This is a genomic window from Peteryoungia aggregata LMG 23059 (genome assembly GCF_030814435.1).
Lineage (GTDB): Bacteria > Pseudomonadota > Alphaproteobacteria > Rhizobiales > Rhizobiaceae > Allorhizobium > Allorhizobium aggregatum.
Genome location: NZ_JAUSUW010000004.1, coordinates 1 through 56,479, shown reverse-complemented (window position 1 = coordinate 56,479; position 56,479 = coordinate 1). Strand labels below are relative to the sequence as shown.

At 63.2% G+C, this 56,479-nt stretch carries 53 protein-coding genes and 1 tRNA gene (1 of these 54 cut by a window edge); 25 read left to right on the top strand and 29 right to left on the bottom strand.

Annotation, left to right across the window (positions count from 1 at the left end; all coding sequences use genetic code 11):
• On the top strand, positions 1 to 340 hold the 3' portion of the coding sequence (locus tag J2045_RS07725) for a response regulator (protein WP_307371300.1). The gene continues 20 nt to the left of window position 1, outside the view; only the last 340 of its 360 coding nucleotides appear in the window; its start codon lies off the left edge, out of view; it ends in the stop codon at positions 338 to 340.
• Positions 341 to 416: 76 nt separating this feature from the next.
• Here J2045_RS07725 and J2045_RS07720 read toward each other — a convergent pair whose 3' ends face one another.
• From J2045_RS07720 to argH, 4 genes are all read right to left on the bottom strand, one after another.
• Positions 417 to 3,083, bottom strand: a complete 2,667-nt coding sequence (locus J2045_RS07720; protein ID WP_307371298.1) for a TIGR02302 family protein — start codon at positions 3,081 to 3,083, stop codon at positions 417 to 419.
• Between the two features lie 134 nt (positions 3,084 to 3,217).
• Positions 3,218 to 4,486, bottom strand: a complete 1,269-nt coding sequence (gene lysA, locus J2045_RS07715; protein WP_307371296.1) for a diaminopimelate decarboxylase — start codon at positions 4,484 to 4,486, stop codon at positions 3,218 to 3,220.
• A 13-nt stretch (positions 4,487 to 4,499) separates the two neighbouring features.
• Positions 4,500 to 4,688, bottom strand: a complete 189-nt coding sequence (gene lptM, locus J2045_RS07710) for an LPS translocon maturation chaperone LptM (RefSeq protein WP_229575016.1) — start codon at positions 4,686 to 4,688, stop codon at positions 4,500 to 4,502.
• Positions 4,689 to 4,797: 109 nt separating this feature from the next.
• Positions 4,798 to 6,201, bottom strand: coding sequence for an argininosuccinate lyase (gene argH, locus J2045_RS07705; protein ID WP_307371293.1), 1,404 nt, complete (start codon positions 6,199 to 6,201; stop codon positions 4,798 to 4,800).
• A gap of 24 nt (positions 6,202 to 6,225) precedes the next feature.
• Here argH and tlpA point away from each other — a divergent pair, with 24 nt between their 5' ends.
• Positions 6,226 to 6,891 (top strand): thiol:disulfide interchange protein TlpA, encoded by a 666-nt coding sequence (gene tlpA, locus J2045_RS07700; protein WP_307371291.1) that lies wholly within the window; start codon positions 6,226 to 6,228, stop codon positions 6,889 to 6,891.
• Between the two features lie 24 nt (positions 6,892 to 6,915).
• On the opposite strand, the gene J2045_RS07695 is transcribed toward tlpA, so the two are convergent.
• The 11 genes from J2045_RS07695 to J2045_RS07645 all read right to left on the bottom strand — a co-directional run bounded on the left by J2045_RS07695 (position 6,916) and on the right by J2045_RS07645 (position 16,593).
• Positions 6,916 to 7,938 (bottom strand): sulfate/molybdate ABC transporter ATP-binding protein, encoded by a 1,023-nt coding sequence (locus J2045_RS07695; protein WP_307371289.1) that lies wholly within the window; start codon positions 7,936 to 7,938, stop codon positions 6,916 to 6,918.
• On the bottom strand, positions 7,935 to 8,831 hold the full coding sequence (gene cysW / locus J2045_RS07690; RefSeq protein WP_307371286.1) for a sulfate ABC transporter permease subunit CysW: 897 nt from the start codon (positions 8,829 to 8,831) through the stop codon (positions 7,935 to 7,937). Before cysW ends, J2045_RS07695 begins: the two co-directional genes overlap by 4 nt.
• A gap of 3 nt (positions 8,832 to 8,834) precedes the next feature.
• A complete protein-coding gene (gene cysT / locus J2045_RS07685) occupies positions 8,835 to 9,656 on the bottom strand; it encodes a sulfate ABC transporter permease subunit CysT (RefSeq protein ID WP_307371283.1) in 822 nt (273 codons plus the stop codon).
• A 68-nt stretch (positions 9,657 to 9,724) separates the two neighbouring features.
• A complete protein-coding gene (cysP, locus tag J2045_RS07680) occupies positions 9,725 to 10,708 on the bottom strand; it encodes a thiosulfate ABC transporter substrate-binding protein CysP (RefSeq protein ID WP_307371281.1) in 984 nt (327 codons plus the stop codon).
• 143 nt (positions 10,709 to 10,851) lie between these two features.
• On the bottom strand, positions 10,852 to 11,733 hold the full coding sequence (locus J2045_RS07675; protein WP_166600314.1) for a 3-hydroxybutyryl-CoA dehydrogenase: 882 nt from the start codon (positions 11,731 to 11,733) through the stop codon (positions 10,852 to 10,854).
• A 141-nt stretch (positions 11,734 to 11,874) separates the two neighbouring features.
• Entirely contained in the window at positions 11,875 to 12,804 is a 930-nt protein-coding gene (locus J2045_RS07670; RefSeq protein ID WP_307371278.1) for an electron transfer flavoprotein subunit alpha/FixB family protein, read from the bottom strand.
• A 25-nt stretch (positions 12,805 to 12,829) separates the two neighbouring features.
• On the bottom strand, positions 12,830 to 13,579 hold the full coding sequence (locus J2045_RS07665; protein WP_307371276.1) for an electron transfer flavoprotein subunit beta/FixA family protein: 750 nt from the start codon (positions 13,577 to 13,579) through the stop codon (positions 12,830 to 12,832).
• Positions 13,580 to 13,753: 174 nt separating this feature from the next.
• Positions 13,754 to 14,611, bottom strand: a complete 858-nt coding sequence (locus tag J2045_RS07660; protein WP_307371273.1) for a rhomboid family intramembrane serine protease — start codon at positions 14,609 to 14,611, stop codon at positions 13,754 to 13,756.
• 347 nt (positions 14,612 to 14,958) lie between these two features.
• The gene (locus J2045_RS07655; RefSeq protein ID WP_147886865.1) at positions 14,959 to 15,537 is read right to left on the bottom strand and encodes a cob(I)yrinic acid a,c-diamide adenosyltransferase; all 579 of its coding nucleotides are present in this window, start codon (positions 15,535 to 15,537) and stop codon (positions 14,959 to 14,961) included.
• 3 nt (positions 15,538 to 15,540) lie between these two features.
• Positions 15,541 to 15,738 carry a twin transmembrane helix small protein gene (locus J2045_RS07650; protein WP_076396652.1) on the bottom strand — a complete coding sequence of 66 codons (198 nt, stop codon included), beginning with the start codon at positions 15,736 to 15,738 and terminating at the stop codon, positions 15,541 to 15,543.
• A gap of 30 nt (positions 15,739 to 15,768) precedes the next feature.
• A complete protein-coding gene (locus J2045_RS07645) occupies positions 15,769 to 16,593 on the bottom strand; it encodes an SDR family oxidoreductase (RefSeq protein ID WP_307371266.1) in 825 nt (274 codons plus the stop codon).
• A gap of 93 nt (positions 16,594 to 16,686) precedes the next feature.
• Here J2045_RS07645 and J2045_RS07640 point away from each other — a divergent pair, with 93 nt between their 5' ends.
• Positions 16,687 to 17,580 (top strand): YihY/virulence factor BrkB family protein, encoded by an 894-nt coding sequence (locus tag J2045_RS07640; RefSeq protein WP_307371264.1) that lies wholly within the window; start codon positions 16,687 to 16,689, stop codon positions 17,578 to 17,580.
• On the opposite strand, the gene gluQRS is transcribed toward J2045_RS07640, so the two are convergent.
• Positions 17,551 to 18,447, bottom strand: a complete 897-nt coding sequence (gene gluQRS / locus J2045_RS07635; protein WP_307371262.1) for a tRNA glutamyl-Q(34) synthetase GluQRS — start codon at positions 18,445 to 18,447, stop codon at positions 17,551 to 17,553. The two genes, J2045_RS07640 and gluQRS, sit on opposite strands and share 30 nt — an antisense overlap.
• 44 nt (positions 18,448 to 18,491) lie before the next feature.
• On the opposite strand from gluQRS, the gene J2045_RS07630 reads away from it, so the two are divergent.
• Positions 18,492 to 19,136, top strand: coding sequence for a DNA-3-methyladenine glycosylase family protein (locus J2045_RS07630; protein WP_307371259.1), 645 nt, complete (start codon positions 18,492 to 18,494; stop codon positions 19,134 to 19,136).
• A gap of 107 nt (positions 19,137 to 19,243) precedes the next feature.
• Positions 19,244 to 19,801 (top strand): HNH endonuclease, encoded by a 558-nt coding sequence (locus J2045_RS07625; protein WP_166600305.1) that lies wholly within the window; start codon positions 19,244 to 19,246, stop codon positions 19,799 to 19,801.
• 66 nt (positions 19,802 to 19,867) lie between these two features.
• Here the strand turns inward: J2045_RS07625 and J2045_RS07620 are convergent, their stop codons facing one another.
• Both J2045_RS07620 and J2045_RS07615 read right to left on the bottom strand, forming a co-directional pair.
• The gene (locus tag J2045_RS07620; protein WP_307371257.1) at positions 19,868 to 20,380 is read right to left on the bottom strand and encodes a disulfide bond formation protein B; all 513 of its coding nucleotides are present in this window, start codon (positions 20,378 to 20,380) and stop codon (positions 19,868 to 19,870) included.
• A gap of 149 nt (positions 20,381 to 20,529) precedes the next feature.
• A tRNA-Leu gene (locus J2045_RS07615) sits at positions 20,530 to 20,614 on the bottom strand.
• A 260-nt stretch (positions 20,615 to 20,874) separates the two neighbouring features.
• Here J2045_RS07615 and J2045_RS07610 point away from each other — a divergent pair.
• Both J2045_RS07610 and J2045_RS07605 read left to right on the top strand, forming a co-directional pair.
• On the top strand, positions 20,875 to 21,372 hold the full coding sequence (locus tag J2045_RS07610) for a hypothetical protein (RefSeq protein ID WP_307371255.1): 498 nt from the start codon (positions 20,875 to 20,877) through the stop codon (positions 21,370 to 21,372).
• A gap of 194 nt (positions 21,373 to 21,566) precedes the next feature.
• Entirely contained in the window at positions 21,567 to 23,201 is a 1,635-nt protein-coding gene (locus J2045_RS07605) for an AMP-binding protein (RefSeq protein ID WP_307371252.1), read from the top strand.
• Between the two features lie 38 nt (positions 23,202 to 23,239).
• Here J2045_RS07605 and J2045_RS07600 read toward each other — a convergent pair whose 3' ends face one another.
• The 4 genes from J2045_RS07600 to secA form a co-directional block, all read right to left on the bottom strand.
• Positions 23,240 to 24,511 carry a GNAT family N-acetyltransferase gene (locus J2045_RS07600; protein ID WP_307371250.1) on the bottom strand — a complete coding sequence of 424 codons (1,272 nt, stop codon included), beginning with the start codon at positions 24,509 to 24,511 and terminating at the stop codon, positions 23,240 to 23,242.
• On the bottom strand, positions 24,508 to 25,902 hold the full coding sequence (locus J2045_RS07595) for a lipopolysaccharide biosynthesis protein (RefSeq protein ID WP_307371248.1): 1,395 nt from the start codon (positions 25,900 to 25,902) through the stop codon (positions 24,508 to 24,510). The genes J2045_RS07600 and J2045_RS07595 overlap by 4 nt, the downstream gene beginning before the upstream one ends.
• Before the next feature lie 61 nt (positions 25,903 to 25,963).
• The gene (locus tag J2045_RS07590; protein ID WP_307371245.1) at positions 25,964 to 27,166 is read right to left on the bottom strand and encodes an acyltransferase family protein; all 1,203 of its coding nucleotides are present in this window, start codon (positions 27,164 to 27,166) and stop codon (positions 25,964 to 25,966) included.
• Between the two features lie 109 nt (positions 27,167 to 27,275).
• Entirely contained in the window at positions 27,276 to 29,972 is a 2,697-nt protein-coding gene (gene secA / locus J2045_RS07585; RefSeq protein ID WP_307371243.1) for a preprotein translocase subunit SecA, read from the bottom strand.
• A 245-nt stretch (positions 29,973 to 30,217) separates the two neighbouring features.
• Here secA and J2045_RS07580 point away from each other — a divergent pair, with 245 nt between their 5' ends.
• The 6 genes from J2045_RS07580 to J2045_RS07555 all read left to right on the top strand — a co-directional run bounded on the left by J2045_RS07580 (position 30,218) and on the right by J2045_RS07555 (position 34,224).
• Entirely contained in the window at positions 30,218 to 31,069 is an 852-nt protein-coding gene (locus J2045_RS07580; protein ID WP_307371241.1) for a peptidylprolyl isomerase, read from the top strand.
• A gap of 68 nt (positions 31,070 to 31,137) precedes the next feature.
• Entirely contained in the window at positions 31,138 to 32,379 is a 1,242-nt protein-coding gene (argJ, locus tag J2045_RS07575) for a bifunctional glutamate N-acetyltransferase/amino-acid acetyltransferase ArgJ (RefSeq protein WP_307371239.1), read from the top strand.
• A 7-nt stretch (positions 32,380 to 32,386) separates the two neighbouring features.
• Positions 32,387 to 33,163: a GNAT family N-acetyltransferase gene (locus J2045_RS07570; RefSeq protein WP_307371237.1), complete on the top strand. Its 777-nt coding sequence runs from the start codon at positions 32,387 to 32,389 to the stop codon at positions 33,161 to 33,163.
• A complete protein-coding gene (mutT, locus tag J2045_RS07565) occupies positions 33,160 to 33,573 on the top strand; it encodes an 8-oxo-dGTP diphosphatase MutT (protein ID WP_307371234.1) in 414 nt (137 codons plus the stop codon). Before J2045_RS07570 ends, mutT begins: the two co-directional genes overlap by 4 nt.
• A 98-nt stretch (positions 33,574 to 33,671) precedes the next feature.
• The gene (locus J2045_RS07560) at positions 33,672 to 33,992 is read left to right on the top strand and encodes a hypothetical protein (RefSeq protein ID WP_166600293.1); all 321 of its coding nucleotides are present in this window, start codon (positions 33,672 to 33,674) and stop codon (positions 33,990 to 33,992) included.
• Positions 33,993 to 34,050: 58 nt separating this feature from the next.
• On the top strand, positions 34,051 to 34,224 hold the full coding sequence (locus J2045_RS07555; RefSeq protein ID WP_307371231.1) for a Flp family type IVb pilin: 174 nt from the start codon (positions 34,051 to 34,053) through the stop codon (positions 34,222 to 34,224).
• Between the two features lie 18 nt (positions 34,225 to 34,242).
• Here J2045_RS07555 and J2045_RS07550 read toward each other — a convergent pair whose 3' ends face one another.
• Positions 34,243 to 35,121, bottom strand: coding sequence for a methyltransferase domain-containing protein (locus J2045_RS07550; RefSeq protein WP_307371229.1), 879 nt, complete (start codon positions 35,119 to 35,121; stop codon positions 34,243 to 34,245).
• A gap of 135 nt (positions 35,122 to 35,256) precedes the next feature.
• On the opposite strand from J2045_RS07550, the gene J2045_RS07545 reads away from it, so the two are divergent.
• Genes J2045_RS07545 through J2045_RS07525 form a run of 5 tightly spaced genes read left to right on the top strand, consistent with a single transcriptional unit; the run spans position 35,257 to position 38,152 of the window.
• On the top strand, positions 35,257 to 35,979 hold the full coding sequence (locus tag J2045_RS07545) for a ComF family protein (protein ID WP_307371969.1): 723 nt from the start codon (positions 35,257 to 35,259) through the stop codon (positions 35,977 to 35,979).
• Positions 35,980 to 36,023: 44 nt separating this feature from the next.
• Positions 36,024 to 36,278 carry a glutaredoxin 3 gene (grxC, locus tag J2045_RS07540; RefSeq protein ID WP_307371226.1) on the top strand — a complete coding sequence of 85 codons (255 nt, stop codon included), beginning with the start codon at positions 36,024 to 36,026 and terminating at the stop codon, positions 36,276 to 36,278.
• A gap of 10 nt (positions 36,279 to 36,288) precedes the next feature.
• Entirely contained in the window at positions 36,289 to 37,146 is an 858-nt protein-coding gene (locus J2045_RS07535; protein WP_307371223.1) for a carbon-nitrogen hydrolase family protein, read from the top strand.
• On the top strand, positions 37,143 to 37,571 hold the full coding sequence (locus tag J2045_RS07530) for a DUF1178 family protein (RefSeq protein ID WP_307371220.1): 429 nt from the start codon (positions 37,143 to 37,145) through the stop codon (positions 37,569 to 37,571). Before J2045_RS07535 ends, J2045_RS07530 begins: the two co-directional genes overlap by 4 nt.
• Positions 37,568 to 38,152 carry a DUF3291 domain-containing protein gene (locus tag J2045_RS07525; RefSeq protein ID WP_307371218.1) on the top strand — a complete coding sequence of 195 codons (585 nt, stop codon included), beginning with the start codon at positions 37,568 to 37,570 and terminating at the stop codon, positions 38,150 to 38,152. Before J2045_RS07530 ends, J2045_RS07525 begins: the two co-directional genes overlap by 4 nt.
• A 22-nt stretch (positions 38,153 to 38,174) precedes the next feature.
• Here J2045_RS07525 and J2045_RS07520 read toward each other — a convergent pair whose 3' ends face one another.
• Complete coding sequence (locus J2045_RS07520) at positions 38,175 to 38,726, bottom strand: DUF924 family protein (RefSeq protein WP_307371215.1); 552 nt, start codon at positions 38,724 to 38,726, stop codon at positions 38,175 to 38,177.
• Positions 38,723 to 39,478 carry a bifunctional 2-polyprenyl-6-hydroxyphenol methylase/3-demethylubiquinol 3-O-methyltransferase UbiG gene (gene ubiG / locus J2045_RS07515; protein ID WP_307371212.1) on the bottom strand — a complete coding sequence of 252 codons (756 nt, stop codon included), beginning with the start codon at positions 39,476 to 39,478 and terminating at the stop codon, positions 38,723 to 38,725. The genes J2045_RS07520 and ubiG overlap by 4 nt, the downstream gene beginning before the upstream one ends.
• Before the next feature lie 179 nt (positions 39,479 to 39,657).
• Here ubiG and J2045_RS07510 point away from each other — a divergent pair, with 179 nt between their 5' ends.
• Positions 39,658 to 40,167: an SH3 domain-containing protein gene (locus J2045_RS07510; protein ID WP_370873037.1), complete on the top strand. Its 510-nt coding sequence runs from the start codon at positions 39,658 to 39,660 to the stop codon at positions 40,165 to 40,167.
• Between the two features lie 44 nt (positions 40,168 to 40,211).
• On the opposite strand, the gene J2045_RS07505 is transcribed toward J2045_RS07510, so the two are convergent.
• Both J2045_RS07505 and mprF read right to left on the bottom strand, forming a co-directional pair.
• Positions 40,212 to 41,588 (bottom strand): virulence factor family protein, encoded by a 1,377-nt coding sequence (locus J2045_RS07505; RefSeq protein WP_307371209.1) that lies wholly within the window; start codon positions 41,586 to 41,588, stop codon positions 40,212 to 40,214.
• A complete protein-coding gene (mprF, locus tag J2045_RS07500) occupies positions 41,585 to 44,185 on the bottom strand; it encodes a bifunctional lysylphosphatidylglycerol flippase/synthetase MprF (RefSeq protein ID WP_307371207.1) in 2,601 nt (866 codons plus the stop codon). Before mprF ends, J2045_RS07505 begins: the two co-directional genes overlap by 4 nt.
• A gap of 283 nt (positions 44,186 to 44,468) precedes the next feature.
• Here mprF and J2045_RS07495 point away from each other — a divergent pair, with 283 nt between their 5' ends.
• The 6 genes from J2045_RS07495 (at position 44,469) to clpB (ending at position 54,003) form a co-directional block, all read left to right on the top strand.
• Entirely contained in the window at positions 44,469 to 45,743 is a 1,275-nt protein-coding gene (locus J2045_RS07495) for an aspartate kinase (RefSeq protein WP_148167934.1), read from the top strand.
• An 86-nt stretch (positions 45,744 to 45,829) separates the two neighbouring features.
• Positions 45,830 to 48,097 (top strand): phosphoenolpyruvate--protein phosphotransferase, encoded by a 2,268-nt coding sequence (gene ptsP / locus J2045_RS07490; protein ID WP_307371201.1) that lies wholly within the window; start codon positions 45,830 to 45,832, stop codon positions 48,095 to 48,097.
• 39 nt (positions 48,098 to 48,136) lie between these two features.
• Complete coding sequence (gene prfA, locus J2045_RS07485) at positions 48,137 to 49,216, top strand: peptide chain release factor 1 (protein WP_307371199.1); 1,080 nt, start codon at positions 48,137 to 48,139, stop codon at positions 49,214 to 49,216.
• A gap of 5 nt (positions 49,217 to 49,221) precedes the next feature.
• Complete coding sequence (prmC, locus tag J2045_RS07480) at positions 49,222 to 50,088, top strand: peptide chain release factor N(5)-glutamine methyltransferase (RefSeq protein ID WP_307371196.1); 867 nt, start codon at positions 49,222 to 49,224, stop codon at positions 50,086 to 50,088.
• Positions 50,089 to 50,419: 331 nt separating this feature from the next.
• A complete protein-coding gene (locus tag J2045_RS07475) occupies positions 50,420 to 51,190 on the top strand; it encodes a DUF4167 domain-containing protein (RefSeq protein WP_307371193.1) in 771 nt (256 codons plus the stop codon).
• Positions 51,191 to 51,399: 209 nt separating this feature from the next.
• Positions 51,400 to 54,003 (top strand): ATP-dependent chaperone ClpB, encoded by a 2,604-nt coding sequence (gene clpB, locus J2045_RS07470; protein WP_307371191.1) that lies wholly within the window; start codon positions 51,400 to 51,402, stop codon positions 54,001 to 54,003.
• 78 nt (positions 54,004 to 54,081) lie between these two features.
• On the opposite strand, the gene J2045_RS07465 is transcribed toward clpB, so the two are convergent.
• On the bottom strand, positions 54,082 to 56,025 hold the full coding sequence (locus J2045_RS07465) for a M23 family metallopeptidase (protein WP_307371189.1): 1,944 nt from the start codon (positions 56,023 to 56,025) through the stop codon (positions 54,082 to 54,084).
• 116 nt (positions 56,026 to 56,141) lie between these two features.
• Positions 56,142 to 56,479 (bottom strand): hypothetical protein (locus tag J2045_RS07460; RefSeq protein WP_307371186.1); only part of this gene is annotated, 338 nt, incomplete at its 5' end.

The window sequence follows — 56,479 nt, the reverse complement described above, 5'->3', positions numbered from 1 at the left end:
CGAAGACGAAGACTCCCTGCGCTCCTTCGTGGCGCGCGCGCTGCGCCTCGACGGTCATGAGACCCATGAGGCCGCCGATGGTGCCGAAGGTCTCGAAAAGCTCTCGGAAGGTGCCTTCGACCTGTTGCTCTCCGATATCCGCATGCCTGTCATGGACGGCATCGAACTTGCGCACCGCGCCCATTCCGAATTTCCGGCCATGAAGATCCTGCTGATGACCGGTTATGCCGAGCAGCGCGAACGCGCCGACGACCTCTCGTTAAAGATTGTCGATGTCGTTTCCAAGCCCTTCGCCTTGCCCGATATTCGCAAGGCCGTCGCCTCGGCGCTTGCCGGCTGAGACTGTCGAACAGATCGCCGACCACACGAGCGCCCGCTGATGCGGGCGTCGTCGTTTTTTCGGAACTGTCAGGGTCTTACTGGATGTCCAGCAGCCGCTCCAGATAACGGCGCTCTATCTCGGGGCTTGCGTTTTCGCCGAGCTTCTCGCGGATCGCTTCGAGGATCTCGCGAGCACGCTGAACGTCGATCTCGTCGGGCACCTTGACCTGTTCGCCGAAATCCGGGCCGCTTGTAGCGCGAGGACGGCCCAGAGGATCGCGGTCGTCCTGGTTGCCCTGTCCCTGGCCCATCTGTGGACCCTGGCCGCCCTGTCCCTGCTGCGCCTGCATCATTTGGTTCATCATGTCACGGGCACCCTGACGCAGCGCTTCCATGGCGCGTCCCTGGCCTTCCACGGCCGGACCGCCCTGACCCTGACCCAGGGCTTCACCGGCGCCTTCCATCTCGCGCTGGGCTTCGCCGAAGCCTTCGCCGGGCTGCATGCCGAGACCTTTCAGCCCCTCCTGCAGTTCGCCGAGTTGCTGGCCGAGCTGCTCCTGCTGCTCACGCAGCTGCCTGAGCGCCTCGCGCAGTTGTTCGGCGGTCATGCCGTCGAGGTTCTGCTGACCCTGCTGGCCTTGCTGCTGCTGACCCTGTTGCTGCTGACCCTGTTGCTGCTGGCCCTCGGCACCTTCCTCGCCCTGCTGCGGGTCTCCGCGCTGCATGCGGTCGCGCAGCGCCTGGTCGAGGCGGAAGGTCTCGTCCATCAGCCGCTGCTGCTGCTGCATGATCTCGCCAAGCTTGTCGATCTGGCGGCGGGCCTCGCTGTTCTCTTGCTGCTGGCCCTGCTGCGGCCGGCCGGCCTGCAGGTTGTTCATCATGCGCTGCAGTTCGGACAGAAGCTGCTGGGCCTGATCGCGATTGCCGGAGCGGGCAAGGTTTTCGAGCTGGTCCAGCATGTTGTCGAGATCCTGCTGGCGCAGCATGTTCTCGGCATTCTGCTGCGGTTGGCCCTGCTGGTTTGGCATTCGTTCGGCCAGCGCCTGGAGGAATTCCTGCATCGCGGAGCGCAGCTCGGCCATCAGCCGCTGGATTTCCTCGTCGCTGGCACCGTTTTCCAGCGCCTCGGACAGCGCCTGCTGGGCGTCGCGCAGACGGCGTTCGGCCAGCGACAGATCGCCGTCCTCCATGCCGAGCGCAATCTCCCAGAGATAGTCTGCAGTGTCCTTCAGTTGCTCCTCGCCGCGCGCCATGGTCATCCGGGCGCGGGCGCTTTCGATGGCGATGAAGTTGCCGAGATCCGGGATCGTCTCGTCGGGACGGATGACCAGGGCCTCGTTGAGTTCGATCGCCTGCGGTATCTGCTTTGTATCGAGGGCAAAAACCTTGCGCTGTTCGGCAACGGCTGCCGCAAGCGGCTCGTTGAAGTTGCGGCCGGGCAGCAGCATTTCGATCGGCTCGCTGCGCCCGGTCTGGCCGGCGCCGTCGGTCGCCACCAGCGTGATCTTCACCATCTGGCCGGCCAGCGGATGTTCGGTGATGTTGCGGCTCGCCACGCCCTTGGTGTCGCGGGCATTGTGGCGGGGCAGGTCGAGCTTGTAGTCCGGAAGCGGGTAGAGCGGGGTCGCGCCCGGCTGTTCTTCCAATGGCACGATTTCGGCATGGGCCTTCTGCAGGCCGTAATCATCCTTGGCGAGGAAGGCGATTTCCAGTGCGCCGTTGATCGCGCGGCGCGGCACACCGTCAAAGGCGATCTCCGGTGCCTTGTCCGGCGTCACGCCGATCGTCCAGGTGCGATCGGCGACGCGCAGATCGCCGGCTTCATCGAGTTCCAGTTCGTGGGTGCGCGCCACCATCTGGGCATTGGCCGGTACAGGTGCAGCCGCAGGTGCCGGTGCAGGCTTTGTCTCGGCAGTCTCGGAACCGGAAGCCTGTTTGCGGGCCGGATCTTGCTTCTCGGCGACATCGAGGACGGTGCCGTCCGACTGCTGGACGAAGAGAACCTTCTCGTCGGAAACGCCGCCGCTGATGCGCACCGTGACCTTGGATTTCTGCGGTACGGTTACGCCGGCCGCATCCTGCGTGCCGAGGCCGGACAGGAAGACCGGCGGCTGGCCGGTATAGCCCGGGGGCGTGATCCAGGCGTCGATGCGGATCGTCGGCGCCTCGCTTTCCGGCACATGCTGGCGGAAGGCATCGGCAATCTGGCCTGCCCCGTTGGAGCCGGAATAGGCGAGCGCCGTGACGAAAAGCAGCGCCGGCACGGCGCGCAGGGCGTAACGGTCGTAGCGGGCGATGTCGGGCTGTGGCAGGCCGGCGTCGAGCGCTGCGATGCGCTCTGCCATGCGCCGCTGGTGCTCCTGCCAGAGTGCCCGGGCAAAGGGCGTCTCGGCCGCAATCTGGTCATCCTGAACGGCCACCGGCTGGTGGGCGAGGCCGTTGCGCTCCTCGAGCAGCCGGTCGGCTTCGGCAATGCTCGGCAGACGCACTTTGAGGAAGGGCAGGAAGGAGGCGACAAAGGCGAAGACGAGGAGGAAGACGATCGCGAGGCGAACGAGGTCCGGCACTTCGCGATAGATGCCGAACCAGGCAAGCGAGACGAAGAGTGCGGCAATGCCGGCGACCGGCAGGAAGAGCGGCAGCAGACGCTCGGCAAACAGCACGGAACGGGCGAGCACACGTTTCAGGCCAACGCGACGCGCCAGCGCCGGATCGTCCTTGAAGGCGCCTTTCCTGTGGCCGGCCGGGCGGGAAGAGCTCATCCGTCTGGTCTCCGAGAGCGCCGCGCGTCAGTCACGGCTGATTGTTCTCGAAGATAGCAGTCTTTGTGGCGAAGACGAGGGCGGCAGAGAAAAGGCGGGAGTTTTTCCCGCCTCATCGCCGAATTGTGAATGGATCAGGCCAGCCAGTCGGGCACGCTGTCGAGCGCGATCAGGTCCTCATAGGTCGGCCGCGGGCGAATCACATGGAACTCGTTGCCGTTCACCAGCACCTCCGGCACCAGCCGGCGGGTGTTGTAGGTTCCGGCCTGCACCGCGCCATAGGCGCCGGCAGAACCGACGGCGATCAGGTCGCCGGGCTTCGGCATCGCCATCTCGCGGTCGAGCGCCAGATAGTCGCCCGTCTCGCAGACGGGACCCACGACATCGGCCTTGATGCGCGGGGCATTCGCCGCCGAAATCACCACCGGCTTGATCTCGTGATAGGCCTCATACAGCGTCGGGCGAATGAGGTCGTTCATCGCGCCGTCGACGATGACGAAAGTCTTGTCACCGCCATCCTTCACATAGATGACCTCGGTCACCAGAATGCCGGCATTGCCGACGATCAGGCGGCCGGGTTCGGTGACGATGCGGCAGTTCAGCCCGGACAGCTGGTCCTTGACGATCTTCGCATAGGCGTCCGGCTCGGGCGGCGGGTTGTTGTCTTCCTTGTAGGGGATGCCAAGGCCGCCGCCGACATCGACGTGATCGATCGTATGACCGTCGCCGCGCAACGTCTCGACCAGCTCGCGCAGCAGGCGGAAAGCGTCCTCGAAGGGCTGCAGATCGGTGATCTGGCTGCCGATATGCATGTCGATGCCGGTGACCTCGATGCCTTCCAGGGTCGCAGCGCGCGCGTAAACGGCGCGGGCGCGCTCGAAGGAGATGCCGAACTTGTTCTCCTTCTTGCCGGTCGAGATCTTCGCATGGGTCTTGGCGTCCACGTCCGGATTGACGCGGAAGGAGACATGCGCCTTTTTGCCGGCCTTGATGGCGCGCTGGTTCAGGACTTCCAGTTCCGGCTCGCTCTCGACATTGAAGCAGTAGATGCCGGCCTCGAGGGCCAGATCCATCTCGCTCGGCGTCTTGCCGACGCCCGAAAACATGATGCGGTTTGCCGGGATGCCGGCGGCCAGCGCACGGCGCAGTTCGCCCTCGGAGACAACGTCCACGCCGGCGCCGAGGCGTCCCAGCGTCTTCAGGACAGCCTGGTTGGAATTGGCCTTCATCGCATAGCAGACGAGGGCATCGACGCCATCGAAGGCCTTGGAAAAGACCTTGTAATGGCGCTCCAGCGTCGCGGTCGAATAGCAGTAGAAGGGCGTGCCGACGGCACGTGCGATTTCGGGAATGGCCACGCCTTCGGCGTAAAGAACGCCGTCGCGATACTCGAAGTGGTTCACGGGTTAAGCCCTGTCAAAGAAGCGGATCGAGGAGGAAGGGGGTGTCGGGGGTCTTTTCCGCCTCGACGCCGCGCTTGTTCTGCTGGTCGACCGGCGTGCTCGGCGGGTCGAGATCGCCCTTGCGGCCGCAGGCGGACAGAGCCAGCGAAGCGGCCAGCACCAGAGAGAGCGTGAGCGTCGTGCGTTTCAGCGAATTCACCATGACTCGGTCCATAGAAATGTTGTTGTTCTAGGCTCTACCGAAAAAAGGGGCGCTTGTGCACCCCTGATCTCGTGATGGACGACACGCGTTGCCGTGATCGGTTGCCCTGTCAGTTGCGCGCCCGCCACCAGGCGATCTGCTTCCTGACTTCGGACGGCGCCGTGCCGCCAAAGCTCTTGCGGCTGGCGACCGAGGCTTCCACGGTCAAAACGTTGAAGACGTCAGCCGTGATCGCCGCATTGATGCTCTGCAGCTCTTCCAGCGAAAGCTCTGCGAGATCGCAGCCCTTCTTCTCGGCCATAGCAACGGCATTGCCCGTGACATGGTGGGCGTCGCGGAAGGGAAGGCCGGCTTCGCGGACCAGCCAGTCGGCGAGGTCCGTCGCTGTCGAGTAACCGGAGCCTGCGGCTGCCTTCATCTTGTCGGTGCGGATGGTCATGTCGGTCACCATGCCGGTCATGGCGGCGATTGCCAGTTCCAGGCTTTCGGCGGCGTCGAAGACCTGTTCCTTGTCTTCCTGCATGTCCTTGGAATAGGCGAGCGGCAGGCCCTTCATGACGGTCAGCAGCGCAATCAGCGAGCCGTTGATGCGGCCGGTCTTGGCGCGCACCAGTTCGGCGGCGTCCGGGTTCTTCTTCTGCGGCATGATCGACGAGCCGGTCGAAAACGCGTCCGACAGCCGGATGAAGCCGAATTGCGGCGTCGACCAGATGACGATCTCTTCCGCCAGTCGCGAAAGGTGAACGGCGGCAATCGAGGCTATCGAGAGGAATTCCAGCGCGAAGTCGCGGTCGGATACCGTGTCGATCGAGTTGCGTGTGGGTTCCCGGAAGCCGAGGGCCTGCGCCGTCATGTGGCGGTCGATCGGATAGCCGGTGCCGGCGAGTGCCGCAGCACCAATCGGGCTTTCGTCCAGGTGTTCGATCGCATGGCGCACGCGCTGACGGTCGCGACCGAACATCTCGACATAGGCCATGCAGTGATGCCCGAAGGTCACCGGCTGGGCGGTCTGGAGATGGGTAAAGCCGGGCATGACGGTGTCGGCATGTTCTTCTGCACGGTCGAGGAAGGCGGCAATCAGGCCACTAAGCGCCTGTTCCGTCTTCTGCAGCTCTTCCTTCACCCAGAGGCGGAAATCGAGCGCCACCTGGTCGTTGCGCGAGCGGGCCGTGTGCAGGCGGCCGGCGGCGGAGCCGATCAGGTCGGCAAGGCGTGCCTCGACGTTCATATGGATGTCTTCGAGCTTGCGCGAGAAGACGAACTGACCGCTTTCGATCTCTGACAGGATCGTGTCCAGGCCGTGAAGGATCTTGTCTTTATCTTCGGCCGAGATGATGCCTTGGTGCGCCAGCATGGTCGCATGCGCCTTTGAGCCGCGGATATCCTGGGCGTAAAGCTTCTTGTCGAAACCGATGGAGGCATTTATCTCCTCCATGATGGCCGAAGGGCCGGAGGCGAAGCGACCGCCCCACATCTGGTTGGAGGATTTGGTGTCTTTTGTGCCCTCGGCCATGGAATGCCCGTCCTGGAGAATGACATGACAGAAAAAAGACGTAGCGGTCTCTTCCCCACCAAGCTGGTTGCGATCGCGGCGGTGGCCGGCATCGTCGCCGGCGCGGCTGCGGTATACGTGAGAGAGACCACGTCTGGCAATGCCGTGGAGACTGCGGATGCCGCGCAATGCGAGGGTTCTGTCGCCAAGGCAGAGGCGCTGACGCCTTATCTGAAGGGCGATGTCGCGGCGATGATCCCGGTCAGCGAACCCAAGCTGATCCAGGGTCTCACCTTCCAGGACAAGGCGGGCGCGCCCATGACCATGGCCAACTTCGCGAATAAGACGGTCCTGATCAATCTCTGGGCCACATGGTGCGTGCCCTGCCGGGAGGAGATGCCGGCTCTCAACAATCTGCAGGAAGCCGCCGGCGGTGAGGCCTTCCAGGTGCTCGCCATCAACATCGACACCGGCGATGTCGAGAAGCCGCAAACCTTCCTCGAAGAGACGGGTGTGGATGCACTCGGTCTCTTTCGCGACGCCTCGATGGGTGTCTTCAACCAGCTGAAGCGCGAGGGTCTCGCCTTCGGCCTGCCGGTCACGCTGCTCGTCGACGGCAAGGGTTGCCTGCTCGGCAGCATGAACGGCCCCGCCGTCTGGGACGGCACTGACGCCAAGGCGCTGGTGACGGCTGCGGCGACGGGTGGCTGAGTTCTCCCGCCCGCCCTTGATGCCTCAATCCTGGAAAATGCGCGGACGAAGGATCTCGATGAAGCCTGTCTGACCCTTGGAGCCAGAGAATTCCGGTGCGACATCGAATTCGATCGTGGCGCCATCGGTCGCCTTCGCCAGAACCCGCTTCGAACCCGGGCGGTCCAGCACCCGCAGGATGGTCGCAGCCACACCCTTTGATGCGTCGTCGCTCCACAGGACATCGGTCGGGCGAAACAGCAGCTCCGCCGGCCCGTCCTTCAGGCCTTCAGCCGAATAGACCATGTTGTCGACCTTTGCCTTGCCGTCCGAAACACTGGCCTTCAGTGCGTTGGTATCGCCGAGGAAGCGCATGACGAAGGCATTCGCCGGCTGGCGGCAGACTTCTTCCGGCGTGCCCTGCTGAACGATCTTGCCCTTGTCGAGGATGACGACGCGGTCGGCAAGGTCGAGCGCCTCTTCCTGGTCATGGGTGACGAAGAGCGTGGTGATGCCGAGCTCGTCATGAATCGCGCGCAACCAGCGGCGCAGGTCGCGGCGGACATTGGCGTCAAGTGCACCGAAGGGTTCGTCGAGCAAGAGCACGCGCGGGTCGACCGCGAGTGCGCGGGCGAGCGCCACGCGCTGGCGCTGGCCGCCGGAAATCTGGCCCGGGAAACGCTCCCCAAGGCCCGACAGCTGAACCAGCGACAGCAGCTCCTCGACCCGGCGGTCGATGTCGGCGGTTGAACGCTTGACCTTCGACACCTTCATGCCGAAGGCGATGTTTTCGGCCACGGTCATATGCGGGAAAAGCGCATAATGCTGGAAGACGAAGCCGACACCGCGATCGCGGACCGGAATGTCCGTTGCATCTTCATCACCGAAGTGGATATGGCCATCATCGGCGAATTCGAGGCCCGCGACCATGCGCAGGATGGTCGTCTTGCCGGAGCCGGAGGGGCCGAGCAGCGCCACCAGTTCGCCGCTTTTGATGTCGAGCGAGACGCCATGCACGGCGCGGAAGGTTTCGAAGGTCTTGACGACGGTGTCGAGGCGAATGTTCACGAAAGAACCTCCGGGGAATTCTGGGGTGCAGCCAGGGTTTGTGGCCGGTTGCGGCGACCGGCGCCCTGGCGTTCCAGGAGTACCTTGGCGACCAGCGTGACCAAAGCGAGCGTTGCGAGAATGGATGCGGCGGCAAAGGCGCCGACGGCGTTGTAATCGTGGTAGAGCAGTTCGATATGCAGCGGCAGGGTGTTGGTCTGGCCTCTGATATTGCCTGACACCACGGAGACGGCGCCGAACTCACCCATGACGCGGGCATTGCAGAGAACGACGCCATAGAGCAGCGCCCACTTGATGTTGGGCAGGGTGATCGAGACGAAGGTGCGCCAGCCGCTGGCGCCGAGCGAGGTCGCGGCCTCCTCAAGGTCACGCCCTTGCGCCTGCATCAGTGGGATCAGCTCGCGGGCCACGAAGGGGGCGGTGACGAACATCGAGGCGAGCACGATGCCCGGCAGGGCAAACATGATCTTCAGCTCGACGCTATCGAGTGCCGGGCCGAACAGACCTTGAAGGCCGTAGACGAAAAGATAGGAGACGCCTGCGACGATCGGCGAGACGGAGAAGGGGATCTCGATCAGGATCGTCAGGATGCGCTTGCCGCGAAAATCATGCTTGGTGATCGCCCAGGCGGCGGCTACCCCGAAGATCGTGTTGATCGGAACCGCGATCAGGGCCGTTAGGACCGTCAGTCCGATCGCATGCCGCGTGTCGGGATCAGCGATCGTCTCCAGGAAATAGGGCAGGCCTCGCGAGAAGGCCTCGATGCCGATGACGGCGAGCGGCGCGATGATGAACAGCGCGACCATGACCATCACGATCGTGATCAGCGCATATCTGAACAGCGGGGCGTCACCGACGCGGGGCGGACGCCGTCCCTTCGTGATCTGGCTCATCTTTTAGCCTTTCACCGTGTAGCGCAGGGCGCGGGCCTGCAGATAATTGGTCACGGCCAGCATGACGAAGGCGGCGATCAGCATGACCGAGGCAATCGCTGCCGAGGCCGGATAGTCGTATTCCTCAAGCCGGATGAAGGCGAGAAGTGCCGTAATCTCGGTCGAGAAGGGCTGGTTGCCGGCAATGAAGATGATCGCCCCGAATTCGCCGAGGCTGCGGGCGAAGGCGAGCGAGGTGCCGGCAAGCAGGGCCGGCGTCAGAAGCGGCAGGATCACGCGCCGGAAGATGCTCCAGTCGGTCGAGCCCAGCGTCTGGCCGGCCTCTTCAAGCGCCGGATCAAGCTCTTCCAGCACCGGCTGCACCGTCCGCACGATGAAGGGCAGGCTGGTGAAGGCCATGGCGACCATGATGCCGAGCGGTGTATAGGCGACCTTGATGCCGATTTCGCCGAGCGCTGCGCCGAACCAGCCGTTGGAGGCAAACAGCGTGGTGAGCGAGATGCCGGCGACTGCTGTCGGCAGGGCGAAGGGCAGGTCGACGAGGGCGTCGACGATGCGGCGGCCCGGGAAACGATAGCGCACCAGCACCCAGGCGAGTGCCAGGCCAAAGACGAGGTTGAACAGGGTCGCGACCAGCGCCGAGCCGATCGTCACGCCATAGCTTGCCACGGCGCGTTCGGAGGAGACGATGCGCCAGTAGTCTGCGGGCCCGAGGCTCGCTGCCTTGAAGATCAGGGCCATCAGCGGCAAGAGGATGATGATCGCCGCATAGACCAGGGTAATCCCAAGGGACAGCCTCAGTCCAGGCAAGACACGCCGTTTCACGTCGTTGATCCTTTCACGCGAAAACCGGCGGGCGATCCCGCCGGTCTCTGTCTGTCCGAAAGACCGCCTTAGCGGCTGCCATAGATCCCATCAAGGATGCCACCTTCGGCAAAGTGCTCCTTCGATACCTTGTCCCAGCCACCGAAGGCGTCTTCGACCGTCACAAGGCGGATTTCGGGGAACTGGTCCTTGTATTCGGCGGCGACCTTTTCGTCATGGACGCGGTGGCCGAAGTCGGCGGCGATCTTCTGTCCTTCCGGCGAATAGAGGAAGCCGAGATAGTTCTTCGCCAGTTCCTGGCTGCCCTTCTCGTCAGCGACCTTGTCGACGATGGCAACCGGGAATTCGGCGAGCAGGCTGACCGAAGGTACGACCTGCTGGAACTTGTCCTCGCCATACTGCTTGGCAATCGACTTGGTCTCGGCCTCGAAGGTGATGATGACGTCGCCCAGTTCGCGCTCGACAAAGGTGGTGGTCGCGGCGCGGCCGCCGGTGTCGAAGACCGGCACGTTGTCGAAGATCTTGTCGACGAATTCCGTCACCTTGGCCTCGTCGCCGGCGAACTTCTCCTTCGCATAGGCCGTTGCCGCCAGATAGGTGTAGCGGGCATTGCCCGAGGTCTTCGGGTTGGGGAAGATTACCTGCACATCCTCACGGGCCAGATCGTCCCAGTCCTTGATGCCCTTCGGATTGCCGGCGCGCACCAGGAAGGACGGGAAGGAGTAGAAGGGCGAGGCGTTGTTAGGGAATTCCGACTGCCAGCCTTCGTTGATGAAGCCGTTCTTCGCCAGGAACTCCACATCGGTGACCTGGTTGAAGGTGACGACGTCGGCTTCCAGTCCTTCCACAATGGCGCGGGCCTGCTTGGAGGTGCCGCCATGCGACTGGTCGATGGTCACGCCCGGGTTGGCCTTGATGAAGGCTTCGTTCTGGGCGGCGAAGATCTCGCGGGCGATGTCGTAGGACGCGTTGAGCAGCTTGTCGGCTGCCACGGCAGACACCGGGAGGGAGAGAGCGGCAAGGGCTGCGCTGACGAGGAGGAGGCGTTTCATGGACTGGGGGCTCCGGAGTGCGGGAAAGGTATCGAGCCCGCAAACTAGAGGGTCGGCACTTCCCTTCCGAGGAATGGCCGACCAATCATCACCCCGAGGGGCAAAAATCTTTTCGCAGGATGGAGCCGGACCGGAATGGCCGATCAGCGCGTCGGAACCGGCACTTCGCCACGGTAATCGTAGAAGCCACGGCCGGACTTGCGGCCCAACCAACCGGCCTCGACATATTTCACCAGCAGCGGGCAGGGGCGATACTTCGAGTCCGACAGGCCCTCATGCAGGACCTGCATGATCGAGAGGCAGGTGTCGAGCCCGATGAAGTCGGCAAGCTGCAGCGGCCCCATCGGGTGGTTGGCACCAAGCTTCATCGCAGTGTCGATCGCTTCCACCGAGCCCACACCTTCATAAAGCGTGTAGATCGCCTCGTTGATCATCGGCAGCAGAATGCGGTTGACGATGAAGGCGGGGAAGTCTTCCGCGACCGTGATCGTCTTGTCGAGCGAGGAGACGAAGGTCTTGGCCGTGGCGAAGGTCGTCTCGTCGGTCGCGATGCCGCGCACCAGTTCGACCAGTTTCATCACCGGCACCGGGTTCATGAAATGGATGCCCATGAAGCGCTCCGGCCGGTCGGTGGCCGAGGCGAGGCGTGTAATCGAGAGCGAGGACGTGTTGGTCGCAATCAGCGCTTCGGGTTTGAGCACCGGGCAGAGGGCGGCGAAGATCTTGCGCTTGACGCTTTCGTCTTCGGTTGCCGCCTCGATGACGAGATCGGCCGGGGCGAGGTCGTTGACGTCGGACGAGCCGGAAATAAGCGCCAGCGCTGCCTTGCGGTCCTCGTCAGACATCTTGCCATTGGTGACCTGGCGGGCGAGGTTGCCGTTGATGGTGGCAAGGCCCGCCTCGATCCTCTCCTTGGAGAGATCGTAGATCGTGACCTTATAGCCGGCGGCGGCGGAGACCTGGGCAATGCCACAGCCCATCTGGCCGGCACCCACGACACCCACATTGCTGATCTTGTCCGTCATCGTCTCGCTCCTCACCCGTTCTCGTCTTCACTCAAGAAGATGGCACCGACAAAAATGCCGGACCCGCTCGTCGCGGACCCGGCTGATTGATAGACCGCAAAGGTTTCTTTGACCAGTCCTTTCGCAGCTGCGAGATGGTGCTTAGAGCGCCTTCTCGAGCTCCGGCAGGGCTTCGAAGATGTCGGCGACGAGGCCGTAATCGGCGACCTGGAAGATCGGGGCTTCCTCGTCCTTGTTGATGGCGACGATGACCTTGGAGTCCTTCATGCCGGCGAGGTGCTGGATCGCGCCCGAGATGCCGCAGGCGATGTAGAGCTGCGGGGCAACCACCTTGCCGGTCTGGCCAACCTGCCAGTCGTTCGGGGCGTAGCCGGCATCGACGGCCGCACGGGACGCGCCGACGGCGGCACCCAGCTTGTCGGCAACTGGCAGGATCACTTCCTGGAATTTCTCCGAGGAGCCAAGCGCACGACCACCGGAGACGATGATCTTGGCGGATGCCAGCTCCGGCCGGTCCGACGACGACAGCGCGTCAGAGACGTAGGAGGAAACGCCCGGGTTCGCGACAGCGGCGATAGTTTCGACGGCAGCCGAGCCACCGTCACCGGCAGCGGCGAAGGAGGCGGTGCGGACCGTGATGACCTTCTTGGCATCGGTCGATTGCACGGTCTGGATGGCATTACCGGCATAGATCGGACGCTTGAAGGTGTCGGCAGATACCACTTCAGTGATTTCCGAGACCTGCATGACATCGAGCAGGGCTGCGACGCGCGGCATCACGTTCTTGCCGACCGAGGTCGCAGCCGCGATGATCGTGTCGTAAGAGCCGGCAAGCGAGACGATAAGGGCCGCCAGCGGTTCCGCCAGGTTGTTGCCGAGCGAAGCGTCGTCAGCGAGCAGCACCTTGGAGACGCCCGAGAGCTTTGCAGCCGCATCGGCGGCAGCCTTGGCGCCGGAGCCGGCGACCAGCACTGCCACGTCGCCACCGATTTTCGTGGCGGCCGTCAGGGCCTTCGCGGTCTGTTCGGAGACGGTCGCGTTGTCGTGTTCTGCGAGAAGAAGAATAGCCATTTTACGTTTCTCCTGTCCGTTCCGCTTACAATACGCCGGCTTCGTTTTTCAGCTTGTCGACAAGCTCTGCCACCGACTTCACCTTGATGCCCGCCTTGCGGCCACCCGGCTCTTCGGTCTTCAGCACCTTCAGGCGCGGGGCAACGTCGACGCCGAAGTCGGCAGGCGACTTCTTGTCGAGCGGCTTCTTCTTCGCCTTCATGATGTTCGGCAGCGAAGCGTAGCGCGGCTCGTTGAGGCGCAGATCGGTCGTGACGATAGCCGGCAGCTTGACGTCGATGGTCTGCAGACCGCCGTCGACTTCGCGGGTCACGGTCGCCTTGTCGGCGGAAAGCTCGAGCTTGGAGGCGAACGTCGCCTGGCCCCAGCCGAGGAGCGCTGCCAGCATCTGGCCGGTCTGGTTCGAATCGTCGTCGATCGCCTGCTTGCCGACGATGACGAGGCCTGGAGCCTCGGCTTCCACCACGCCCTTGAGGAGCTTGGCAACGGCGAGCGGCTCGACGGCTTCGTCGGTCTCGATTAGGATGCCGCGGTCAGCGCCCATGGCGAGTGCGGTGCGGATGGTTTCCTCGGCCTTGGCAGGGCCGATCGAAACAACGACCACTTCCTCAGCCTTGCCGGCTTCCTTCAGCCGCAGGGCTTCCTCGACGGAGATCTCGTCGAAGGGGTTCATGGACATCTTGACGTTGGCGAGTTCTACGCCAGAACCATCAGGCTTGACGCGGATCTTGACGTTGTAATCCACAACCCGCTTGACTGGGACGAGTATCTTCATGGGTTCCTCTCTTCAAATCTTCCGCCGGAAAATGCGCTCAGATGCGCTCCGCCGTTTGTCGATTGGCGACATCGATACGCATTTTTTCCCCAAATACAACGATCGATGCCATTTGGCCGACAGCAATAATTTACGTTGACGTTCACGTCAATATGTTTGGCCCGCGACCTGTTGTCATCGTCCCCAATGGGTGACCTTTCGGACCGGCTGGCTTGCCGGGGTTTCCGGGCGGAGTGTGCCGCCTGACGCCTCACCATCCGGTGCGTTTCCTGCGGGCCTCTGCCCCCAGGGGCCGACCGGCGCCACGTCGACGGATGCCGCCTCATGCTCGACGGCGCGGGGCGTTACGATCGCGCGGTCGAAGAGGGGCACACCCGGACGTCGCAAAAAGAGCACCAGAAGCGCGCCTGCCAGGATCCCGCCGACATGGGCGCCCCAGGAGACATTGCTGTCGCCGTCGATGACCAGCATGACGAATTGCTGGCCGACCCAGAAGAGGAGCGGGATGAAGGCCGGAAGCGGCAGGGGAAAGCGCATGAACACCAGCACCCAGACGCGCACCTTGGGATGCAGCATCAGATAGGCCGCGACGACGCCCGACACCGCGCCCGACGCCCCGATCAGCGGCGCTTCGCTCGCCGGCATAACCAGCCCATGCACGAGCGCGCCGGCTGCCGCGCAGGCGAGGTAAAAGAACAGGAACTTGAAGTGCCCCATGGCGTCCTCGACATTGTCGCCGAAGACCCAGAGGAAGAGCATGTTGGAGCCCAGATGCAGCCAGCTGCCATGCAGGAAGGAATAGGTGATGTAGGTCGCAGTTTCCGGCACCAGCACCAGCCGCGGATCGAGCTCGGCAATGTTGAAGGCAACAGCCGGAATGAATCCCATGCCATAGACCCCGATCTCGTAAAGCGCATCGGGTGCCAGTGTGGCCAGCGCATGGGTCACGACATTGGCGAGAATCAGCCCCAGCGTCACATATTGCTTGCGAATATGCTTGAGCGCGTTTCGGTCATGCAGGGGAATGAACATCGCGCCTCGTCGGGGTTGGGGTAGGCCAATGCTAGCGCAGGTTGGGATGCGGGGACAGGGGGGCGGGCACCACGTAGGTGGCTCCTACCTTCCCATGTGGGTGATATAAGGCGCCGCAGCCCGCCTCCCCCCAAGCGGGGGAGGACGGAAAATCGAAGGCTTAGGCGAGCGTAAGCCGCCTAAACTTCGGATTTTCCCGGAGAGGGGCACAGTTCCGTGGGCACCAACCTCACCGAGCCCCCCTCTTGCGATTTCTGATGTTTAGCCGTGGCTTGCGCCACGACTAATTCATCGAAATCGCTTTCTCCCCCGCAATGGGGGAGATGCGTCCCTCGCTATCGGAATCCTTACCTGTTCTTCCCCGGCACCCAGAGAATATCCGCCCTGCCGCCATCATTCGCATGACGTGCTGCCACAAACAGAAAGTCCGACAACCGGTTCACATATTTCAGCGCCGGCTCGCCGACTTCCTCGCCATCGAAACGCGACAGTTCGACCATGATGCGCTCAGCCCGACGCGAGGTGGTGCGGGCAAGGTGCAGATAGGCGGCAGCCGGCGTGCCGCCGGGCAGGATGAAGGATTTGAGGGGGTCGAGATCGGCATTTAGCTGGTCGATCTCCTTCTCGATCCGGTCGACCTGGGCCTCGATGACGCGCAGCGGCTCATAGGACAAGACTTCGCCGGTTTCGGGGGCCGCGAGATCCGCGCCCAGGTCGAAGAGGTCGTTCTGGATGCGCATCAACATGGCGTCGAGCTCCGGCATCTCGGCCGTATGCAGCCGGGCGATGCCGATCGCCGAATTGGTTTCGTCGATCGTGCCATAGGCGTCGACGCGCAGGTCGTGCTTCAGACGGCGCGGGCCGGTCACCAGGGCTGTGGTGCCGTCATCGCCGGTGCGGGTGTAGATCTTGTTGAGCTTGACCATGGTTTAGCGTCCTCCGCCGGTGAGCCACAGCGTCAGCATGATCAGCGCAATCGCGATCGCCTGCAGCACGATGCGCGCCTGCATCAGCTTGTTGGAGGTGTTGCCATCCCCGCCCTTCAGCATGTTGAAGAGCCCCCGGACGAGGACAAGGGCGACAAGCCCCATGACGATGATGGCGAGGACATAGGTAAATGTGGACATTGCGATGGAAGTGCCTTTGTTCGTCGCCGGTCAGTCCAGCGAGCGCATCAGTCGATAAAAGAGGTCGGCCGGCAGCCAGCGCTTGAGCAGGGCCCCCTGTTTCGCCGGCTTGGTCACGAGATAATGTGGGCGGGCACGCCGGGCGGTCAAGGCGTGGGTGAGGACTTTGTAGACTGCATCCGGCCCGAGTTTGTGGCGGTTCACGGGGCCTGTGCCATCGAGTCGCGCCAGCTGTCGGCGATAGTTTTCGGCATGCACAGAGTTTTCGAGGTCGATCGCCTCGCGGATATGATGAAGCGCATTTGCGGTGAAGCGGCTTTCGATCGGGCCGGGCTCGATCAGGCTCACCTGCACGCCCGATCCCTCGAGTTCCATCCTCAGCGTCAGCGACAGGCCTTCCAGCGCGAATTTCGACGCCGTATAGGCGCCGCGCCAGCGATAGGGCACGATGCCGAGGATGGAGGAGCATTGTACGATGCGGCCTTCGCCTTGCGCCCGCATGGCAGGGATCACCCGGCGGGTCAGGTCGTGCCAGCCGAAGAGATTGGTCTCGAACTGGGCGCGCAGCGCCTCCGTCGGCAGATCTTCCACCGCGCCCGCCTGCCCATAGGCGCCGTTGTTGAAGAGGGCATCGAGCCGGCCACCGGTCCGCTCGAAGACGGTCGCCACCAGCCGCTCGATGCTCGCGGGATCGGTGTAATCCATCAGAAGGGCCTCGATGCCCTTGGCCTCAAGCGGGGCGAGATCGTCTGGCTTGCGCACCGTCGCGAAGACGCGCCAGCCATCGCGTTTCAGGGCCTCGGCGCAGTAGGCGCCGATGCCGGAGGAACAACCGGTGACGATGATGCTCTTCACGGGGAAAACCTCGTTCTTCCTTTGCAAATGCCGACCGGTTTCCCATATTCGGCCCCAGCCTGCAATCGTACCCCGCGTTCTCAAGGAGACTGGATGCCGACTTTCCTGCGTATGCTCTACAAGGTCGGTTATGATGCGTTCTGGCACTTCACCGAGGACGACGGCTGGGCTATGGCGAGCCATGTGGCGCTGTCGGCCATTCTTGCGCTCTTTCCCTTCCTGATTTTCGGCACGGCGCTTGCGAGCTTCCTCGGCGCCGACCAGTTCGCCGAAACGGCGGTGCATTTGATCTTCGACACCTGGCCGGAAACGATCGCGAAACCCCTGTCCGACCAGGTGGTGCAGGTGCTGACCATTCCGCGCGGCGGGCTGCTCACGATCTCGGTGCTGGCGGCAGCCTACTTCGCCTCGAATGGCGTCGAGGCGCTGCGGGTCTCCCTCAACCGCGCCTACCGGGTCGCCGAGACGCGACCGTGGTATCTCACGAGACTGCTCAGCCTCGGTTTCGTGCTTGCGGCGGTGGTGGTGCTGGCGGCGATCAGCGCGCTTCTCGTCGCGGTGCCCGTGGCGCTCGCCTATGCCGAGAAGCTCTTTCCGTTCCTGAAGGAATTCCTGGCGACCGTCGCCAACTGGCGCGTCTACGGCACGGTTGCCTTCCTGATCGTGACGCTGCTGGTCTTTCACCTCGGCCTGCCGGCGGGCCGCCGGCGGCTGATCGACGTGCTGCCGGGCGTGATGCTCACACTTGCCCTCTGGCTCATCGGCGCCCTGCTTTTCGGCTACTACCTCGCCTCGTTTGCCAATTATGCCGCGACCTATGCCGGTCTTGCCTCGATCATGATCGTTCTGGTCTTCCTCTACATGGTCGGCGCGATCTTCATCATCGGGGCGGAATTCAATGCGGCGCTGATGAAGTTCCGGGTGGTGCCGGTCAAGGGCGAGCCTGATGTCGGGATCTCAAATCCCGACCATGGCTCGGATATCTGACGGCGTTTTTCCCTCGGCTCTGAGCGTAGACAGCGCCGTGTCATCAAGGCTTTTCGATAGCTTGCGTCCGTCGGGGCCCAGGATCAGCCGGTGGTGGTGGTAGACGGGTTCCGGCAGCCCGAGCAGGGTCTGCAGCAGGCGGTGGACCGATGTGGCATGGAAGAGGTCGAGGCCCCGCACGACATGGCTTACCCCTTGCGCAGCATCGTCCACGGTGACGGCGAGGTGGTAGCTTGAGGGGGCATCGGAGCGCCAGAGAACCACATCGCCCCAGGCGGCCGGATCGGCCTTGATCTCGCCTTGTGGCCCGTCGCCGGTTTCCTGCCAGCTGAGCTTTGCCCCGACGACGCGTTGCGCCCTGGCGATGTCGAGCCGCCAGGCGTGGCGCTCCGCCGTTGCCAGTTTCTCCGCCCTTTCGTCTTCGCCAAGCGACCGCTCCTCCTTCGGATAAAGCGGTGCGCCATCCGGGTCGCGTGGCCAGGTGCCGCCCTCGCGCTCGAAGGCCGAGACGCGGGCCTTCACCTCGCTGCGGGTCAGGAAGGCAGGATAGACCAGGTCCATGGCCTTCAGCCGGTCAAGAGCCGCGCGATAAAGCGGGAAGTGCTCCGACTGGCGGCGGACGGGCTGTTCGAAGGCGATCCCTAGCCAGGTGAGATCGTCGATGACGGCCTGTTCGAGCTCCTGACTGCAGCGGGTGAGATCGATATCCTCGATGCGCAGCAGCAGGCGTCCACCCGTGCTGGAAGCCATGTCCGCGTTGAGAAGGGCAGAGAGCGCGTGGCCGAGATGCAGACGGCCATTGGGGCTTGGCGCGAAGCGAAAGACGGGGGCAGCGTGGCTTGCGGTTTGACGAGGACGTTCGGTCATGCTTTTCCTTCGCATGAGAGTGGCATGAGGAAAAGGGGACGGATTTGACGACGATCCGATGCGAGGCCGACCTCGCTGCGGGGCTTTCCCTTTTGCTGACGCGAGATCCCCGGCTCTCTCCGATAGCAGAGCTGTGCCGTCCGCTGCCGCTCCGGCTTTCCGCACCCGGCTTTGCGGGGCTCGCCTCGATCATTGTCTCGCAGATGGTGTCGCGGGCAAGTGCGGACGCGATCTGGCGGCGGATGACGGCGGTCTTGGGCAACCGGCCACTGGCGGAAGATTATCTCGCGCTCGGTCCGGAACTCATTGGCACTTTCGGTCTGTCGCGCGGCAAGGCGCAGGCGCTGGAAGCGGCCGCCAAGGCGGATCTCGGTGGCCCCTTCCGGCTCGACGAATTGACGGACATGCCCGCCGAGGCTGCGATTGCGGCGCTGACCGGCCTCAAGGGTGTCGGCCCCTGGACGGCGGAGGTCTACCTGATGTTCTGCGGTGGCCATCCCGATATTTTTCCGGTCGGCGACGTGGCGCTCAGGATCTCGGTGGGAGATGTTTTCTTCGCCGGCGAGCGCCCCGCACCTGAGCTCGTGGCGGAGCTTGCCGAAGCCTGGGCGCCCGTCCGATCGGTCGCCGCGCGGCTGTTCTGGGCGCATTACGCCCGCATCACCGGCCGCACTGCCTTGCCTCGCTGAGGGGCGTGCCGAGAGGTCGCGGGCTCACCTGAAAATTCAGGCTTCACAATGCTGTAACAACGGACCTAATATAGAAGGGCAGATGCCGAATCGATCAGGAGTACGCCTTGACGATTGCAGTTTCTCCCCAGGCCCTGCCGGCGCTCGTCCTGAATGCCGACTACCGGCCACTGAGTTATTATCCCTTGTCGCTCTGGTCCTGGCAGGACGCGATCAAGGCGGTCTTCCTCGACCGTGTGAACATCATCGCGGAATATGATCACTCGGTCTGCTCGCCGAGTTTCTCGATGCGGCTGCCAAGCGTGGTCAGCCTCAAGACCTATGTTCAGCCGACCCGGAACCCGGCCTTCACCCGCTTCAATGTCTTCCTGCGCGACAAGTTCGAATGCCAGTATTGCGGTTCGCCTGATGATCTGACCTTCGACCACGTCACCCCGCGCGCCCATGGCGGCGAGACGACCTGGGAAAACGTCGTGGCAGCCTGTTCGCCATGCAACCTGCGCAAGGGATCGAAGTTGCCGAAGCAGGCGCAAATGTTCCCGCACCAGAAGCCCTATCGCCCGACGGTGCAGGATCTGCACAACAACGGCCGGCTCTTCCCGCCGAACTACCTGCATGAAAGCTGGATGGACTATCTCTACTGGGATACCGAATTGCAGCCGTAAGGCTTCGGCTCGTTTCATCCTCGGCGGCGCCTTCTGCGTCGCCGCCATCTCAGACCTTGGGCTGGCTCAGATGCTGGGCTTTCTAAGCGCGCCCCAGAACGCGATGGCGGCCAGTGCCGCACTTGTCAGCACGTTCCAGCCGGCAAACGAGAGGCCAAGCACACGAAGCGTCGCTTCGGTGCAGGAGGGCGCCTTGGTGGCGTTCAGGGCATCCAGCACGTTGACCGGCGTATCGCCGCCGGTGGTTCCGATCGTGCAGGTGGAGGGGCCTTCCCAGAACTTCCACTCGACGCCGGAATGATAGATGCCCAGCCCCATGCCGACGAGCATCAGGATCGCAACCGCGATCAGCAGGGTCTTCGTGACAACAGGCGGTAGGCGGAAGACGGCAGACAGCACGGCCAGGAAGCCGACGCCGATGCCGATGTAATAGGGATTGCGCTGCATCAGGCAGAGCGCGCAGGGAATGTAGCCGCCGATATGCTCGAAACCGAGCGCGGAGCCGACGACGATCGCCATGCCGAAGGTGACGAAAACGGCCGCAGCGCGGTCGGGGTGGCGATTGAGAATTGCGAGCATGAGATCTGGCCTGCGGCTGATTGCACATCGCCGGCGTCAGGGCCGGACAGGCCGGGTTCTATTGCGTTTGCGAAGATGTGTAAATCCGCGCCGGCTCGGCGGATGGGCGCACGTGTGCGTGATGAATTGACGAATGCGAAGACGAGAGATGGTGCCCCATGCCGGAATCGAACCAGCACTCCTTTCGGAACTCGATTTTGAGTCGAGCGCGTCTACCAGTTCCGCCAATGGGGCACGGTCTGGATGTTCGCGGCTTACCATGGGCTGCGTCGCGGGTGCAAGAGGGTTTGGTGTCCTGTTTGCCTTTGGTGGCGGCGTGCCTGTGACTGTTGCGGCGAGGGTGTCCGTGAGACTGCGGATAGCCGGACGCGGACCAAGCGAGTTGAAGCGCCCTTGCCGGAATGCTAGGGGAAGGGGCAGGGCTGCATGACATGTCGTGCGGGCCGTTCCGGCCGGTCGCCCGGACCATTTCAGTTCCTCGGAAGGCAAGACGCATGACATCCACCGGCAAAAAGATTCGTATCGCTCAACCCGTCAAGCAGGTGGTCGTCGATGTCGGGCTCCTGCCGAAGGCGCCGGTTCAGCCAGCGGTCGGCCGGGGCAAGGGCAAGGGCAAGGGCAAGGCCGGCGCCCCTGTGGTCGCCGCCCCTGCTGCTGCTGTCGACGGCAAGGCCAAGGTCAATATCGTGGCGCCCGTCGCCCCGCAGGTGGCTGCCATGCGGCAGAAGCTGAAGCAGCAGTCTGTCCAGTCGGCCGTCGCGCGTGTAGATGCCGCGATCGAGGCTGGCACAGTCTCTGCGGCGGAGGCCAAGGCTCTGGTGCTGGCACTCGCCGTCAAGCGGCTCGGCGCCAAGGAAACAGCCGAAAAATGGTATCGCGGCCAGCATCTGGAGGCCTTTGGCGGACGCACGCCGGCGCAGATGGTGCGTGCCGGAGAGTTGAAGGCGCTGGTTGCCTTGATGCGTGCGGAAGTCGCACAGGCGAAGGGCTGATGTCGTAGTTTGTGGCGGGGCGGGCTTGTGACGAGTTGGTCCGTCGGCGCCTCACAGTGCGCACATGGATGCTGGCCAGAGCCCTGCGACATCGTCTTCCTGTTTGCCGGTCGTTTACGGTCAATAGAGCCGGTTGTTGTGCGTCTGCGAGATGGATGTTAGCACTTACAGCATGACGATCCGGACACTGCGCCATGCTGCTTGAGCCGCGCGACACCTTCGAGGCGCTTCGCCGCGATTTCCATTGGGACATCCCCGCCGATTTCAACATCGGACGGGTTGTGTCCGATGACTGGGCTGCCAGGGCGCCGGAGCGCATCTGCCTTCAGCATTTCTCGCCGGATGGCCGACATCTTTCGATGACTTACGGTGAACTCGCCGCCCAGTCTTCGGCCTTCGCCCATGGTCTGCAAAGCCTTGGCGTTTTGTCGGGCGACCGTGTGGCGCTGCTTCTGCCGCAATGTTTCGAGACTGTTATTGCGCATGTTGCGATTTACAAGATGGGCGCCATCGCGTTGCCGCTCGCGCTGCTCTTCGGCGAAGAGGCGCTGGAATATCGCCTGCGCGACGCTGGTGCCCGGGTGATCGTGACGAACGGCTTCGGCCTGCAACGGCTGAAGACGATCAAGGCACGGCTGCCGGCCCTGGAAACAGTGATCTCCATCGAGGGCACCGGCCCTGATGTGACAGGGTTTCGCGCCCTGATCGAGGGCAGGCCTCAAGTCTTCGCGATCGCCGAGAGCGGGCCCGATACACCAGCGTTGATGATCTACACCTCCGGAACCACGGGGCCGCCCAAGGGTGCGCTGCACGGCCACCGGGTCCTGGCGGGTCACATTCCCGGTTTCCAGCTGGCGCATGATTATCTGCCGCTGCCCGGCGACAAGGTCTGGACGCCCTCGGACTGGGCGTGGGCGGGCGGTCTGTTGAACGCGCTCCTGCCGGCGCTGATGCTCGGCGTGCCGGTCGTATCGTCGCCGGCGCAGAAATTCGATCCGCACATGGCCTTCCGGATCATGGCCGAGATGAAGGTGCGCAATGCCTTCATTCCACCGACGGCGCTTCGGCTGCTCAAGGCGGTCGAGAAGCCGCGCGAGGCCTATGACCTCGTTCTGCGGAGCATCGGTTCGGCGGGCGAGTCCCTCGGGCGCGAGACCTATGAATGGGTGAAGTCGGCGCTCGGCATCGTCCCGAATGAATTCTATGGCCAGACGGAGTGCAATTTCGTCCTGTCGTCGGCGGCGCATCTCGGCGTCACCAAGGGCGGTTTCATCGGCAAGGCCGTGCCGGGGCATGAAGTCGCGATCATCGACGACCGGGGGCGTGAGGTGCCTGTCGGCGAAACAGGGCAGGTGGCGATCCGGCGTCCCGACCCGGTGATGTTCCTCGGTTACTGGAACAACGACAGGGCGACCGAAGACAAATTCGTCGGCGGCTGGATGAAGACCGGTGATCTCGGACGGCAGGACGAGGACGGCTATGTGCAGTTCTTCGGTCGTGACGACGACGTGATCACGTCTTCCGGCTACAGAATCGGACCGGCGGAGATCGAGGACTGCCTGATCGGCCATCCGGCTGTGCGGTTGGCGGCTGTCATCGGCAAGCCCGACGCGCTGAGAACCGAGATCGTCAAGGCCTTCGTGGTGTTGCAGGAGGGGTATGCGCCGCGGCCATCCCTCGCTGTCGAGATCCGTGACTGGGTGAAGACCCGCCTCTCGATGCACGAATATCCGCGCGAGGTCGAGTTTGTCGCCGAATTGCCGCTGACCACCAGCGGCAAGGTCATTCGCCGGCTTTTGCGCGACCAGGAGATCGCCAAGGCGAGCTGAGCCGGCGCTGTGACGCGGACGCTCTGTCGGGACGGGGGTTAACCGCCGAAGCGGCGGTTCAGGACCTTGTCACGCAGGATGCGGGCGATGTTGCGGGTGTTGCGATACATGTGCAGCTGGGCGCCGACCTGGCGGACGTCGCGGTCTGCATTGGGTTTCAGGCCGATCACCAGGGTGCCCATCGCCTCGCGTTCCCTCCAGAAGCGGCTCATGATCGGATGGTCCGGCACGGCGCAGCTGTCGGTCCGCTGGATGTTGGCGTCGTCGAGGTGCCATTCGGTCAGGTCTGCCATCAACAGCTTTCCGGGCGAGAAGCGGGCATAACGCTCGTCATAGGCCGTTTTCCAGGTATAGGCCTCTCCCGCCATGATGAAGACGACCATTGACGCAATGGCGCGGCCGTCGAGGTCAAGCGTATGGATGCGCACCGCGTCGGCTTCCGCAAGATTGGTGATCGCCTCGCGGGCAAAGGCGGCGCGCAGGCGGTCGTTGACCATGGCGGAGCGTTTGCGCCCCTTCCAGCCGCTCGCTTCCAGCGCCAGGAATTCCTCCATGCGCTGGCGGATCTCCTCCGGCTGGCGGGCGACGGCATAGGTCACGGTCCCCTGCTCGGACAATAGCCGGAACTGGCGGCGCATTTCGCGCAGGTGGTTCTTGTTCAGCGCAGCGCTGAGATAGGTGTCGCCATCCTCGTAGCTCTCCAGCATTGGACGCTGGTATTCGTTGGTGACGGTCAGCGGCAGGTCGCGCGCAAGGGCGACGGCACGGGCGAGCTGGGTGAACCGGCCAGACAGGCGAAGATCGGGGATCACAAGCAGGCCGGGCATGCGGGCGTCGGGGCGTCCCAGGGCCTCAAGCAAGTTGTCGATGGTTTCGGCGGCGCCTTCGGCATCGACCAGCGGTGTGCCGAGGGGCCCGAAGGGATTGGCCCAGACGCGGATGATCGAGGGGCCGACGGAGAAACCCGGCTTCTCGATCGAATATGGGAAGAGCATGCGCAGGCGCGAGCGGCGCTCGTCCTCGTCGCGGATCACGGCGAAGCGGACCTGGCGCTCTTCCAGGCGCGGCATTGCGGGGGCGAGGAAGCGCGGTGCGAAGAAGACATTCGCCTCCATGACGCGGTAGGTCAGATATTCCAGCTCGTCCTGCAGTTCGTAACCCATCTGGCCGGGATAGACGCTCAGATGGCGCCCCGGGCGCCCAACCGCGATTTCCGTTTCCGCGACGGGGGCTGTCGCCGCACCGGCCAGACTGCCCACAAGGCGGTTGGCGTCGCTGTTCATGCTCTCGTTGTAGATGCGTTCGGTCATGGGCGGACGGCCTCCTGTCGGGGCGTCAGGGCATGTGGATCGGCAAAGGCGAAGACGACGATGCCAAACGCGCGGCGCACGGCAAGGTGCAGGAGAAGCGCTTCAACGGCCATGGCGGTGGCGGTAGCGGTTGCAGCACCCGCAAGACCCCAGATCGGGATGAGGGTGATGTTCAGGGCAATGTTGGAGGCCAGCGCCACGGCATAGACCGCGACACAGAGCTGCTGGCGTCCGGCCATTGTGAGGAGCATTTCGGCGGGGCCGACAAGCGCCTTGGCCATGTTGCCGGCAAACAGGATGACCATCAGCCCGTAACCGGCTGTGAAGGCCGAGCCGAAAAGACCGAGCAGCAGCTCGCCGAGCATCAGCACCACGGCGCCGACGGCGAGCGAGGGCCAGAAGCTCCAGCGCGCGGCGGTGCCAGCGAAGCCCGCGAGACCCTGCCTGTCGCCTTCCGCGATCAGGCTGGAAAAGCGTGGCGTCGCGCCCGCCTTGACCGCGAAGAAGACGAATTGCACCAGCGCCATCGTCTTGGCGGCGGCGAAATAGACACCGACCTGATCCGGCGGCAGATAAAGGCCGACGACGATCACGTCGGAATTGGTGAGCAGGAAGCCGAAGCCCTCGATCAGGAAGATCGGCAGTGCGACCTTGATCCAGGCGGAAAAATCGATCTTGCGGTCGCCACGGTCGTAGCGACGCACAAGGCGGCGGTCGACGAAGAGGAACTGGCCGAGGGTCGTGACATAGGTGGCCGCGAGGGCCGCCTGCATGGCGGTGACCGCCGTGGCGGGAGCGCCCCAGGCAACGGCCGCGAGCATGAAGGCGAGGATGAGGCTTGGGCGGATGATGTAGGTCGGGCTCAGTCCCAGGACAGCCCAGCGATTGGCCCGGGCGGTACCATCGAGCACGTCGCCGAGAGCGATCATCGGCAGGGCAAAGACGGCGAGGAACAGGGGCACGAGGTAGTAGTGCTCGATGCTGTCGCCGAAGATGTGGAGGGCCGAGACGCCGACGAGGGCGAGAATGCTGGCGCTCGTCATGGCAAAGAGGCGGGCCGTGGAGGTGAGGCCGCGGATTTCGGCCTGTGCCCGGTCGAGATCATATTGCGGCAGGAAGCGGATGACGGCGGTGTGGAAGCCGAGGCAGGAGAAATTGCCGGCGAGAACCACGAGAACCCAAACGAAGACGAAGATGCCATATTCAAACTCGCCCATCAGGCGGGCCTGGATGATCTGCGAGACGAAGGCGATGCCGGCGCTGACGATGCGGATGGCAAAGGCGATAGCGGCCATGCGCCGGGCGCGGGCCGTCTCGTCCTCGGCAAGGAGCGCACGGACCAGACGCGGGCCCGCGGGCAACCATTTTTCCGCTGTTTCCAGAACAGTCATCGGTACGGACGCAATACTTCTCGCTGGGTCGGGTATGGTTCCCAGTGATGACAGATCAGGGTTAACGAAGTGTGGTGATGCGGCGTTCCTGGCTGTCCGCCGTCTGGCGGGCGGCCATCGGCACGCCGTTGAACAGGAACAGGGCGAGCGGCAGCCGACGGATCAGGCGGTGGATGGCGTAGGACAGAAGAAAGGTCGCCAGGCAGACCAGCAGGAACTCGGCGACGGGCGGCCAAGTCGTCAGAAGAAGGAGTGTTGTCAGGCCGTAGATGATGGGGTGGTGCAGCAGGTAGATGCTGAAGGAGGCGTCGACGATCCGGTCGACGTGTGGATTGGGACGGTTCCAGAATCGCTCTGCAATTCCGAGAATGACCAGACTGAGGAGTACGGCGGCCGCACCGTCGACGGCGTCGTAGGCGATCCCGAGGCTGGTGCCATCGCGTCCGCGCAGCAGCGAGGCGAGGATGGCGGTTGCGCCGGCCAGGAGCGGCATCCTCCAGCCGGCGCGCCAGACGAGTGCGGACCGGATGCTTGGCACCCGACGGATGAGCACGCCGACCAGGAAGAAGGGCAGGTAGCGGAGATAGGGATCGATGCCGTGAGCGATGAGGTAGGGCAGCGTGCCGTCGATCGCGAGCATCCGGGCCTGTGACAGTTGGACCAACACCTGCCAGATGGCGAGCGCCAGTATCAGCAACGGAAGCGCCGCATGCGACGGGACAAGACCGTCGTGGACGAGCTTTGCCCTCACTCTCGCGAGAGGCGAAGACCGTGCCACATGGTCGAGCGGCACCAGCAGCCCGCTATAGGCCAGGAGGGCCGGCAGGAACCAGAGATGCATGATCCAGCCGAAGCCGGGATGCGTGACGTCGCGTGCCGCACGGTCGATGGCATCCGCCATCGGCGTGACGCCCGTCATCGCGCCGTTGAGATCGATGAGGACGACCTGCAGCGGCGCGAGCAGGACAAGGCCGGTCAGGAAGGGTATGCCGAGGCGGACCAGACGGCTACGGAGCCACATCGCAGGTGGCCGTTTTTCCAGCATCATTGCTGCAAAGTAGCCGGCGACGATGAAGAAGGCCGGCATGCGGAACGTCACCAGTACGCCACTCAGGAAGGTGAGAAACTCGCTCTTGTCGGGCGACTGGATGTCCCAGAGGACGCGTGCATTGTAGGCCATGGCAGCGTGATAGGGGATGCCGAGAAGCATCAGGAACGCGCGCAGCGAATCCCAATGATGTTCTCGTGCTGACGCAGCCGACATCCTGACCCTCCAAAGGAAAGGGGAACCGGGCCGGGTGGCGCGGTTCCCCTCATGCGTCAGAGGCTGCCAGCGAAAGGTTGAAAAAACCTCAAGCCTGGAAGCTGAAAGATCAGGCTTCCAGTGCGCCGTGGCAGTGCTTGTACTTCTTGCCGGAGCCGCAGGGGCAGGGCTCGTTGCGACCGACCGTGCCCCAGCTCTTTGGTTCGAGCGGATTGCGGTTCTGGGCAGCCTGATCGGCGGGTGCCGCGAGTTCGTCTTCCCCGGTGGTTGCATCAATGTGATGGGCCTGCATCTGCGGCGGGGTCGGGGCCGGCGGTGCTTCACGCACCAGTTCGACGCGCGACATCTGCGTGGTGACGGCATCGCGCAGGTTGGCCAGCAGGGCCTGGAAGAGTTCGAAGGCTTCGGCCTTGTATTCCTGAAGCGGGTCACGCTGAGCGTAGCCGCGGAAGCCGACGACCGAGCGCAGATGATCGAGGTTGACGATGTGCTCGCGCCAGAGATTGTCGATGGTCTGCAGAACGACCGAGCGTTCGACATAGGCCATCAGCTCTGCGCCGAAGCGCTCGGCCTTGTCGGCGGCGGCCTTGTCGGCGGCTTCCATGATGCGATTGTAGATATCGTCTTCGGCGATACCTTCTTCCGCCGCCCAGACGTCGACCGGCAGGTCGAGGTTGAGGGTGTTCGCGACCTTCTGCTTGAGGCCGGCGACATCCCACTGCTCGGCATAGGCGTTCGGCGGAACATGGATGCCGACCATGGTCTCGATGACTTCGTGGCGCATGTCGGTGACCGTTGCCGACACGTCAGTCGCGTCCATCAGCTCGATGCGCTGTTCGAAGATCACCTTGCGCTGGTCGTTGATGACGTCGTCATACTTCAGGAGGTTCTTGCGGATGTCGAAGTTGCGGGCTTCGACCTTCTTCTGGGCGCGTTCGAGCGCCTTGTTGATCCACGGATGGACGATGGCTTCGCCGTCCTTCAGACCGAGCTTCGTCAGCATGCCGTCCATGCGGTCGGAGCCGAAGATGCGCATCAGGTCGTCCTGGAGCGACAGGTAGAACTTCGAGCGACCCGGGTCGCCCTGACGGCCGGAACGGCCGCGCAGCTGGTTGTCGATACGGCGGCTTTCGTGGCGTTCCGTGGCGATGACGTAGAGGCCACCGGCTTCGAGCGCCTTCTGCTTCAGGGCGGCGATTTCAGCCTTGATGGCATCGGCCTTGGCATCGCGCTCCGGACCCGGCTCTATCTCGGCCAGTTCGTGCTCGAGGCGCATGTCGAGATTGCCGCCGAGCTGAATGTCGGTACCGCGGCCCGCCATGTTGGTGGCGATGGTCACGGCGCCGGGAACGCCGGCCTGGGACACGATATAGGCTTCCTGCTCATGGTAGCGGGCGTTCAGGACCTTGAAGTCCTTGAAGCCGGACTGGCTGAGCATATTGGCGAGCAGTTCCGACTTTTCGATCGAGGTGGTGCCGACGAGAACCGGCTGGTTGCGCTCGCTTGCGGCCTTGATCTCTTCGATGATCGCCTTGAACTTTTCCTCGAAGGTCCGGTAGACCTCGTCGTCCTCGTCGATACGCTTGATCGGCAGGTTGGTCGGGACTTCGACCACTTCGAGACCGTAGATATTGGCGAATTCTTCCGCTTCGGTTGCCGCCGTACCGGTCATGCCCGCCAGCTTTTTGTACATGCGGAAATAGTTCTGGAAGGTGATCGAGGCGAGCGTCTGGTTCTCGGGCTGGATCTGCACCTTTTCCTTGGCTTCGAGCGCCTGGTGCTGGCCTTCCGAGTAACGACGGCCCGGCATCATTCGGCCGGTGAACTCGTCGATGATGACGATCTCGTTGTTGCGGACGATGTAGTCCTTGTCGCGCTGGAAGAGCTTGTGGGCCTTCAGGGCGTTGTTTATGTGGTGGACGATCGCGACGTTTTCGACGTCGTAGAGGCTTTCGCCCTTCAGGAGGCCGGCCTCACGCAGCAGGTTTTCGAGCTTCTCGGTGCCGACTTCGGAGAAGTTCGCCGAACGCTGCTTTTCGTCGATTTCGTAGTCTTCGTCCGACAGGAGCGGGATGAAGGCGTCGATCGTGTTGTAGAGGTCCGAGCGGTCGTCGAGCGGGCCGGAGATGATCAGCGGCGTGCGGGCTTCGTCGACGAGGATGGAGTCGACTTCGTCGACGATCGCGAAGTTGTGGCCGCGCTGAACCATCTGGCCGCGCTCATACTTCATGTTGTCGCGCAGATAGTCGAAGCCGAGTTCGTTGTTCGTCGCATAGGTGATGTCGCAGGCATAGGCCGCGCGGCGCTCATCGTCGCTGAGGCCGTGAACGATGACGCCGGTGGTGAGGCCGAGGAAGCCGTACATCTTGGCCATGGTCGCGGCGTCACGGCGGGCGAGGTAGTCGTTGACGGTGACGACGTGGACGCCCTTGCCGGAGAGCGCATTCAGGTAGACGGCGAGCGTCGCAACGAGCGTCTTGCCTTCGCCTGTCTTCATTTCGGCGATCGAATTGTCGTTGAGGATCATCGCGCCGATCAGCTGTACGTCAAAAGGACGCATGCCAAGCGCACGACGGGCACCTTCGCGAGCGACAGCGAAGGCGGGAACGAGAATATCGTCCAGCGTCTTGCCGGCGGCCAGTTCTGCCCGGAACTCGGCCGTCTTGGCGGCGAGCTGTTCGTCGGTCAGCGCCTTTACCTTTTCCTCAAGGGCTGCGATCTGAGCAACCCGCGGGTTATAGGATTTCACGCGACGCTCGTTCGACGAGCCGAAGATTTTGCGCGCAAGTCCACCAAGACTGACCATATCGATGGTCCTTTCTGACCTTCGTCATATCGTTGACGTACCTTTCGGACCACCATTAGAGCAGTCGAATAGGCACAATGCGTCCTGAAACTACTCTGGACGCGAGGTTGCGTGACAGATAAGAGGGGGGTCGAATGATGTCAACGGCGCAGGCCAGTCGCAAATCCCCTCGATCGCCGGGCATCTGACAATATTTTGCCCGATTCGAACGGTCTTGAAACGGTTCACCATCCGAAAGGTCTTTCATGCTTCGCCTCAATAAAATCGTGCTCGCCGCCTGCGTTTCCCTCTCGGCCCTCTATGGCGCGGCTTCCGCCCAGGATGCGACCGTGGTCGCCAAGGTGGGTGATCTGGAGATCACCCAGTCCGAACTCGATCTGGCAATTGCCAATCTCGACCCGCAGCTGGCCCAGCTTCCGGACGAGCAGAAGAAGGTCGCAGCCCTGTCCGGCGCCATCGACGTGAAGCTGCTTGCCGCGAATGCGACTGCTGAAGGTTTGCAGGACGATGCGGATTACAAGCGCCGCATGGCTTTCATCGCCGAGCGCGAACTGCACAACACCTTCTTCAAGAAGAACGTCGTTGACGGCGTCACTGAAGACGAAGTCAAGGCCCGCTACGAAAAGGAAATCGCAGCGCTTCCGAAGCAGGAAGAAGTGCGCGCCCGTCATATCCTGGTGAAGACCGAGGAAGAGGCCAAGCAGATCATCACCGATCTGGATGCCGGCAAGGACTTCATCGAAATCGCCAAGGAAAAGTCGACGGATCCGAACAAGACCGAAGGCGGCGACCTGGGTTACTTCACCAAGGGCCGCATGGTTCCGGAATTCGAAGAGGCTGCCTTCGCACTCGAAAAGGGCGCCTACACGAAGACGCCGGTCAAGACCCAGTTCGGTTTCCACGTCATCCTTCTCGAAGACAAGCGCGATGCCCCGCCGCCGGCTTTCGAAGCCGTCGAGCAGCAGGTGCGCCAGCTCGTGATGCGCGACAAGTATCTCGCCATTATTGAAAAGGCGAAGAGCGAGCAGAAGATCGAGATTGTCGACGAGGCGCTCCGCAAGGGCTACGAAGAGGCCAACAAGGCAGAGCAGCAGTAAGCTCTTCCTCGCATTGTCGTTTTTCACAAGGCCCGCAGTTTGCGGGCCTTCCATTACGGGCCTTTCCCATGTCTTCCAGCATTTCTCCCCTCGCTCCGAAAACCTATGCCGACATGCCTGTCATCCGCGGAGTGCGGATGGCGACGGCTGCAGCGGGTATCAAGTACAAGAACCGCACGGATGTGCTGTTGATGGCCTTCGATCAGCCGGCTGCGGTCGCAGGCGTGTTCACCAAGTCGAAGTGCCCATCGGCTCCGGTCGATTTCTGCCGGCAGAACCTGGCGCATGGCGTCGCGCGCGGTGTCGTCGTCAATTCCGGCAATGCCAATGCCTTTACCGGCGTGAAGGGCAAGGCTGCGACCGAACTGAGTGCCAAGTCGGCTGCGGCGGCGCTGGGCTGCGGCGAAAACGAGATCTATCTCGCCTCGACCGGCGTCATCGGCGAGCCGCTCGATGCGACGAAGTTTTCCGGTGTGCTGGACCAGATGGCGAAGGACGCGACCGGTGACTTCTGGTTCGAGGCTGCCAAGGCGATCATGACCACGGACACCTATCCGAAGGTCGCGACGCGCAGCGCCACGATCGATGGCGTGACCGTCACGATCAATGGGATTGCCAAGGGCGCCGGGATGATCGCGCCCGACATGGCGACGATGCTGTCCTTCGTGGTGACGGATGCCAATATCGCGCCCGATGCCCTGCAGGGGCTGCTTTCGGCAGGCGTCGAGCCGAGCTTCAATGCGATCACCGTCGACAGCGATACCTCGACCTCCGACACGCTGATGCTGTTTGCGACGGGCGCTGCGGCTGCTGACGGCCAGGCGAAGATCGAGGGGGCTGACGATGCGCGTCTCGGCGCATTCCGGGCGGCGCTTAATGACCTGCTCAAGGATCTGGCACTGCAGGTCGTGCGCGATGGCGAAGGTGCCCGCAAGATGGTGGAGATCACCGTCAAGGGTGCCGAAAGCGATCTCGCGGCGAAGAAGATCGCGATGTCGATCGCAAATTCCCCCTTGGTGAAGACCGCCGTTGCCGGCGAAGACGCCAACTGGGGTCGTATCGTCATGGCCGTCGGCAAGTCCGGCGAAATGGCCGATCGCGATCGGCTGGCGATCTGGTTTGGTGATGTGCGCGTAGCTGTCAATGGCGAGCGCGATCCTGCCTATTCGGAAGAGGCGACCACGGCGGTTATGGAACGGGAAGACATTCCTGTTACCGTCGATATTGGCCTGGGTTCCGGCACCGCGACGGTGTGGACCTGCGACCTGACCAAGGAATATGTCGCCATCAATGGCGACTATCGGAGCTGACGTCTGAATGCATGCAATGGTAAGTGATCCCAACCTGCCGCTCGTCCGGCGTCTCGAAGCGGTGGGTTTTCGCGCCTGGCCGGCGAGCAGCGTCGTCTATGACGGGAGCTGGCAGGTGCGCCTCACCGGCGGGCATCCTGGCAAGCGGCTCAACTGCATCGTGCCGCTCGATCCTTCGGACAGCCGCGATATCGCCATGCGCCTGGACAAGGCCGGCGAGCGCTTTGCGGCGCATGACCGGCCGCTCCTGGTCCGCCAGACGCCACTTTCGCCAAAGCCGCTGATCGATTTCCTGATCGCTGACGGCTGGGAGCGTTTCGATGAAGTCGTGACGATGACCGCCGATCTCGGCTCGATGACGTTCCCGGACACGATGGATCATCTGCCGACGCAGGATATCGGGCGTTATGTTGACGCCGATATCGTCGTGCATGGCAGCGATCCGGCTCTCAAGCCGGCGCTTGCGGAGGTCATCAACGGCATCAAGCCGCCGTCCGGGCTGTTCGTCATCGAGGATGCAGCCGAGGGACCGCTTGCGGTCGCACTTTGCGTCCAGGACAATGATCTTGCGGGCATCATGTCACTTGCGGTCAAGGCCGACCGCAGGCGGCAGGGGCTCGGCATCGAGATACTGAGCTCGGCGCTGCGCTGGGCCAGGATGCGCGGTGCACGCACGACCTGGCTGCAGGTTGTCGCGGAGAATGCGGAGGCGCTGTCGCTCTACCGCAAGCTGGGCTTCGAGGAAGCCTATCGCTACGCCTATTGGCGAAAGGCTTCCCGATGACTGACGGAAAGAGGCCGATTCTCCTGGTCGCGGCCTGTGCGCTTGTGGATACCGACAACCGGATCCTTCTCGCGCAGCGTCCCGAGGGCAAATCGCTTGCTGGGCTCTGGGAGTTCCCCGGCGGCAAGGTCGAAGCTGGCGAGACGCCCGAGGAGACACTGGTACGCGAGCTCGAGGAAGAGCTTGGCATCCAGACCAAGGTCGCCTGCCTGGCACCGCTGACCTTCGCCAGCCATACCTACGAGACGTTTCACCTGCTGATGCCGCTCTACATCTGCCGGCGATACGAGGGCATTCCCCAGGGACGGGAAGGCCAGGCGATCAAGTGGGTCAGGGCAAAAGCGCTGCGTGACTATCCGATGCCGCCGGCTGACGAGCCGCTTATTCCCTTCCTGCAGGACCTTCTGTGAGAAATCACTCATTCGAGTGGTGTCGTTAATCAAAAGTTTATACCCCGCACCGCACAATGCGATCTGTTCATGCGTCGGATACGTGTGTGGAGCGTAATATGGTAAACGAGGATTTCTGGAAGGCCGCACGGTCCCGAGAGCGGTCTTCGATCAAGACGGGCAGGACGGGAGTCCTGAACATCGCCCTGCTGTTTGGAACGGCGGCGATCGCGCTGTCGCTCATCCTGACGCCCATGCTTGCCTCCAAGACAGACCGCAAGACCCTGGCTTTCCAGCCGGATGAGTTCGACATGATCACCACCGGTTCGATCCCCAAGGACGACAGCGGCAAGCGGTATACCATCCGCCGCAGCGTGCTGCAGGAAACACCGGGTTCCGTCTGCATCATAGACGGCTACGGCTCCGGCCAGGCCTGCTAACGTCAATCGAGGCCGGGGCGGGGGCAACCATCTCGGATCCAGACTTCCAGGAGCGAGAATGCGTCTTTTCCGTCAGATGATGTCCGACCTTCGTGGTGCCACGGCCATTGAATATGGCTTGATCGCCGCGCTGGTGAGCGTTGCACTGATCAGCGGTTACGGCGCGATCACGGGCTCTTTGATCAATACGTTCAATACAGTGGAAACCCACATCAAGAGCGCCGACGACTGAGCGATCCAATCGTCTCGGTCACTTGTTCTGCCTGGTCGGGTCAAGGGCGTCTGCGAGGCGCATCTTCGCCGAGCCGGGCTTCAGAGGCTTCTGCTGGCTTTCATGCGGCGCCCATCCCGAGATGAAAACGATCGAGAAGGTGGCACGGATGCGTCCATCCGGATCGCCAAACCGTTCGGCATAGAGTTCGGCCGCACGCAGGAAAAACCGGCGTGACACGGGTCGGCGGCTTCTCCCCTTCAGCGGGTTGGCCATGCCCATCGCCTTCAGATCGCGCATCAATGCGAAGATGTGATCATAGCGAACGGTGAAGCTTTCCTCGTCGATGACGGGAAGGGCGAAGCCGGCGCGCTGGAGGAGGGAGCCGATGTCCCTGATGTCGGCGAAGGGCACGACACGCGGGCTGGCACCTCCATAGATTTCGGTTTCAGCCGCCAGCAGGACCTCGCGCAGTTCAGACAGCGTACCGGCACCGGGAATGGCGGCGAGCAACAGGCCGTCCGGCTTCAGGGCGCGGCGCATCTGGATCAGCATGCCGGGCGTGTCGTTGGTCAGATGCAGAGACAATGGCGAGAGGATGAGGTTGACGGATTGCGGCTCTAGAGGAACGCTTTCGTAGCCCGAAGCGAGGACAGGCCGTTCGTCATCGCCAAAGGTCGCATCCGTCTCGATGCGCCGCAGCCTCTCGATCTTGCCTGTTGCCAATGCCGCCCGGGCGGTCAGTCCGGTTCCTCCGAACAATTCGACCGCCTCCTCGAAGCGTCGTTCGACCAGAGCCAGACGGTCGGCAAGCTCGCGCGCCGTGAGTTCCAGAAGGAAGTCGCTGCCGGCAGCATTGCGCGCGAGCGCGCGGGCGCGGTTTCTGGCGATCAGGGCTTCGTCGAACAACTCGTTCATGGCGGTATTCCTGGTTCGGGGCCTGGTTTCCGGCCTCGTTTCGGGCATTGCGGAACGCCCAGCAGGGCGTAAACTCAAAGCATGTGGGCTCACTTAGTGCAGAAAAGCGGATCCGTCAGCCGGTATCATGCCGGAATGGTGCTGCGCGGGCTTTTTCATCTGGTCTATCCGCCAGCCTGCGCCCATTGCCATGCCCGCATTGCCAGCCACCACGCGCTCTGCGCCCGCTGCTGGGGAGAGATTCGGCTGATCGAGAGGCCCTACTGCCCCATTCTCGGCCTGCCCTTTGCGCATGATCCAGGGGAGGGAATGGTGTCGCCACAGGCGATCTCCAGACCGCCGGTGTTCGACCGGTTGCGGTCCGTTGCCCTTCATGAAGGGGTGGCGCGGCATCTGGTGCATGACCTCAAATATCGCGACCGGGTGGATCTGGCGCCGATGATGGCGGGCTGGATGGTGCGCGCCGCCTCCGAGGAGGTGGCGGCGGCGGATGCGATCGTTGCGGTGCCGCTGCACCGGATGCGTATGTTCCGGCGGATGTTCAACCAGTCGGCTGAACTGGCGCGCCATGTGTCGCGGCAATCCGGCAGGCCATTTCTTGCGGAGGCGCTGGTGCGGCGCAAGCGGACGCAGCAACAGGTGGGCCTGACGGTGAACCAGCGCTCGCTGAATGTCCGCGGCGCCTTCTCTGTGCCTGAGGGACGCGAGGATCTCGTTTTCGGCAAGCGGCTGGTGCTCATCGACGACGTCTATACGACGGGGGCGACGGTGAGTGCTGCGACGACTGCCCTGAAAAAGGCAGGGGCTGCGGATGTCACTGTTTTGACCTTTGCAAGGGCTCTCGCCGGGCCTATATGAGGGGTCCAATCCTTAGTCCACCGACGCTTTCCGGCGGAGACCCCATGACTGACGTCACGATCTATACACGGCAATTCTGCGGCTATTGCGCCAGCGCGAAGGCACTGCTCGACAAGAAGGGTGTGGCCTATGTTGAGCACGACGCCACCGGCAAGCCTGACATGCGCGAGGAAATGATCGCGAAATCCGGCCGCAACACCTTCCCGCAGATCTTCATCGGCAGCCAGCATGTTGGCGGTTGCGATGATCTGCATGCACTCGACCGGGCCGGCAAGCTCGATCCGCTTCTTTCTCAGTAAGGACAGACCCATGGTGTTCAAGGCCGCTGCCGTCCAGATGTGCTCCGGGATCGATCCGGAGAAGAATGCCGAGAGCATGGCGCGGCTCGTGCGCGAGGCCCATCGTCGCGGCGCGATCTATGTGCAGACGCCCGAGATGACCGGTGCCGTGCAGAAGGATCGTGCGGGTCTGGCGGCAGTGCTGCGCGACGAGGAGACGGATCTGATCGTCAGACGAGCCTCCGAGCTTGCCAAGGAGCTCGGCATCCATCTGCATGTCGGGTCGACCGCCATCAAGCTTGCCGATGGCAAGATCGCCAACCGGGCCTTCCTGTTCGGACCCGATGGCCACAAGATCACCTCCTACGACAAGATCCACATGTTCGACGTCGACCTCGACAATGGCGAGAGCTGGCGCGAAAGCGCGGTCTATCGACCGGGTGAGCGGGCTGTTGTGGCCGACCTTCCCTTCGGCAAGCTCGGCTTTGGCGTCTGCTACGACGTGCGCTTCCCGCATCTGTTCCGGGCGGAAGCCATGGCGGGCGCGGAGATCCTGACGACGCCGGCGGCCTTTACCAAACAGACCGGCGAGGCGCATTGGGAAATCCTGCTGCGCGCTCGTGCGATCGAGAACGGTGCCTATGTGATTTCGGCCGCGCAGGCGGGCGTGCATGAAGACGGCCGCGAGACCTTCGGGCATTCGATGATTGTCGGTCCCTGGGGCAAGGTGCTCGCGTCTGCCGGTGGAAGCGGCGAAGATGTGGTCGTTGCCGAGATCGATCTTGAGGCGGTGAAGGCCTGCCGGGCGAAGATCCCAAACCTGAAGAACGGTCGCGACTTCCAGCTCGACATCGCGCCCGTGCTGGCCAAGGGAGGCGTCACGGTTTGATCCGCTATTCCCTCAGCTGCGACAAGGCGCATGAATTCGAGGGCTGGTTCTCGGAAAGTGCTGATTTCGATCGGCAGAAGGCGTCGGGTTTCCTGACCTGCCCGGTCTGTGGATCGCCCGAGGTGTCCAAGGTGCTCATGGCGCCTGCGGTCTCCACGGCACGGCAGAAGGACGAGACGCAGGCGCTTGCGGTGTCGGAAGCGCAGAAGCAGGCCTTCGTGAAGCTCAAGGAAGCGGTCCGCGAGATCCGCGCGAGCAGTGAGGATGTCGGCGAGAAGTTTCCCGAGGAAGCACGCAAGATCCATTACGGCGAGGCGGAAGCCCGCGGGATCATCGGCCAGGCCTCTCCCGTCGAGGTGAAGTCACTGATCGAAGAGGGCATCGAGATCGCGCCGCTGCCGGTCCTGCCGGATGATGTGAATTGATCGCTGGCTCCCATCATCTCGCCATCTACAATTTCGGGGTCCATACCGGTTCATACCTGACTGCATCCGTTCAAGGTTTTGCGTTGCGCGAGCCTCTGAATTTCGAAGCGGCAGCGCGGGCAGTCGGTTTTCTGGGACGGTCTGGCTATGAGGGTGAGCCTGGACCGGAAAGCTGGAGCGAACTGGTTTTTCCGCGTTTCCTGATGGAAACCGGTCGCGCCAGCGGGGTGTCCTCTCTCTCGCTTTGGCGCGACATCGAAAGTCTGATGGCTTTCACCTATGCCGGCGTTCATGCCGATGCGCTGAAGCACGCCCGCCATTGGAACGAGCGGCAGGCCTGGCCGCCACTGGTTCTCTTCTGGATCGAAGCCGGAGTATTTCCGAGCTGGGCTGAAGCGGTGCGGCGCTTCGAATTGCTGGCCGATCGTGGGCCTACGGCGGAGGCCTTCAGCTTCAAAACCACCTTTGCCGCTGATGGCAGCATGATTGAGATCGATCGCCAGCGGGTGAAGGACCTGTCAGCGAAGAATGTCGAGGGGCAGGCCGAGTTGTTGTCACTCGTTCGGACCCTGCCCGTCTGACCAGGGCTTGATCCGTCAGGCCTCAGCCCTTGAAGCCGTCGGCGTCGAGATAGGCTTGTTCGTCCGGCGTCGTCTCGCGGCCAAGGGCTGCGTTGCGATGGGGGAAGCGGCCGAAGCGTTCGATCAGGTCGAGGTGGACGATCGCCCATTTCAAGGGTTCGGCATCCCCGGTCTCGTCGCGGTGCTGTTCAAACAATGCGATGCTGAATTTCTGGTCTTCGATATCTTCGGAATGCTCGAAGGGCAGATAGAAGAAGGGCCGGAGTATCGGTGTGACTTCTTTGTCGAACCGCTTGGCGAGTGCCCGATGGGCGATGGCACGGGCGAGCGGGTCAGTCGCGTAGGAATGGCCGCTGCCACGGAAGAGGTTGCGGGGGAACTGGTCGAGGAGCAGCAGGAGCGCAAGCGTGCCTTCCGGTGTTTCCTCCCAGTCCGAGAACTCACAGCGCGATGCCTTGAAATGCAGATCGGTATAATCGGCGGCAATCTCGGCATCGAGGGGGGCGTTGCGGGAGAACCAGGCTTCGGGCCCGTGGCGCAGCCAGAAGTCGATGATGGCGAGCGGCGAACTCATGTCGCCGATCCCGGTCGGCTTGCCAGCATCATGTAGTTGACGTCGATATCGGCCGAGAGGTTCCACTGGTTCTGCAGCGGATTGAAGAAGACGCCCTTGGTCTCAAGGATCTGCATGCCGTTTGCGGCGAGTGGACGCTCGATTTCTTCCGGGCGCACGAGCTTTTCATACTGATGCGTGCCGCGCGGCAGCCAGCGCAGGACATATTCGGCGCCGACGATGGCGAGGGCTGCCGCCTTCAGGGTGCGGTTGATGGTGGAGACCAGCATCAGGCCGCCGGGGCGAACCATTGACGCGCAGGTCGAGAGGAAAAAATCGACATCGGCGACATGCTCGACGACTTCCATGTTGAGGACGATGTCGAAGGTCTCACCCTCGGCCGCCAGCGCCTCGGCGGTCACGGCGCGATAGTCCACCTCGACACCGCTCTGAGCCGAATGGGTCATGGCGATCTTGATGTTCTTTTCGGAGGCGTCCGCGCCGAGCACGCTGGCACCCATGCGGGCCACAGGTTCGGAGAGAAGACCACCGCCGCAGCCGATGTCGAGCACGCGCAGACCCTCGAGCGGGCGGGCGCTCTTCGGGTCGCGACCGTAGTGTTCGACCACCTTGTCCCTGATATAGGCGAGGCGGACCGGGTTGATCTTGTGCAGCGGCTTGAACTTGCCCGTGGGGTCCCACCATTCCGCCGCCATCGCGGAAAAGCGGTCGACTTCGGACTGATCAATGGTGGTGCGTGCCTCTGCGCTCATGACGGACATCTCCTAGGGTGCTCGGCCATGAAGTCGTCTCGATGATCTGCAAAGTCAAGGGCTCGCGACGCCGCAGTGTCGTTCCGGTTCGCTTGCGGGTTCCGGAACCCGAGGCTGAGCATATCGTTGTCAGGCGAGAGAGGGAGGTTCATTCTCTCCCCGCAATCAGGAGCGCATTCATGAAGACCATCTACCTTCTCACCGCCATTGCCGCCTCCACAGTGGCCCTGCCTGTTGTCGCAGAAGCCGCTGCGGCCGTCTCTACCGCCAATGTCAACATGCGGTCGGGGCCGAGCACCCGTTATCCTGCCGTCGTCGTCATTCCCGCCGGTAGTCGTGTCGACATCCACGGCTGCCTGTCGAGTGCCAACTGGTGCGATGTGGGCTTCAGGGGGTACCGCGGCTGGGTCTCCGGCTCCTACCTGCAAACGACATACTCGCAGCGCAGGGTCTATGTCGGGCCGCAATATTACCGACCGCTGGGGATCCCGACGGTGACCTTCAGCATCGGCAGCTACTGGGACGACCATTATCGTGGTCGGACGTTCTACCGGGATCGCGATCGCTGGCGCGACAGCGACCGGCGCGTCCGCCGCGAGGAAATCACGCCGCAGGACGATCGCGATCGCCATCCCCTGCGTCGCATGATGCGAGAGCGCTGCGAGCGCGATCCGTCGCTCTGCCGATGAGTGACCGGGCGGCGCGCGGAGGCGCGCCGTCTGCGCCCTTCTGATCAGGACGGCAGGCGTTTTGCGAGACCGTCCATGATACGGCGGGCGAGCCCGGGATAGTCGCCGTCGAAGTGATGGCCACCCTTTATGCCGACAGTCTCCACCTTTCCGCCGACGAGATCCTTGCAGGCGTCATCCTCTTCGTCTGTGCCGTAGAAACACTGGACCAGGGCAGGGTCGATCTTTGCCACGTCGGTCAATGGATCAGCGCTGCCCGCGCCACCCGTTCCGAGCCAGCCCGAGACCGAGACCTCGTAGTCCGCCTCATGCGACAGGGCGAGAAGGCTGACCTGGACGACCCTTGCTCTCAGCTTGTCCGGCAGGCCGTTGTAAGCGGCCGGCAGGATGTCGGCGCCGAAGGAATAACCGATCAGCACCACATGCTTCACCTTCCAGCGCTTCTCGTAGGTGTGGATGATGGTTGCGAGGTCGGCGCTGGTCTCCGCCGGGGTCTTCTTCGACCAGAAGTACCGAAGGGAGTCGACGCCGACAACGGGGATGCCTGACGACTGCAGGTTGGTGCCGACCTGGCTGTCGAGGTCACGCCAGCCACCGTCACCGGAATAGACCACGGCCATGGTATCGCGGGTGGGGGTCGTGTCGAGAATGGTCAGCGGCAGGCCGAGCGGCGTCTCCGTGGCGTTGCCGGCGGCAATCAGTTCGTCGATCGTGTCGGAGAAGGCTTTCGACGGATCGGTATCGACGTCGCGCTGGTCGATATCCGGGTGGCTCGCCATCAGGTCGGCGACATGGGCGCGGGCCTCTGGCGCAGCAGTCGGGGTGAAGAGGACGGTTGCCGGGTCGGGGAGGTCGCCAGGTGTCAGGCCGTAGACCATGCGGTCGCCGACAACAGTCTTTGCGGCGGGGGTGCAGAACTGTTTCGTCAGCGGGATGCCTGCCTCGGGGTCGAGCGACAGTGTCTGGCCGATCGTGGCCTTCGGTGTCTGGGCGAGAATGGCGAGCGCCAGGGCCCCGCCTTCGCCGCGGCCAGCGACGATTGGCGGGAGGAAATTCGCGTTGCCGGCCTTGCGTTGCAGCTGCCGTCCAAGCGCCTCGATGTCCGAGACGGTATAGATGCAATCGCCTTTGTCTTCAGCAAGAGAGGCGATGTATTTCGGCGTATCGATACCAACGACGATCGCGCCGTTTGCCTGCAGTCGCTCGGCTTCCTTCTGGTCGGCATCCTGCCAGCCGGGGGCATCCGACAGCAGGACCACAAGGGCCTGAGGGTCGCCGTCCGGCAGCAGGGTTATGGGGGATGGGATCATGCCGGTGTCGAAGGGCTTGTCATCGGCCCGTGCCTGGCCTGGTCCGCCGAGGCAGGACATGGCCGTCAGGATGCAGAGGGCGCGTGCGGTCGTCCGGAAGGAGCTTTTCATTTCTTCACCACGCCTTTCAGGCCGCCGCCGATCAGCAAGGTCGCGTCGACGAGGGCAATCACAGGATTGAGGCCGCCGGCCACCGCCAGATAACGCGGCTGCCAGTCGGGATGGAACTTGGACTTGAAGGCTCTGAGGCCCTTGAAGTTGTAGAAGCGTTCGCCGTGCTCATAGAAGGTGTTGGCGACACGGTCCCAGAACGGAGCGACCTCCCGGCGGGACAGGCCGGAGAGTGGCGCCATGCCGAGGTTGAAGTGGCAGTAGCCTTGCTCCCTCAGGGCCGTCATCAATCGAACGAACAGGAAATCCATGGCGCCGCGCGGTGCTTCCGGAGCAAAGCGCATGAGGTCGATGGAGGCTTCCTGACGCGTGTCCGTCAGCAGGATGTTGGCGAAGGCGACGATCTGCCCCTCGTGACGGAGCATGGCGACGGGCTGGGAACCCATGTAGGCTTCGGTGAAGGCGCCCAGCGAAAAGCCCTTTTCCCTGGCGCGGTGATGGTCCAGCCAGGCGTCGGAAACCCGTCTGAGGTCGGGGAGGATCGGTGGAAGTTTTTCGAGGCTTGCGATCTCGAAGGTCAGGCCGTCACGTTCGCCCTTGGCCGAGGCCTGGCGCAGGCCTGCCCAGCGTCCTCCCTTGAGGTCGAAGTCTTCGAGGTTTACCACCGCCATCTCACCGAGCTTGAAGGCCTTCATGCCGGCGTCTGCAATGGCGGGAAGAAGTGCCGGCGTGGCCTGATAGAAGACCGCGCGGCAGCCGCTGGCACGGGCAGTTTCGACGAACTGCCAGACGAGTTCATCGCGTGAGAGCTTGGGGCCGACCGGATCGAGAAAGGCAATCAGCGAACGACCCTGGCGGCCATACATCAGGAAGGCCTTGCCGTCGGGCGACAGCATGATGGATTTGTCGCCGGTCCGCACCAGATTGGCGTCCGCGACATCGTGATGGTCGAGGATGGCGACGGCCTTTGCCATTTCCTGCGGACCTGCCGGCATGACGGCGGGGGCGGCAGGTCGCATCAGGCTGAACAGGCCGATCCCCATGGCGGCCACCGACAGGCCGAGCATGGCACGCAGTGACCGTGGCGCATCGGCAGAGAAGGTGAACTGCCACCAGAGATCGTGGCTGTATTCGACGTCGCGGTAGACAAACAGCATGACCACGGCTGCGCCGATCACCAGCACGGCGACGGCGAGCAGCCAGGAGGCGGTGAGCGCCTGGCGCAGGGAGGCCTGGCGGCGGAACAGGTGGCGGCTGGGCAGGAGGCCGAGGACCAGGAGGCCAAGCATGGCTGCCTCATAGACGGCGACGGCCTTGGCCAGCGAGAGGAGCAGGGCGAGGACGGCGATCAGGAGTGCGCCCCACCAGGCGCCGTCCAGGCGCTGGGCGAGGCCACGGGCCACGATCACGAGCATCAGGCCCAGAATGCTGGCAAGGAAATGGGCGCCTTCGACGACGGGCAGCGGCAGGATGCCGGCCAGACGGTCAAGATTGTCGCCGGGCGTCGGTGTGACGCTGGAGAGGACGAGCATCGCGCCGAGCACGAGGGCGAGGGCCGCGAGGAGGGTCGGAGCGAGGCGCCCTGCTGTCCTGGCGACGCCGACCGACAAGGGAGTGGCCGTCAACTGGCGCAGTTCGCTTGCGGTCACGACCACCACGGCCAGGACCAGTGGCAGGACGTAATAGATGATGCGATAGGCGACGAGCGAAGCGAGGAGAGCGTCGCTGCCGACCTGGGATCCGAGGGCGGCGAGGATCACGGTCTCGAAGACGCCGAGGCCGGCCGGGACGTGGCTGACCACGCCGATGCCGATTGCGACCGCATAGACCGCGAAAAAGGCGGGCCAGGAGATCTGCGCTTCGGCCGGCAGCAAGGCATAGAGCACGGAGGCGGCAAAGGCGACGTCGAGGGCCGTGACCAGGAACTGCCGAGACAGGGTGGCGGTGTCGGCCAGTCGCAGTGTGCGGCCCGCGATCGTGATGCCGCGCCGGCTGGCAAGTGCCAGCAGGACAATGAGCGCGACCAGCACGACAGCGCTGATACTGGCGAGCGTCGTCGAGGCGATGCCGAGGAGCGGAGCGATCTCGCCGGCCATGGGAATGAGGCTGCCTGACGTCAGCAGGGCGAGGCCGAGCGAGAAGGAGACGGTGACGAAGGCGATGATGCGACCGATGTCGTCCGGCGACATGCCGGCGCGGGAATAGGCGCGGTAGCGGATCGCGCCGCCCGACAGCGCGCCGAAGCCGGCAACATTGCCGACCGCGTAGGCGCTGAAGGCGGTGAGGGCGACCTCCGGCCAGGGGCGCTTGCGGCCGATATGGGCGAGCGCGTTGAGGTCGTAGAAACAGAGGGTGGCAAAACTCAAGCCGGTGAAGAGGATCGCAAGTGCGAAAGACCCGGCGCTGGTTGCCGAAAGGCTTCGCAGGACGTCGGCATAGGTCACCTCCTCGGTCAGCCGATAGACGGCATAACCGACGGCGGCGAAGACCATGAGCGCGGCGAATGCCGCGATCGTCCTGGCATGTCTGTTGATCAGGGAAGGCGGCGGGAGGTCGTCGCCCATGGCATTGGCGGGAAGCTCGACAGCTGTTTGCATGGCACCCTATCCGGTATCGGCTGAATTCCACAAGACGATCCGGCTCCCAGCCCGGTACGTTGGCTTATGGTTGGCGCCTGAATTCGTGCCAAATTATGGCGAGGTTCCATGCTTGCTCCGGCGGTGAAAAAAGCGGACTTTACCGTACCGTTTGGGGGCCAAGTGGCCGTTGCGCCCCGGGATCATATAGACTAAAAGCCCCGCAACCTGAGGCTTATCCGCCCAGGCCGGTATTTTTGTGCCGGGGTCTCCGGCGTCATTCAAGGGCATATGGTTCAAGTCTATGGCTCGCATCGTCATGAAATTCGGCGGGACATCCGTCGCCAATCTGGATCGCATCTATAACGTCGCGCGCCATGTGAAACGCGAAGTCGATGCGGGTCACGAAGTGGCCGTTGTTGTCTCGGCCATGTCCGGCAAGACGAATGAGCTGGTCGACTGGGTGCAAAACATGCCCAAGGTGGCCGGTGCCGCTTCGCCCTTCTACGATGCGCGCGAATATGATGCCGTCGTCGCCTCGGGCGAACAGGTCACTGCCGGCCTGCTGGCGATCGCGCTGCAGTCGATGGACATCAATGCCCGCTCCTGGCAGGGCTGGCAGATCCCGATCAAGACCGACAACGCCCATGGTGCTGCCCGCATCCAGGAGATCGACGGCACCGAAATAATTCGCCGCATGGGCGAGGGCCAGGTGGCTGTCGTTGCCGGCTTCCAGGGCATCGGCCCTGACAACCGCATCGCGACGCTTGGCCGTGGCGGCTCGGATACCTCAGCCGTGGCGATTGCCGCCGGCGTGAAGGCCGATCGCTGCGACATCTACACCGACGTCGACGGCGTCTATACGACCGACCCGCGCATCGAGCCGAAGGCACGCCGCCTGAAGAAGATTGCCTTCGAGGAAATGCTTGAGATGGCCTCGCTCGGCGCCAAGGTGCTGCAGGTCCGGTCCGTCGAACTCGCCATGGTGCACAAGGTCCGCACCTTCGTGCGCTCCAGCTTTGAAGATCCCGATGCGCCGGGCATGGGCGATCTGATGAACCCGCCCGGTACGTTGATTTGCGATGAGGAAGAGATCGTGGAACAGGAAGTCGTCACCGGTATTGCCTATGCCAAGGATGAAGCCCAGATTTCGCTGCGCCGCCTGGCCGACCGGCCGGGTGTGTCGGCTGCGATCTTCGGACCGCTCGCCGAATCCCACATCAATGTCGACATGATCGTCCAGAACATCTCGGAAGATGGTTCGAAGACCGACATGACCTTCACGGTGCCTTCAGGCGACGTAGACAAGGCGCTGGCCGTTCTCGGCTCCAACAAGGAGAAGATCGGCTTCGACGTCGTCCAGAGCGAAAAGGGTCTGGTCAAGGTTTCGGTCATCGGCATCGGCATGCGCAGCCATGCAGGCGTTGCTGCGACCGCCTTCCGTGCGCTGGCCGAGAAGGGCATCAACATCAAGGCGATCACGACTTCGGAGATCAAGATCTCCATCCTGATCGACGGTCCCTATGCCGAGCTTGCGGTTCGGACTTTGCATTCCTGCTACGGTCTGGATAAGAATTGATTCCTGAGAGCGGACACGCGTGACCCGACCCCTGAAAAGGTAAGGGTAACAATCCGCTGACCAATGGGAAGTGGAGCAAAAACGCGATGAGAGACCTTTCTGCGGGTCCCCGCGTCCTCCTCAAGCGGCTGCGCGAACTGATGGCGGAGCCGCTCGAGCCGCAGGAGCGACTTGATCGGATCGTTCGCCAGATTGCGAACAACATGGTCGCAGAGGTGTGCTCCGCCTATGTCCTCCGCTCCGACGGCGTTCTGGAACTCTATGCCACCGAAGGTCTGAACAAGGACGCGGTTCACCTGGCCCAGCTGAAGATGGGCCAGGGTCTCGTCGGTACGATCGCGGCCTCTGCCCAGTCGCTCAATCTCTCGGATGCCCAGGCGCATCCGGCCTTCCGCTACCTGCCGGAAACCGGCGAAGAGATCTACCACTCGTTCCTCGGTGTGCCGATCCTGCGTGCCGGGCGAAGCCTCGGCGTTCTCGTCGTGCAGAACAAGGCGCAGCGGAACTATCGCGAAGACGAGCTTGAAGCGCTCGAAACGACCGCGATGGTGCTCGCCGAGATGATCGCCACCGGCGAGCTCAAGAAGATCACCCGGCCAGGGCTGGAGCTCGATCTCACGCGCCCGGTCTCGATAGATGGCGACAGCTATTCCGAAGGCATCGGCCTCGGCTATGTCGTGCTGCACGAGCCGCGCATCGTCGTCACCAATCTGCTCAACGAAGACAGCGAGACGGAAATTCGCCGGCTGGCCGACGCGCTGGGTTCGCTGCGGATCTCGATCGACGACATGCTGTCGCGGCGTGAAATCTCCATGGAAGGCGAGCACCGCGATGTGCTCGAAACCTACCGCATGTTTGCCCATGACCAGGGCTGGGTGCGGCGTATGGAAGAAGCGATCCATAACGGCCTCACCGCCGAAGCGGCGGTCGAGAAGGTGCAGAGCGACACCAAGGCGCGCATGATGCGCCTGACCGATCCCTATCTGCGCGAGCGCATGCACGACTTCGACGATCTGGCGAACCGCTTGCTGCGCCAGCTCACCGGCTTTTCGCCCCGCAGCGCCGCCGAAGGCTTTCCGAATGATGCGATCGTCTTTGCGCGGGCGATGGGAGCTGCCGAGCTGCTGGATTATCCGCGTGCCAACCTGCGGGGTCTCGTGCTCGAAGAGGGTGCGGTCACCAGCCATGTCGTGATCGTTGCGCGGGCCATGGGCATTGCGGTCGTCGGCCAGGCGGCGGGTGCGGTGGCGCTGGCGGAAAACGGTGATCCGGCCATCATCGACGGTGACGACGGCAAGGTGCATGTGCGCCCCGTCGCCGACCTGCAGAAGGCCTATGAAGAGAAGGTCAAGCTGAGGGCCAAGCGGCAGGAGCAGTTCCGCGCGCTGCGCGATGTCGAGCCGGTGACCAAGGACGGGCATCGGATCAAGCTTCAGATGAATGCCGGCCTCTTGGTCGACCTGCCGCAGCTTGCCGATTCCGGCGCCGACGGTATCGGTCTGTTCCGGACCGAATTGCAGTTCATGATCTCCTCGACCATGCCCAAGGGCGAGGAACAGGAGAGTTTTTACCGCAATGTGCTGAAGCAGGCGGGCGGGCGTCCGGTTACCTTCCGCACGCTTGATATCGGCGGTGACAAGGTCGTCCCCTATTTCCGCTCCCAGGAAGAAGAGAACCCGGCGCTTGGCTGGCGGGCAATCCGCCTGTCGCTTGACCGTCCTGGCTTGTTGCGCACCCAGCTCCGCGCGCTGCTCAAGGCTGCCTCAGGCGCCGAGCTCAAGATGATGCTGCCGATGGTGACCGAGGTCTCGGAGATCCGGCAGGTGCGCGAGCTGATGCAGAAGGAGATCCAGCATATCTCCAAGTTCGGCCATCAATTGCCGAAGAAGCTGCAGTTCGGCGCCATGCTCGAAGTGCCGGCGCTGCTCTGGCAGCTCGACGAGCTGATGGATGAGGTGGATTTCGTCTCGGTCGGGTCGAATGACCTGTTCCAGTTCGCGATGGCGGTGGACCGTGGCAATGCGCGGGTGTCGGATCGTTTCGACGTGCTCGGGCGGCCGTTCCTCCGGATCCTCCGGGACATCGTGCGTGCCGGAGAGCGGAACAAGACGCCGGTGACGTTGTGCGGGGAGATGGCGTCGAAGCCGCTTTCGGCGATGGCACTGCTCGGGATCGGCTTCCGGTCGATCTCGATGTCGCCAACCGCTATCGGTCCGGTCAAGGCGATGCTGCTCGGGCTTGATATCGGTCGGTTGTCCGAGGTTCTGACGGCTGCGCTTGACGACGACACCCCGGGCGTGTCAGTGCGCGACCTGCTCGTCCGCCATGCGGAAGAGCACAATATCCCCGTCTGACTTTGACGACTGATTCTGGCGACTGACCTGGAGTAAAGGGTGGCGAAGCTTCCTGTCGAGAAAATGCGCGAACTCGAACGTCGCTTCGGCGAGATCGAGGCGCGAATGTCGGCGGGACCGGCAGCCGATGTCTATGTGAAGCTCGCCTCCGAGTATTCCGAGCTCGAGCCGGTCGTGAAGAAGATCCGCGAATATCAGGCTGCGATCGACGAGGCCGACGGCTTGCGCGCCATGCTTTCCGACAAGGCGACGGACCGGGATATGCGCGATCTCGCCGAGATGGAATTGCCCGAGATCGAAAGCCGGATCGAGGCGCTTGAAGGCGAGATGCAGATCCTGCTCCTGCCGAAGGATGCCGCCGACGAGAAGAGCGCGATCCTGGAAATCCGCGCTGGAACCGGCGGCTCCGAGGCGGCGCTCTTTGCTGGTGATCTCTTTCGCATGTATGAGCGCTTCGCTTCTACCAAGGGCTGGAAGGTGGAAGTGCTCTCCGCCAGCGAGGGCGAAGCCGGCGGCTACAAGGAAATCATCGCGACGATAAGCGGGCGGGGCGTGTTCTCCAAGCTGAAGTTCGAATCCGGCGTTCACCGCGTTCAGCGCGTGCCGGAAACGGAGGCGAGCGGGCGCATTCATACGTCTGCGGCAACCGTGGCCGTTCTCCCGGAAGCCGAAGACATCGACATCGAAATCAAGCCCGAGGACATCCGGATCGATACGATGCGCGCTTCGGGTGCCGGTGGCCAGCACGTCAACACCACGGACTCGGCCGTGCGCATCACGCACCTGCCGACCGGGCTGATCGTGACGTCTTCTGAGAAGTCGCAGCACCAGAACCGCGCCAAGGCAATGCAGGTTCTGCGTTCCAGGCTCTACGACATCGAACGGCAGAAGCTGGACAGCGAACGGTCGGCGAACCGCAAGAGCCAGGTCGGCTCGGGCGACCGATCGGAACGCATCCGCACTTATAATTTCCCGCAGGGGCGGGTGACTGATCACCGGATCAACCTGACGCTCTACAAGCTCGACCGGATGATCGAAGGCGATCTCGACGAAATGTTGGATGCGCTGATTTCCGACTATCAGGCCGGGCAGCTCGCACAACTCGGCGAAAACCAGTGAGTGGCGTGGCGCCATCCGCAAGGTTGCTGATTGCGGAGGCACGGCGGCGCTTCGAAGCGGCCGGGCTTGCCGACCCGGCAACCGATGCACGGGTGCTGATCTGCGGTCTGTTGGAACTGAGCCCGACGGCGCTTCTGCTGGATGGCGACAAGACCGTGGCTGCAGACCTCGCGGCACGTGTCGAGGAGGCGATCGTCCGGCGGCTCGCGCGGGAGCCGGTCTATCGCATTCTCGGACGTCGGGACTTTTATGGTCTCGATCTCGCGCTTTCCGAGGGCACGCTGGAGCCGAGACCGGATACCGAAATCCTCGTTGACGTGATGCTGCCACATCTCCGGACTATGATCTCTGCAGGTTTGATGCCGAAGATCGTCGATCTCGGGACGGGCACCGGAGCGATCGCTCTTGCCCTGCTTCAGGAATGCCCGCAGGCTAAGGCCATGGGCATCGACATTTCCGAGGATGCATTGAAGACCGCAGAGGCGAATGCCGAGCGCAACGGGCTTGCGTCACGTTTCACGACGCGGGCAGGTCCATGGTTCGAGAGCACATCGGAACGTTTCGACATCATCATTTCCAATCCACCCTACATTCGTAGTGATGTCGTGGTGGGGCTGGAGCCCGAGGTGACGAAATTCGATCCGATGGCCGCGCTCGACGGTGGGCCGGATGGGCTGGAGGCCTATCGTGCCATCGCGGCAGAGGCGCTGGAGCATCTCGAAGATCATGGGCTGGTCGGCCTGGAAATCGGTTTCGACCAGCGCGATGACGTGACGCAAATCTTTGAAGCGGCTGGGTTTTCTCTTGTTGAGCAGCGTCGCGACTATGGTGGTAACGACCGTGTCCTGGTGTTTGCGCCAAGGCTTAATTAGGCCATTTGCTGCGCCTGCTAAGGATAATTACGGGAAACATAGAAAAAGGCTTGGTTTTCCGGATGAAGCGTAATAGTTTGCGGGCACGCAACGGGCGGCGGGGAAAGAACGAAGATTCGTTCGCGACTGGGCCGGCTTCGAAAATGGTTCGCTTTGGAACTCTGCGAAGCACGACAGGACCGATGCGTAACTCAGTAAACTCGACTTTCACCAGCGGCGAGCAAGGCGAGAGCGCGGTCTGTCGGCGGCGCGTGGCGGCTTGGTCCGGTTCAACCAGAGCCAACGACATTGCCCTTTATCAGCACAACAAAGACATTCAGGTGAAGCATCTATGAGGCCAGGACAGCAAAACAAGCGTGGTCGGGGGCGTAACAACAATGGCGGCGGCGGTGGCGGCGGCGGTGGAAACAACAATTTCAACCGCAAGGGCCAGAACCCGCTTACCCGGACCTATGACAGCTCCGGCCCCGATGTGAAGATCCGCGGCACCGCTCAGCATATCGCCGAGAAGTATTCCACGCTCGCCCGCGACGCCCAGAGCGCCGGCGACCGCGTCATGGCGGAAAACTACCTGCAGCACGCCGAGCACTATAACCGCATCATTGCGGCTGCTCAGTCGCAGATGCAGGAGCGCTTCCAGCGTGACGATCGCGACGGCGGTGATGACCGCCAGGATTACAACGAACGGGACGGCGCAGACTTCGACGGTTCGGACGACAATTCCAGCCAGGGCAATGATCGTGGCAACCAGCAGGCGCCGCAACAACAGCAGCCGCAGCAGCAGAATCGCTCGCAGCAGCATGAGCGTCGTCAGCGCGAGCCACAGCCGCAGCCGCAGCCCCAGCTGCAGCCCCAGCCGGAAATTGCCGGAACGGGTCCGCAGCCTGTGATCGAGGATATGCCGGCGGAAGCCGCAGCCGCTGCTGCCGAAAGCGCAGCCGAGGCCGGGGCTGAGCGTCAGCCGCGTCGCCGTAATGCCGGTAACCGTCCGCGCCGTCAGCCGCGCCGCGCCGCTGGCGATGAGGGTGGCGAAGCGGGTGCTGATGGCGGAAGCAGCGAAGGCGGCGAAGCGCCCGCACTCGCCGACGCTGCCTCCGAATGAGCTTTTCCAGCTCGATTTGACGATTGCAAAACTCCGGGCCCAGGCCCGGAGTTTTTCGTTTATCTACCTCTTTAAAGGGCAAAATCCCGCTCCCATATCTCGGTTCAGGGAGCGGTTTTCTGCTTCGGGGTCCGCCGGTTCCGGGGATCTCATCCACACCATCCGACCTGTGCCGAATGCGGGCAGGGCGGAGACAAGGGAGAGTGACGATGAATATCGAGAAATATTCCGAACGCGTGCGCGGTTTTCTGCAATCGGCGCAGACATATGCCCTGTCGGAGGGGCACCAGCAGTTTACACCCGAACATGTGCTGAAGGTTCTGCTCGACGACGAGCAGGGCATGGCGTCATCGTTGATCAGCCGTGCGGGTGGTGATGCCAAGGCTGTGCGCATTGCCAATGATGCAGCGCTTGCGAAGCTGCCGAAAGTGTCCGGCGGCAATGGCCAGGTCTATCTGGCGCAGCCGCTCGCCAAGGTGTTTTCGACCGCCGAAGACGCGGCCAAGAAGGCCGGCGACAGTTTCGTCACCGTCGAACGTCTGCTGCTTGCGCTTGCGATCGAATCCTCCGCGTCCACATCCGCCTCCCTCAAGAAGGGCGGCGTGACGGCCAATGCGCTCAATCAGGTGATCAACGAGGTTCGCAAGGGCCGGACAGCTGACGGCGCCAATGCCGAAGCCGGTTTCGACGCCTTGAAGAAATATGCACGCGACCTGACGGCCGAAGCCCGCGAGGGACGGCTTGATCCGGTCATCGGTCGTGACGACGAGATCCGCCGCACGATCCAGGTCCTGTCGCGCCGGACCAAGAACAACCCTGTGCTGATCGGTGAACCCGGCGTCGGCAAGACGGCGATCGCCGAGGGTCTTGCGCTGCGCATCATCAATGGCGATGTGCCGGAAAGCCTGAAGGACAAGAAGCTGATGGCGCTCGACATGGGCGCGCTGATTGCCGGTGCCAAGTATCGCGGCGAATTTGAAGAGCGGCTGAAGGCCGTGCTCAACGAGGTTCAGGCCGAAAACGGCGAGATCATCCTGTTCATCGACGAGATGCACACGCTTGTCGGCGCGGGCAAGGCCGATGGGGCGATGGATGCCTCGAACCTCTTGAAGCCGGCGCTCGCCCGCGGCGAACTGCATTGCGTCGGCGCGACCACGCTCGACGAATACCGCAAACATGTCGAGAAGGATCCGGCGCTCGCCCGGCGCTTCCAGCCCGTCATGGTCGAGGAGCCCACAGTCGAGGACACGATCTCGATCCTGCGCGGCCTCAAGGAAAAGTACGAGCAGCACCACAAGGTGCGGATCTCGGACTCGGCGCTGGTTGCGGCTGCGACCTTGTCCAACCGCTACATCACCGACCGTTTCCTGCCCGACAAGGCAATCGACCTGATGGATGAGGCCGCGTCGCGGCTGCGCATGCAGGTGGATTCCAAGCCGGAGGAGCTCGACGAACTCGATCGCCGCATCATCCAGCTGAAGATCGAGCGCGAGGCCTTGAAGAAGGAAACCGATGCGGCCTCTGCCGACCGGCTGAACCGTCTGGAAACCGAACTCACCTCGCTTGAGGAAGAGGCGGATGCGCTGACGGCGCGCTGGCAGGCGGAAAAACAGAAGCTCGGCCTTGCCGCCGATCTCAAGCGCCAGCTGGACGAAGCCCGCAACGAGCTTGCGATTGCGCAGCGCCAGGGCGAATTCCAGCGTGCCGGCGAACTCGCCTATGGCGTGATCCCGAAGCTCGAAAAGGAACTGGTGGCTGCGGAAGCGCAGGATGGTTCGGGGGCGGCGAACATGGTGCAGGAGGTTGTCACACCTGACGGCATTGCCCATGTGGTGTCCCGCTGGACCGGTATTCCCGTCGACAAGATGCTGGAAGGCGAGCGTGACAAGTTGCTGCGCATGGAAGACGAACTCGCGAAGTCGGTGGTTGGCCAGGGTGATGCGGTCCAGGCCGTGTCCCGGGCCGTCCGTCGTGCCCGTGCGGGCCTGCAGGATCCGAACCGGCCGATCGGCTCGTTCATCTTCCTCGGACCCACCGGCGTCGGCAAGACCGAGCTCACCAAGTCGCTGGCGCGTTTCCTGTTCGACGACGAGACGGCGATGGTTCGGCTGGACATGTCGGAATACATGGAGAAGCATTCGGTTGCACGGCTGATCGGGGCTCCTCCCGGCTATGTCGGCTATGAAGAAGGTGGCGCGCTCACGGAAGCCATCCGTCGCAAGCCCTATCAGGTCGTGCTGTTCGACGAGATCGAGAAGGCACATCCTGACGTCTTCAACGTTCTCCTGCAGGTGCTGGACGACGGGCGGCTGACGGACGGCCAGGGCCGCACGGTGGATTTCAAGAACACGATCATCATCATGACCTCGAACCTTGGGGCCGATTACCTGACCAGCCTCGGCGAGGACCAGGATGTCGATCAGGTCCGTGACCAGGTGATGGATGTGGTGAAAGCCTCGTTCCGGCCGGAGTTCCTGAACCGCGTCGACGAGATCATCCTGTTCCACCGGCTGCGGCGGAGCGAGATGGGTGCGATCGTCGACATCCAGATGAAGCGGCTGCTTTCGCTGCTTGCCGAGCGCAAGATCGTCATCGATCTAGCGCCGGATGCCCGGGCCTGGCTCGCTGACAAGGGGTACGACCCTGTCTATGGTGCGCGGCCGCTGAAGCGGGTGATCCAGAAGCACCTGCAGGATCCGCTCGCCGAGCAGATCCTCTCGGGTCAGGTGCTGGACGGATCCGAGGTGACGATCGAGGCCGGCAGCGACCGGCTGCTGATCTCGCCCAAGACGGCGGTCAGTGCGGCCGCCTGATACGGGTATCACCTCCAAATGCCAACGGCGGTCCTTGCGGGCCGCCGTTTTTCTGTCGCGGATCTGGTTGGGTCCGCCTCAGCGGCTTGCGACCTGGGCGGGCCGCCCACCGCTCTCGAGCAGGGTATCGATGCGCTGGCGTTCCTGCTGGAAGGCGACCAGTGCCGGCCCTTCGAGTGCCTTGCCGCCGGGCAGGCGCACCTTCATGGCGTCGACTTTGGTGCCGTTGACGATCAGCTCGTAATGCAGGTGCGAGCCGGTCGACGAACCGGTCGACCCGACAAAGCCGATGACCTGGCCCTGGGTGACCTTGGCGCCCGGGACGATCCCCTTGGCGATGCCGCTTTGGTGGTTGTAGGAGGTCACATAGCCATTGGCATGGCGGATCAGTGTCTGATTGCCGTAACCGGAGGCCCAGCCGGCCTTTTCGACGACGCCATTGCCGGCCGCGATGATCGGCGTGCCGCGGGGTGCAGCCCAGTCGACGCCGGTATGCATGCGCGAATAGCCGAGGATCGGATGGCGGCGCATGCCGAAACCGGAGGTGAAGCGGCCATTCGGCACGGGATTGCGCAGCAGGAACTGACGGATCGACTTGCCGTTCTCGTCGAAGTAGTCGATCGAGCCGTCCTGCGCATCCTGGAAACGATAGAACTGGGTGATCGTGTCACCGAAGCGGGCCCTGACATAGAGAAGCTCGGAATCCTCCGTCGCACGCCCCTCGTCGTCGGTGACGGAGAACACCGCCTCCAGCATGTCGGACGGCTTCAGCTGCGCCTGGAAATCGACATTGGAGGCGAGAAGCCGGATGACCTGCGCCGTCAGGTCCTGGCTCATGCCATAGGAGAGGGCGGCACGGTAGATCCCGTCATAGACGCGTGGCAGATCGCGGCCGGAGACCATGGCCGGTTGTGTGCTGTCAAAGGCGCCGGTAATCGCGTCGAGTTGCGGTGGTTCTGCACCCTCGACCAGGCGACCGGCATCATTTACCGCAAGGGTCACCACGTGGTCGGTGCGGTGATACAGGGAGAAGCGGACGAGACGGACCTCTTCACCCCGCTGCAGAAGTCCGACCCGGATGATGTCGCCCTCGACGAGACCCGGCGCCTGCATGAAGGGCGCGAGCGCCTTGCCGACATCTTCCGCCTTGGAGGCGGGATAGCCGGCCGCTGTCATCAGCGCGGCCACCGACTGCGGACGGCGCGCCGGCAGGATGTCATCGGCATATTCCGGTGTCATCGGCGTGATGAGCTGCGGTTCCGCGACACTCATGTTTTCTTCGACAATGCGCGCCGTCATGCCGACCGCAAGGTCGAGCCCGGTGTCTTCCGTGTCGAAGCGGCGCGGATCGATATAGTAGAGCGCTGCCACCTGACTGTCGCCGTCGGTCAGAACCGACCCATTGGACCGAACATTCTCCTCGACCTCGTCGAAGGTCATTTCGCCGGCGAGCGGCTTGTCCGGCGCGGTGGGAAAGGGGCTCGACTTGAGGATGACCTCGGATTCAACATCCGAACCATAGAGGCTGCCGGTCCGGCTTGCGACCGGCGGGGTGGTGGTGTCCGTTGCGAAAATCGCCAGAGGATCGAACTTCGGATAGCGCTCCTGGTTGGCATAGTCGGCCGCCAGCACCATCTTGACATGGGCGAATGGGAGCTTGCGGACCACCTCGCGCTCGCCATCCTTGAAGACGGTGGGCACGTCGAGGATCGCCTTGTCGACGGGCCGGGCGGCGATCTTGGGCGCGAAGATGCGGGCGCCGCGAACCGTGTCGTCCGCCGATGTATCCGTGGTGTCCGGCGGCGTCACGGCAAAGGCCTCAGCCGGAATGGCCAACTGCTGCCGGCCGTCGAGCGCTGCGAAGAGAGCAACGCCCATCAGGATGCAGGAGGTAATGCCAGTGAGAAAGGTGCCGGAGAGCCAGCGCAGGGAGATCTCTCGCCGATCGGGCGCACGAAGCCCATCCGCCAGGATCGGAGGCTCACTGCCGAGCGTTCGGATCAAATCGCGGTCTGTGGTCATGCCGTCTTCATGTTCCCGGCTACGGGGCGCAGCACTGGTCTGTTGCTCAACTGGATCACGCCCCCATGTCTCATGTTTTCGCCCGGCGCGTCAAATCAGCGAGGCCATGGCGGGTTCTACACAGCAGCCAAATATGGATTTTGCGCGGCACGCGCGCGTGCCCGCGAGAGGCGAGGCCGTCTGGCAGGTTGTTGCATGGCCAGCCTAGGCTCTGATACGGCCTTTATATAGGCCGGAGGGCCTATCCGCGAGGCGTAAGGCAGGGACAGCGGTAGTCCCGTTGAGAGGCGATCCAAATCACCGCCGAATAAATCATTATTTTTCAACATCTTGTCGATTTTTTTCAGTTTTGTGAAGAGTGGCTGTTGACGGTTTGCGGGAGTGGCCGTATAAGCCGCTTCACCGAACGAGAGGCGGCGCCGCATGGCCCGCCGGACTGGTTCAGACAAGATCT

Bases quoted from the DNA above. Each gene is read 5' to 3' on its own strand.
- J2045_RS07720 (WP_307371298.1), bottom strand. From the start codon at position 3,083: ATGAGCTCTTCCCGCCCGGCCGGCCACAGGAAAGGCGCCTTCAAGGAC.
- lptM (WP_229575016.1), bottom strand. From the start codon at position 4,688: ATGGTGAATTCGCTGAAACGCACGACGCTCACGCTCTCTCTGGTGCTG.
- argH (WP_307371293.1), bottom strand. From the start codon at position 6,201: ATGGCCGAGGGCACAAAAGACACCAAATCCTCCAACCAGATGTGGGGC.
- tlpA (WP_307371291.1), top strand. From the start codon at position 6,226: ATGACAGAAAAAAGACGTAGCGGTCTCTTCCCCACCAAGCTGGTTGCG.
- cysW (WP_307371286.1), bottom strand. From the start codon at position 8,831: ATGAGCCAGATCACGAAGGGACGGCGTCCGCCCCGCGTCGGTGACGCC.
- cysP (WP_307371281.1), bottom strand. From the start codon at position 10,708: ATGAAACGCCTCCTCCTCGTCAGCGCAGCCCTTGCCGCTCTCTCCCTC.
- J2045_RS07675 (WP_166600314.1), bottom strand. From the start codon at position 11,733: ATGACGGACAAGATCAGCAATGTGGGTGTCGTGGGTGCCGGCCAGATG.
- J2045_RS07670 (WP_307371278.1), bottom strand. From the start codon at position 12,804: ATGGCTATTCTTCTTCTCGCAGAACACGACAACGCGACCGTCTCCGAA.
- J2045_RS07665 (WP_307371276.1), bottom strand. From the start codon at position 13,579: ATGAAGATACTCGTCCCAGTCAAGCGGGTTGTGGATTACAACGTCAAG.
- J2045_RS07660 (WP_307371273.1), bottom strand. From the start codon at position 14,611: ATGTTCATTCCCCTGCATGACCGAAACGCGCTCAAGCATATTCGCAAG.
- J2045_RS07655 (WP_147886865.1), bottom strand. From the start codon at position 15,537: ATGGTCAAGCTCAACAAGATCTACACCCGCACCGGCGATGACGGCACC.
- J2045_RS07650 (WP_076396652.1), bottom strand. From the start codon at position 15,738: ATGTCCACATTTACCTATGTCCTCGCCATCATCGTCATGGGGCTTGTC.
- J2045_RS07640 (WP_307371264.1), top strand. From the start codon at position 16,687: ATGCCGACTTTCCTGCGTATGCTCTACAAGGTCGGTTATGATGCGTTC.
- gluQRS (WP_307371262.1), bottom strand. From the start codon at position 18,447: ATGACCGAACGTCCTCGTCAAACCGCAAGCCACGCTGCCCCCGTCTTT.
- J2045_RS07620 (WP_307371257.1), bottom strand. From the start codon at position 20,380: ATGCTCGCAATTCTCAATCGCCACCCCGACCGCGCTGCGGCCGTTTTC.
- J2045_RS07610 (WP_307371255.1), top strand. From the start codon at position 20,875: ATGACATCCACCGGCAAAAAGATTCGTATCGCTCAACCCGTCAAGCAG.
- J2045_RS07605 (WP_307371252.1), top strand. From the start codon at position 21,567: ATGCTGCTTGAGCCGCGCGACACCTTCGAGGCGCTTCGCCGCGATTTC.
- J2045_RS07600 (WP_307371250.1), bottom strand. From the start codon at position 24,511: ATGACCGAACGCATCTACAACGAGAGCATGAACAGCGACGCCAACCGC.
- J2045_RS07595 (WP_307371248.1), bottom strand. From the start codon at position 25,902: ATGACTGTTCTGGAAACAGCGGAAAAATGGTTGCCCGCGGGCCCGCGT.
- J2045_RS07590 (WP_307371245.1), bottom strand. From the start codon at position 27,166: ATGTCGGCTGCGTCAGCACGAGAACATCATTGGGATTCGCTGCGCGCG.
- secA (WP_307371243.1), bottom strand. From the start codon at position 29,972: ATGGTCAGTCTTGGTGGACTTGCGCGCAAAATCTTCGGCTCGTCGAAC.
- J2045_RS07580 (WP_307371241.1), top strand. From the start codon at position 30,218: ATGCTTCGCCTCAATAAAATCGTGCTCGCCGCCTGCGTTTCCCTCTCG.
- argJ (WP_307371239.1), top strand. From the start codon at position 31,138: ATGTCTTCCAGCATTTCTCCCCTCGCTCCGAAAACCTATGCCGACATG.
- J2045_RS07570 (WP_307371237.1), top strand. From the start codon at position 32,387: ATGCATGCAATGGTAAGTGATCCCAACCTGCCGCTCGTCCGGCGTCTC.
- mutT (WP_307371234.1), top strand. From the start codon at position 33,160: ATGACTGACGGAAAGAGGCCGATTCTCCTGGTCGCGGCCTGTGCGCTT.
- J2045_RS07560 (WP_166600293.1), top strand. From the start codon at position 33,672: ATGGTAAACGAGGATTTCTGGAAGGCCGCACGGTCCCGAGAGCGGTCT.
- J2045_RS07555 (WP_307371231.1), top strand. From the start codon at position 34,051: ATGCGTCTTTTCCGTCAGATGATGTCCGACCTTCGTGGTGCCACGGCC.
- J2045_RS07550 (WP_307371229.1), bottom strand. From the start codon at position 35,121: ATGAACGAGTTGTTCGACGAAGCCCTGATCGCCAGAAACCGCGCCCGC.
- J2045_RS07545 (WP_307371969.1), top strand. From the start codon at position 35,257: ATGGTGCTGCGCGGGCTTTTTCATCTGGTCTATCCGCCAGCCTGCGCC.
- grxC (WP_307371226.1), top strand. From the start codon at position 36,024: ATGACTGACGTCACGATCTATACACGGCAATTCTGCGGCTATTGCGCC.
- J2045_RS07535 (WP_307371223.1), top strand. From the start codon at position 36,289: ATGGTGTTCAAGGCCGCTGCCGTCCAGATGTGCTCCGGGATCGATCCG.
- J2045_RS07520 (WP_307371215.1), bottom strand. From the start codon at position 38,726: ATGAGTTCGCCGCTCGCCATCATCGACTTCTGGCTGCGCCACGGGCCC.
- ubiG (WP_307371212.1), bottom strand. From the start codon at position 39,478: ATGAGCGCAGAGGCACGCACCACCATTGATCAGTCCGAAGTCGACCGC.
- J2045_RS07510 (WP_370873037.1), top strand. From the start codon at position 39,658: ATGAAGACCATCTACCTTCTCACCGCCATTGCCGCCTCCACAGTGGCC.
- J2045_RS07505 (WP_307371209.1), bottom strand. From the start codon at position 41,588: ATGAAAAGCTCCTTCCGGACGACCGCACGCGCCCTCTGCATCCTGACG.
- mprF (WP_307371207.1), bottom strand. From the start codon at position 44,185: ATGCAAACAGCTGTCGAGCTTCCCGCCAATGCCATGGGCGACGACCTC.
- J2045_RS07495 (WP_148167934.1), top strand. From the start codon at position 44,469: ATGGCTCGCATCGTCATGAAATTCGGCGGGACATCCGTCGCCAATCTG.
- ptsP (WP_307371201.1), top strand. From the start codon at position 45,830: ATGAGAGACCTTTCTGCGGGTCCCCGCGTCCTCCTCAAGCGGCTGCGC.
- J2045_RS07475 (WP_307371193.1), top strand. From the start codon at position 50,420: ATGAGGCCAGGACAGCAAAACAAGCGTGGTCGGGGGCGTAACAACAAT.
- clpB (WP_307371191.1), top strand. From the start codon at position 51,400: ATGAATATCGAGAAATATTCCGAACGCGTGCGCGGTTTTCTGCAATCG.
- J2045_RS07465 (WP_307371189.1), bottom strand. From the start codon at position 56,025: ATGACCACAGACCGCGATTTGATCCGAACGCTCGGCAGTGAGCCTCCG.